Here is a 54,573-nt window from a genome sequence, read left to right as displayed (position 1 = left end):
CTGCACTTTGGGCTCGAAGTCGCAGCCGCCGGCGGAACTGATGGTCTCGGCCGCGAGCGCCCGAACTACTGCTGAAACAACGTTGCGATAGGTCATGCTGCAGCCCTCTTGAGTTCTCTTGTCTTTGAACGGTATTCGGCGGTGATGGCCTTGAGTTGATCGACTGTCTCTTTGCGTGGCGTGTGGTCGGCCTCCAGCGCCTCGACAGCCTCCAGGCCGATGCGAGCAATGAGCCCGGCACGGAAACCCTTAGAAACCGTCTCGCCTTTGCGGGCGAACTTCGACGACCCGGCATTACAGCTTTTACACTGGAGCCAGATATTGCTGGGCACCAGCCTTAACTCGGGCCGGGCGCCCTTACCGAGGAAGTGCCCGGCATCAAACGCACCGCCGGTCTTCCATCCCTGGGCCGCCAGGATTGATTCCTGCGACTCCCCGCAACTTATGCAGCCGCTGCCGATGCTCAGCTCGTAGGTGCGCCGGTAGTCGCGCATAGCCTTTTCTGCATCCTTGAGGTGGTCGGCGCGGGTCTTTAGGGCCTCTCTGCGAACCTTGATTTCAGAGCGCCCAACCTGGGCCAGCGCCTTGCGTGCCTTCGGTGCGTGCCTCGGCGCGTCGATCATTGCGCAGGCCGGGCTGCAAACCGCCTGACCCATCCGAGAAGGGACGAATGAGGCCCTGCACGTAGCAACGCGGCACTTCTTCGCTTTGGGCTGCTTGCGCTCGATGCTCATGCAATCCCCCTGTCGCGGCTCTCGGTGAACAATGGCGCCAGCCCCTCGGCCAGCTTCCAGTCGTGCTTGTTTTTGCAGCCAGTAGCGCACTGCCGTAGGTTCAGGCTCGGCATGTTGCTCATCGGCTCGCCGCAGTCGGGGCAGCGTTTTCCGTATCCGTTGTCGTGGCTCACGCGGCCTCCTTGAATGCTTCAAATTCTGCCATTTCGGTTAGGCGCTCTTCCGTGAGCGTCGGCCAGTCATGCAGCACCAGGTACGCGCAGCACTGGCGCCAGAAGTCTTGGAATGTCTCCTCCCCCATTGAGTCGTACGAGAGACTGCGAGGTGTCTTGCGCGTGAGTTGGCCCAGGCCAGGGATATCGAACGCTTCCTCGTCGCAGTACACGCCCGACTCCAGCTGCAGAGCCTTGATCGCGTCGTGGGACTGCTTGCCAGAGAACCGGTCGATGTTCTGGCTCAGCACCCGGCCCAGACCATGAACCAAACCATTGAACCGTGGGTTGCGCGGCTGTTTGAGGTCCGCACGGATCTTCGCGTTCATCTTGAATTCACGCTCGCGGAGGATCGATCGGTCAGCATCGGAGGACGGCACGAATGCGGCGACCTCCTTGCCAGTAGCAGGGTCGACCAGACGGCGCAGCACCAGGTGCACGGGCATTGGGCGATGCTTTGCTGGCTTGGTCATTGCGCCGCCCTCTTCGCTTCCAGTTCCTGAGCCTGCCGGATCAGCAGCGCCCGGCGATCCGCCAACTCATTGGCCGCTTCAATCCGCATTTCGGTCTTCCGCTCGGCGCTGGCCTGGCGCATCTCCAGCATCGAGTTTTTGACCAGTCCCAGCTTCTGGCGCAGCGCTGGTGCAGGCTGGGTGACGGCGCCGGTGAGCAATCCAGCAATGGCGCGGCCTTCCTCGGTAACGGGAACAATGCTCAGGTCAGTCAAGTACTTCTGACCGTGCTCTTGGGGGATGCGCTTCAGCTCCACAGCCTTGGTGACGGCCTGGATGCGGCGGTGGGCGTCGAAGCCCACCGACACATGCCAATTGACTGCCTTCGCATCCTCGCGGGCCTGCCCTACGAAACGCTGGTAGGCATCAATGAACGCCATGCGCGCACCGATCTTGTCGCCGCCATCCAAGATGGGTTTCGCTGCTGCCAGGGCCAGTTGAATTTCATCGGTCAGCACCACGGTTTCAAATTCGTCGTTGGCGGTCATGGCGATTGCCCAGGCCTCGTCCTTGCCCGGGCGCCCGTCGGAGGACTGAACGCGTTGCAGGATGTCGGCCATCGCCAGCTTGCCCTTCACCTCGAAGCGGCAGGCCTTCAAGGCAGCTTTGACGACTGGCACCGGGTAGGCGCAGAGGTCTTCGGCCATCATCGCGGCAGTGCCTGGGTTCATTTCCTGGCCCATGGCCTCGGCTGTGGCGCAGATGGCGGCGGCCAGTCCGGCAACCTGATGGTCGTTCATTTCAGAGGTATTCATTGCGGTCACCTGCTTGGCGTTTGGCCAGGACCATCTGGGCGGCCTGCTCCGCTGCGGAGTGGTTCGCCTCAGTTCGCTCCATCTGGCGGGCGGTGGTGCCGTTGATGCGCTGCCCGGTCACCCACTGGGTGTGATAGCTCTCGGCGTTGGCCAGCAGCTCGTTGAGGCTGTGGCACTTGCGCAGCACAGCGGCATCGCTGGTTTTCAGGAAGTGGGCGGCGACGTGGTGGGCGACATCGGCGCCGAGGCGGTCGACCAGTTGGCCGAGCTGGCCGCCGACTTTGGCGTTCCATACCGGCCAGGCGCCGTAGCGCTTGCGGTAAGCCATCGCGTAGTTCGCCCAGACCTTGAAGGTTTTGCAGGTCTGGTCTTTGGGGCCCGGCATGTCGGCGGGAATCTCGACCCGGGGAGTATCGGTGCGGTCAACCACCAGCACCAAGCCACGGGACTGAGCCGGCAGAACCGCGGCGGGAGCCGGGGGTGTAATTGGTTCAATGACGGGTTCCATGACTGGTTCAAGAGAGTTACTGATTCTGGGTGCAGCTGCTGCACTACCCCCTGGTGCAGGAGATTCACTAGGGGGTGAACCTGCTGCACTACCCGGGTGAATCTTCTGCGCTACCCCTGGTGCAGGAGGTGCACCACCCCCGTCGAGGGTCAGGAAGTAAACGTTCGACGAATTCCCCTTTGGGCCACCCTTCCGGATTTCCTTGCGCAAAAGTCCCGCCTCACACAGGGCGGTGATGTGGTTCATAACAGAGCGCTTGCTGATCTCGCACTGATCGGCGATGTGCTGATAGGACGGCCAGCACTCGCCTACGTCGCTGGCGTTGTCGGCCAACTTGATCAGCACCAGCTTACGCAGTGGATTACCGACGCGAAGTTTCATCGCGGCGACCATAAGGCCCATGCTCATGCTGCACCTCCGGCGAACGCGCGGAAATCAATCGTCCGCACGCCCTTCCAGCTATTGCAGGACATGCAAAGGGTCTGGAGGTTGCCCAAAGAAGCCTCTCCACCTTGGCTCTCAGGTAAGACTTGATCAGCCCTCAAGCGCATCAGCACCGAACAGCCGCAGCGCAGGCAAGCGTGACCATCGCGAGCGAATATTTGCGCGCGCAGTCCAGAAGGGACGGGTTTCTTTTTCGTTCGGCGCCGAGGCAGGAGTACGGTAGGCTGGAGGGCGGTGACGTGGCCCATGCGATTCGGATTCCACTCCAGCGCCTTTACTTGGTTAATCGTGACGGTGTATTGCATGTCAAGCCGCCAGCTCAACTGAATGAGGGCTAATGCGCGCCACGTTTTCAGATTGCGAAAAGCGTGGCGCGAGATTGTTGAGGCTATTGATCGATTGGCTTGTGCTATGCATATAATTGGCCTCACAGTGTGTTAACAAACCAGCCGACCTCGACCGTCGGCTTTTTTGTGCCTGGGTTTCAGATCCGCTTAATTCATAGTGCGAACCCGATGGGCACCGATTTCCGCGCATGCGCGGGAATTCAGGAAACAGATTTCAAATTTCGTTGTGCCGAAGCGAGCAATTGCTCCGCGCGGCGCCCCAGCTCCCCCGCCTTCGCCTCAACCTGGCGGCACTGCTTGGCGAACGCTGGCAGATGCGGCAGGTCTTGCTCGCACATCACCTGGTCATCAAACACTTCACTGCCGGTGTCGATCACATCGCCCAGCGCGCGGATCAGCGCACCGAAGCTTTTGTTCGCGCATTGGTCGCTAGTCATCTGACGGGCGCCGGTCAGACCGTGGCGGCTTGCCAGCTCGTTTACGCAGTGGTCGCGGAATTCAGGCTCAAGGGCGTTGACCCATGACTCTTCCAGCCAGGACGGCATTTCTTGGTCTCCGGACAGCCAGCGCTGTACACGCTTGAGCCAGCGGCCGGTCGCCTTCACGAACTCATTTACGTCGGCGGTCAGTTCCGCAGAGTTGAAGTCAGGAACGTCTTTCTTCTGGGCGCGCTCCGGGATCGACAGGTGCAACTCGCGGCTCAAAGCCTGGGCGAAGTCGTCCTGGCTCAGACTGGTGCGTGCAATCTGGTTTGCAGCGTGGGCGACCAAAACCTGATCACGGGTTTGTATGGTGTGTCTGGAACTGGACGTTTGCATGGGGCCTGCTCTCTTCTAATCTGGCTTCAATGGAACGGCGGACTGGGATGTCAGGCGGCAGAAGCAAGCTCTGGCCAGATCAAATTCCAATCAGCGGGGCGTAACGACCGGCGACTTAGGGCGCCTGCCGATTCACGCTCAAGCGAAACCGCAAGCGCAGCGGAGGCTTGCTTGTTCCCGTAGGCAATTTGTTTCAGGTAGCCGCGAGAGGTCCCGGTGCGCTCGACGGCATCGTCGGAGGCGCTTTTGAGCCACTCCAAAAGCTGGGTGTGCTTAGTTCGCATCACGGTTCTCCTCTGTGACGCGCAATTATTACCGCACGGTAACCACTTAATCAATACCTAATGGTCATTTACCAATGAGTAATGACCCGTAGAGAATCGCAAGATGGATATTCGCGAAGTGCGCAGGCACAACCTAAAAAAGCTGATGGACACCGAATACGGAGTTGGCGCTCGCGGCGCACAGTCGCGCCTCGCAGAAAAGCTAAAGAAGCCTCAGAACTTCATCTCCAGATGTCTTTTTGAGCGGAAAAAAAACGGCGCAAAAACCATTGGAGAGGACTTCGCACGGGAAATAGAAAGCGAATTCGGCCTCGCCAGATACGCGCTAGATGCACCGATTGGTGAAGGCCACGCCACGGAGAGCAGCGCGATTCCTATTGATACGCGAAGAAAGTCTCAGGACGCCAACTTCATAACCATCCCCCAGCTCGATGTAGCTGGCTCGATGGGGGCCGGAAGAGTGCCGCCTGACCATATTGAGGTGATCAGAGATATTACCGTTCACCTTGACTGGCTTAAGACTCAGGGTTTGTCGTATTCCAAGCTAGAGAACCTGGCCATCATCGATGGCGATGGTGACAGCATGGAGGGCACGTTCCGTAATGGCGACGCCCTGCTAGTAGATCGCGGCATAACCGAGATCCGAACCGATGCGATCTATGTCTTCACGCTTGAGGGCGAGCTTTTCATTAAGAGGCTTCAGCGCCTGACAGGCGGCTCCCTGCGCATGATTTCAGACAACCCTGTGTACCCAGCAATCATGATCGAGGGGGATATGCTCGCCAAAGTGCATATCCAGGCTCGCGTTCTGCTTGCCTGGAATGCTCGCAAGCTATAACGACCACAAGGAGGTGGTGAATGGGTATGAGATTTCAAAAGCGGATTCAAATACTCCCCTGGGTTTGGCTAAACATCAGCAAGTCCGGCTTCAGCTTTTCGTTTGGTCCGCCAGGGCTGATCATCAACAAGAGCAAGAAGGGAGTGAGGGTCACTACCGGCCTTCCAGGGACAGGCCTATCAGCTAGCCATCTGATCAAAGGCGAGCCCGCCAACGAGCAGGAACATGAGCGAGCCCTGGCGGAGGCGCTGGCGAGCGCTGATCAAACAATAGCTGATCTAGATGTTCTTCTTTCCGAATGCAGATTCGGTGGCTGGCTGGAAAACTACCTGGATCCTGACAGCTACGCTGCTGACCCTATGTACGGCAGAGCGGTTATTGCTGCCCTAACAGGGAAGCACCTAAGCGCAGCTTTTGTTGCTCGCCATCTGAATGTGGGCATTGCTCGCGGCAAAAAGCTCGTCGAATTGATGGAGGCTGATGGAATTGTTCCAGAGGAGCCTGGCTCGATTAGCCCGAAGTCGCCGCTGGATATTGTGGCACTTAGAGAGTCTTTTGATAGGTACGAGGCGGAATCTGGTGAATGGCAGTCCGCGCACTGAGTTTGGAGCCCTAAATGTCTGAATCGCCCCGGGTTTCGTAGACACCTCCATGCCTTAAAATGAGGCCAATCAGGAGGTGCCATGAGCAACCCGCGTTATCCCGAAGAATTCAAAATCCAAGCAGTCAAATCAAGTGACCGAAAAGAAGCTGCCTGTCGCTGAGGTGGCGGCCCGTCTCGGCGTGTCGACGAATAGCCTCTATGCCTGGATAAAGCGCTACAGCAAACCTCAAGAAGAACGGCAGCAGGATGATGATCAGCACGCTGAGCTACGTCGTCTGCGAGCGGAACTCAAGCGGGTGACTGAGGAGCGAGACATATTAAAAAAGGCCGCCGCGTACTTTGCCAAGGAGTGCGGTTGAAGTACGCCTTTATCAAACAGCACGAGGGCGACTATTCGATTCGACGGCTTTGCATGACGCTGAAAGTCCATTCCTGTGGGTATTACGCCTGGTTGTCTGAGCCGCAATCTGCACGCGCCAAAGACGGCCAGCGACTGCTGGGTTTGATCAAGCATTCCTGGCTGGAGAGCGGCGGCGTTTATGGCTATCGCAAAATCCACGACGATCTGCGCGAGGTCGGAGAGGATTGTGGTCGTCATCGTGTGGCGAGGCTGATGCGTCTTGAAGGTCTGCGTTCTCAGACAGGTTATCGACGCCCCCTGGAAAGTACGGCGGTAAGCCAGCGGTCGTCTCACCCAATTTGCTGAAGCGCCAGTTCGATGTTGTGGAACCCAACAAGGTTTGGGTAACCGACATCACGTACATTCGTACGTATGAAGGCTGGTTGTATTTGGCGGTGGTACTGCATCTGTATTCTCGGCAGGTCGTTGGCTGGTCAATGAAGTCGCAGATGACCAGTGATTTGGCTATTGATGCGTTGTTGATGGCGGTTTGGAGGCGTAAACCGAAGCAAGAGGTGATGGTTCATTCCGACCAAGGCAGCCAGTACAGCAGCTCCGATTGGCGCAGCTTTTTGGAGGCAAACAATTTGATTGCCAGCATGAGCCGCCGAGGCAACTGTCATGACAACGCCGTGGCGGAGAGCTTTTTCCAGCTTCTGAAACGGGAACGAATCAAGCGAAAAATCTACATCACGCGGGAAGATGCTCGGAGTGATGTGTTTGATTACATCGAGATGTTCTACAACGTAAAACGCCGCCATGGTTTCAACAATCAGCTGTCACCGGTAGAGTTTGAAAAGCGTTACGCAATGAGCTTGCACGGTGTCTAGAGAATCCGGGGGCGATTCAACCAGCGCACCGCCGCTGATGTCAGACAAGCAACTGGCCCAGGCGATCGCAACTTCCCTCTGACAGCCACTTCCTAGCCGTCCACGGCGCCGGCCTTCTTGTATCTGCCTTGCCCTTCAGCAATCTGGCGATCAGCGGCCATTACTCCGCATTCCCATGCACTAAAAATCGAACTGAGCTATGGAGGGAATGCCCATGGAAAAGTCGAAAACCGCAGAAGAGATTAGAGCGCTTCTGCTCTCGCAGCGTCCTGACCTGAAAGACGAGCTTGCGAAGATTTCAGACCTTGAGCTTCTGCAGTGCTTGCTCCGAGCTTACCAATGCGCGATTGATATTAAACAAGCGGACTTGGTGGAGGTCGAGAAGCGCCTGGACGAGGTTGCGAGGGCGCTGTTCTCCCCGGTGCCACACTGACATCACCGCCCCTACGGCATCAGCCCTACCAATCTGAATTCGCAGCCCGCCACCGAGCGGGCTTTTTTGTGGGCTCCACAAGTTAATTACCATACGGTATTGACTTGATTTGTTACCACACGGTAATGTTCACCCATCGCAGCGACTCACAGCCACTGCGAAGGGCATCACAGCCCGCCGCTCTTTAACAACATGCGCCATACACGATTACCGGCGAATCGCTGGGAGGTCAGCCCCGGCTATCACCTGTGGGGCGAGAGGAAGTCAGGTGAACAAAACGCGCTGCCACTACTGGTGACCGGCGACAGACAGGCCCGAAAGCCTGCCAACGATGGGATACCCCATACGGCTGTCGAGGTGTTGACCGAACTGGCGAATGACCTGGTAAGCGGCGCGGGAAGCACCCACAGATTTACTGATGCCGCTTCGATGAGGCGGCATTGGAAATCAACGGAGGGCAACTCGATGTTCAACATGGCAACCATGGCGGCTGACGAATGCCGCGAAGACTCGTCTGCACTGGCTTATCGCGACTGGCTGAACAGGGCTGGAAATGTGCTCGGGCATTACGTCGCTGAGGGCTCGCAGGAAGAAAGCGACCTTTTCGATTTGTATTCGGATGGCTGCATGCCGCGCGAGGCGGTGACTGAATTGCGTGCGCAACAGGCACTGACTGCTGCGTGACGGACATTTTCACTGATGCCCATCCAGAGCGGTGGGCATCGGGAAAATAACCGGAGCATGACCATGAACAAAGAACAGATTTACGACGCTCAGATCAGCCCGCTCATGCGGCAGGTCATCGCGATCTGTAAGGAACACGGCATCGCGATGATGGCGAGCTTTTCCATTGGCCACGATGGCGACGGCCCGAACGGTGAAGACTGCTCGAATTTGACGTGCAACACGCTGCTGCCTGATGGAGCTGGCGAGCCATACCCTGTTTTTGCACAGGCGAACGCATTGATCCGCCGTAATGGACGGCCGGCTCCGCTGACGTTCACCGCGGAACACGGCGACGGCTCCAAGACCATGACGGCAGTTATCTGAACAACCAGCGCGACGATAGCCTGTCGTTAAATGCCCGGTCACCTGCATGACAAAATTTTCGTACTTTATGGAGCCAATACAATCTAGTAGCTTAGAACTGAAATCCTAAACGTGAAACGGCATACCGCCGCTGCATGATGAACACCTTAAGGTCTCGTAGAATGAGTGTGACAAAAAATTGGCTGAGTCTGTCCTTTGCGCTTTTGTGGCGCGCGTTTCTATTGTTCCAAATTTTCGGTTTGGTATTTGGTGTACTGCTTGGAAAACTCCTACTGCCTAGCTCATTCGTCATATTGATTAAGCCTACAATTTTGTACGGATCATTAGCTCTGGTAGTAGTTATCGCTGAAGCCGGTTTCAAGCTCAATCTACTTCAATGCATTTTCGGAAAACGTTTAAATCTGTCAAAACCACAATGGCGCATGTGTGCACTTTCACTGGCGTTGCTTTTCGCAACTATGGCAGTGTTGAACGTTGCGGTCGCTTTTTCCACGCCATTTGATTTGTGGCTTCACTACAAAGTTTTCGGCAGTCCGGTGATATTTGTGGCTGGCATATTCGCTATTTCTTGGATTGCCATCAGCAAGACCAGCATTCACTAGTAATAGCACCTCCCCTAGTGGTGGCTGACTGCTCTGAACAGGGCCTCAGCTCCACCATTCCTACAGCAATGCATTGAGGACTCCCTGTCCTCTCATATCAATCCGATTTTTCGGATTCCCACCTCTACCCGTCAGCACTCCTCCCCCGCGCCCATCGGCAACCAGCGGGAGGCATGAGTGTTGACGAATACAGGTGAACAACCCGCCACCTTGGAGGTGACCATGCACCACAGCATCCAATCACGCCGCGAAATTGTCGACGGTTTGCGTCAGCGCTCTCGTATCGCCACTGCCGACTTCTACCGGCTGATTGGGCGGCCGGAGCCCGTGGTCCACTTCAGGATGACAGTGAAGCCGGCGGGACGTGACTTCTTCCATGTGGTTGATACCCGGACCGATAAAGTGATGGGTTTCCGCCGCGATCACAACGAAGCCTGCGCCCTCGCCCGGAGCCTGGAGACTCGCCATGCCAACCAGCTACGCGGATAGCGCCCAGGCCAGGGAATCCGACAGGCGCTGGGATTTACCGAATTTCGGGAAGAAACAGCACGTCGACATGTTCCACGAGTACACGGCTGACGAGCTTGCTGAGCGCGAGGCTCGGCGAATCAAAAATCGCGCTAGCCTCAAGCTGCGCATAGGTGCCGCCATGGCTCATATGGAGCTTATCTGCCCGCCAGTAGGTAGTGTTGAATGAACGTAGCACAGAGAGACCATCAGATAGCCGTGGGCTGGATAGACGCCGAGATCGAAAACCTTCTCCACGACGTAGGAAAGCCCAACGCGAGTGCGGCCGCAAGGTCATGCATCACCCTGGCGTTCATGCTGCGTGCCATCGACGAAGCTGAGCACCGCCATTACCAAGCGTGTATCGACAAGATCTTTGCCGACTACAACACCTCGCGTGCTTCCGCCGCATAACTCCAATCACTCCCACTACTTTCAATGCTGCGCCTGGCGCGGCGAGGGATCGTCATGTCCAAAAATACCAACCAAGCACCCGCACAAGAATCGCTTGAAGCGAGCAAAACCAATGAATCCAAGAAGTCCGTTGCCCCCGCTGTCGCCGTCACCGACATCGCGGAGTATCGGCCGCACGAGGAGCAAATCGTTCGCCTAGAGACAACCTACGGGAAACTGGTGGTTGACTGCTCGACCAGCGAAGGCTTGGCGAATGCAAAGGAGGTTCGCGTCGATATACGCGACGTGCGTTATGCCCTGGCCAACACCACCAAAACGGCACTGGCTCCCTACCAGCAGGCGGTTAAAGACGCCCAGGCTCGCGTCAACCAAGTAAAGGAGTTCGGCGAGACGCTGAAAGATCGAGTCTTGGCAGTCGAGACTCCTGTTGACGAAGCAATCAAGGCCGAAGAAAAACGCGTAGCTGATGCCAAGGCAGAGCGCGAGCGTATCGAAGCGGAGCGTGTCGAAGCCATCCGGGCCAAGATTACCCGCTTCAGCTCTGTCGCTGCCGCATACGCAAGCCGCAGCGCTACGGACGTCGCAAGCGTTCTTAAAAGTGTCAAAGACTCGGTGATTCTTCCCGAAGAATACGGCGAATTTGAAGCCGAAGGCACCATTGCTCGCGATAACGCCATTGAGCAGCTTGAAACGCTTCACAGGGCTGCAGTTGACCGTAAAGAGGCTGCCGCCAAGCTGATGGCCCAGCAGAAAGAGCTCGACGAGCTGCGCGAGAAGCAACGTATCGCCGACGTTGAGGCTGAGGAGCTGCGCATACAGCGCGCCGAAGAAGACCGTCAGCGCTTGAAGAAACAGCAGGACGAGCTGGACCAGCAGCGCCGTGACATGGAAGCGCAGCAGCGCCAGCAGCGTGAACGTGACGCGCAGTATCAGCGCGACCAGGAAGAGCTGGCCCGTCTGCGCGCCCAGGCTGCTGCGCCCGCTCCAGCAGTAGCTGTCGTTGCGGCCCCAGTGATTACTGACCCAGCACAAGCGTTTGTAGCGGCAGCTGATCCGGCCCCAGCGGTGGACGAACTCGCTGACTCGAGCATTCCAAGCGCCAGCGAAGTGATCGAGGTCGTAGCCATGGCCTTCTGCGTCACCAATGACGAGGCCTCTGCCTGGCTGCGTGCCATGTCGTTCTAAAGAACCCTGAAGCCACCCCGGAGGCCGACCAAAGTCGTCGGCTATGGAGTTAGCAATGAACGCCCAAACCCAAATTTCTACCGTACCAATGGACACCAGCCCGACAGGGCTGATCCTCAACCGCGACAGCATGCAGTCGATGACTGAGCTCGCGGGCATCATGGCTGGGGGCAAAACCACCCTGCCGAAACACTTTCACGGCAATACTGCCGACTGCATGGCAGTGATCATGCAGTCCATGCAGTGGGGAATGAACCCATTCCAAGTCGCGCAGAAGACCTTCATCGTCAACGGTGGCCAACTGAGCTATGAAGCCCAGCTGGTCAACGCGGTCATCACGACGCGAGCCCCGACCATTGATCGAATCCATTACGAGTGGTTTGGCGACTGGGACAAGATCATTGGCAATTTCCGCGAGATTGAGAGCAAAAAACAAACGGATGACCACGGGCAACCGAAGAAGTACCGCGTCCCAAACTGGAACATAAATGACGAGAAAGGGTTGGGCGTCCGCGTTTGGGCTACGTTCGTGGGCGAGGATACCCCGCGCGAACTGACCACTTTGATGACTCAGGCACGAACCCGGAACTCGACGCTGTGGGCAGACGATCCGAAGCAGCAGATCGCCTACCTGGCCCTCAAAAAATGGGCTCGCCTGTACTGCCCTGACGTGATCCTTGGCGTATACACCCGCGAAGAACTGGACGACGGCTATACGCTGCCAGAAACAGACGTTACCCCGAGAACTACCAGCGAAAAGCCTGCTGACGTAGGTGCCGCCTCAGTACCCCAGGGCGACACTACAGAAGCGACTTCCGACCTTTTCGAACAGCTGAAAAAAATCGCTCAAGAGCAGGGCATTGAAGGCTATGAAAAAGCTTGGAAAGCACTGAAACCACAACAGCGCGGCGCCATTGGCGTGACCCGTCACGGCGAACTGAAGGCCATTGCACAAACCATCGACGCCGAGTTCACAACTGTCAGTGATAGCGCCGAAGCTGCCGCCGGCGTCGATAGTCAGGACGGTGCTCAATGAACGCCTCTGTAGACCTCCAGCGCACCGAGCAGTGGCATCAGGATCGCAGCGGGCGACTCACCGCCAGCCGATTCAAGGATGTTATTGCATGGGGCGACCGTGACAAACACGGCAAACGCAAGCCGCTTGCGGCCCGCACCACCTACATGCGCGAGTTGGCTTTTGAGCGCCTGGCAAACCGATCGAAACATTCGGTCAGCAGCAAGTCGATGGCCTGGGGAACCGAGGTTGAGCAGTCGAGCCACGACTTCTACGAAATCCTGACTGGTAATAGCGTCATCAAGTCGGGCTTCGTCGTTCATCCAAAATACGACTGGCTGGGCTGTTCGCCGGACGGCTTAATTGGCGAGGACGGGGGTCTTGAGTCGAAATGCCCATTCAATGAGGCCGTCCACGTCCGCACCTGGCTCGAAGGCATGCCCGAGGAACATAAGCCGCAGGTTCAGGGCTGCATGTTCGTCACGGGCCGAGAGTGGTGGGATTTCCTATCGTTCGATCCACGCCAGGATGAAGACTGCCGGCTGTATATCGAGACCATCGAGCGCGATGAGGAGTACATCACGATGCTTCATCAGGAGCTCGTCCAGTTCAATCTGGAGCTTGGCAGGATGGTTGATGAAGTAGCGGACAAAGCCCGGGCGCAAGCCCATCGCCTAGGAGCCTGATCATGATCAGTAACCTGAAATCAGACATCGAGTTTCGGCACGAGAAAGCGCTGGAGCTTTCCAGTCAGGTCCGTCAGCACCTGGCCGCCGGCGGCAAGTTCACAATCGGCAAGAGCCCGGCGATCAATCCAGCCCCGGCGAAGCGTTCGGAATTCGTCGATCCGACAACCATCCTCAAGCGCCGCAAGCCGCTCATCACCCGGGCCGAGCGTGAAGCGCTGCGCAAACTCGCGGAGGCATTATGAGCAAACGCAAGCCCCATAACCTGCAGGCGCGCATCGCCCGGTCGTGCCGCTCGCTGCTGGCATCCAACCACGTCGCAGTGGTCAACATCGACCCCAGCGGCCGACAGGGCATGATCAATTACAAATCGCTGAAGAACATCGCACCAGGGAAGATTGGCCAGGCCGTCTGCGGTATCCCCCACCGGTGGACGATCTATCTCAGCGCGCTTTGCATCGACGCCCGCGGTGACCGGTACAACAAATCGGTGGAGGTAGCGCCCGATGGCGTCTACCTCTCCGATCATCTGGAAGACGTGATCGAGCATTGCTACAAGAAGCTGCGCGACGAGGCCAATCAAAGCCAGATGGTAGCGTCGGGCTGGATTGCCATTCCTGAAGCGATGTCGCTGGACGAGGCCCACGCGGCGCGCATCTTCGAAGCAGTCGGCGCCTGGCACCAGGTGAAGGTCGATTCATGCGCCGCATAGCCCGCCCCCAGCAACGCAAACGTCAAACCTGGCTCGCACTGCCGGCCAGCGGAATAGAAGAGGTAGGCCATGGCAGCCGGACAGAAGGAGCGAACCGCCAAGCTTGCCGAGAAACGGCAGGAGCTGGGCGAGCAGGAATTGCGGCACACGGTACCGTACGGCACCCGGCAGATGCTCGACGAGTTGATGCTCTGGCATGAGATTGAGGAAATCGGCGAGGCGATGCAGCTGCTGGTGTTGAATGGCGGGGCCGAAGAACTGCCGCCGGCGCCTCCGAAGATCAAAGGGCCTTCCGACATCATCCGGCATTACTTCCGCCAGGGAATGCGTGACCGACTGGAAGCGCTCACCTTCGGACTTGGAGAGACGAAAGTTCGAACTACCGTTTGGCGACTGATTGCACATGCCCACTCATTGGGGGCCGAAAGGTCCGCCTTGTACTTCAAAATTGTGCGCCACGATTTCGAGATATCTGAAAACGTGGCGCACAAACTACTACAGGCCGGATTCGCTGAGTCGCTACAAAGAAACGCCGAAGACGATGGTGACGATTAGCCCACATTACTCACTACAACAGTAAAGGCAGGCGAAAAGCTTTTGCTTATACTGAGCGACGACCAGCTCTGATAAAGGCGCGGCTCCAGAGCGCCACGACACCGATTATGAACGGTGGCCAGACGATCAAGGCGCCCTCGTGGATGTCGCAGATGTCTTCTAAATCTATTTTATTGGAAATACCGAGCGATAGGATCAGGATGCCCAAGACCAGCGCAAGCCAACCAATCATCCGCAACGTTTTCTCCAACAAATCGATTTGCGCTTCGTGCATGCGAATCCTTGGTCTGGTCCTATGCCGGTCATCCGTAATGATCCGTATCAACAATATCATCCCAGCAACGCCCTATCGCGCGATCTATTCTGAATAATCGCCAATCTCGTCTGTATATGTCGCCAGATCGACGATCTGCAGCAAACAAATGACGATATCCAGTTTTTATGGTCCTCGGGTAGTCTAATCCATTTGAGCATCATTCGAGCATCCTCCTCGATAGCTGCGAGCGCAACAATATCGCTTTGCAGTCTCATGCATGCCTCCTGCCAGGGTGCAATGTACATAGAGACAAATAGTCCACAAACCTAAATCACGCCAGCTGCGAGGCAGACGAACGCTTGGAGATAACGCATGAGCAACTACATGTAAAGGAACGCCGCATTGCCCTGAGTAGCCATTGCCATCTACTGGGATGTAAACGTACGCCCTAAAATGCGCAGCTCGCCAATCTGAGTCAAGTCCGCCAAATGGGCTCCGATGATGCCCTCCAGCAGCTGCGGCTGTCACGTAGGCTTGACGCTCAGCGCCACTAGTGAACTGTGTGTCCGCTAGTGGCGCCTAGAAGAGTACGGATACCGCGCTCCTCTCCAGCGCCACGGTTGCCAAGGCACCTCCAAGGAGGGTCGGCCCGAATAGGTTGTCTAGGACGAGCGCCTGAGCGCGCGGTGGCGCGGTGGAAAGAGCATTGCCCCCAATATCATCGGTCAGGAGAAGGTATGGGAGCGTCGTACATGAACTCCGACGCACTTTGCGTAAGCAGCGTTTCTCACCTAGAACTGGACGGCGCGATCTATTTCAACCTGAGTTTCCGGTTTGAGGGTGGCATCGAGCAGATTAAGTGTGCTGCCAAGATCCTCGGCAGCGAGTTTGAAGTAGGGATTATTTAACCGAGCGTTTCTGGACGAACTGGTCGACGATTTCTCTCCCGCGCAAAGCGGCTGCCGCGAGACTTTTTAACATGGCCTTGTCAGCAAAACAAATTCGCACACCGTCTGCTGTTAAGACTTCAATCCGCAACTCCGTCAGAACGAGATCGCAATCGGCAACGCAAGCTAAGTCAACCTTGGCCGTCGTGCCATCAGGGTATGCGAGATCAATAGGCCATTCTCGATCTACTAGAACCAAGTCACTCCCCTCAATACGGCCACATGCTGCCCATGCATAATCCTCGTAATATCAAGGAATTACGCCAATTGAATTTGATCATCTAGCTGATTGTGCTCTACGGCTTCGTGCTGATGACCTCTGAATTCCCATAGGAGCTGAAAGTAGATTAGCGCCGACTCAACGTCGGTCCGGCTCTCAAACTGCTCTGCATGTTTAGGATCGGCACAAAGACGCCTATTTCCATCACCACTTTTCGCTTCGCTGTAAAACACTTCGCCACTAGGGCTCGTGATTTTCAAAATCCATCTCATACCACCTCCCCGTTCGTGAGCGTCAGTCACTCATCTCTAACTGCTTCAACAGAGACTAACTTTGGTTAAGCGAGGTTCCCCCTGTGTCCGCACAAAAAAATAAACACTCCTTCGATTTCAAAACCCAACACAGACTCGGGTAAGGCCTACCACATCGTGGAGCGCTGCACCGGCAAGGTGAAGGGCTTCCGCTGGACCTGGAAGGAAGCAAGCAACCTGGCTCAGGCGCTGGAATCGCGAGCCGATGGCGTCAAGGTGACGCTCTCAGGTGGTGCGCAATGATCGGCGTGCCTATGCCCAACCCGCGCGATTCGATCATCGACAACCTCAACCAGCAGTTGGAGGCGTTCTTCGGCTCCGGCAACAAGGCCCAGGAGATCGCGCCGGGCGTCAGCGGCGAGGTGGGCGGGCCAATCAAAAGCACCCGCAGCAACAAGCTGCGTACCGAACGGGACAAGATCGCGCCAAGGCTGAAGCAACTCGTTGATTCTGGCGCCACGCTTCACCAGGCGTGCCTGGAGGCCGGCGTCGACTACAAGCGAGCCCGCCTCATTGCTCGCGAGAACGGCTTCAAACTCCCCAGCAATCCATGAAGCGCATCAATAACCAGGTGCGACAACGCCGGCGGCAGGCATGGCTTGATTTGCCAGCACATGAAATCGAAGAGGTAGGCCATGGCCGAGGAAGAGCAGCAGACGACGGCGGAAGCCTTGAAGCAGCGCCGCAAGCGCGAGAAGGCAGCAGCGAAGGACGCTGCATTGGGCGTCGAGAAGTTTACGGTTGAGGTGGTCGGGTTTTCAAGAGCGATCTTCGCAATGTGATGAAGGCCCACAGCATCAACAATCAGCAGGACATCCACCAGAGGCTCCTTATAAACCTGATCGGTGCCGACTTCGAAACTCAGGCGCAGATGCTCAAGTGTGTCACGACACCTTTTGTAGTTAGCGAAAAGGTGTCGCAACTAATTCGGGCAGCCGGCCTGAAGTCGCTCGCCGATGACCCGCCCGAGCATGAAGACGAAATCGCCATTCCAGAATGATTTCATGCAGCTGTTTCGTCATCCGAAGCGACTGGGGCAGCTATCTTTTTAGGTTCAATATGCTTGAAAACCTTCTTTGCGCGATAAGGAATTATGTATGTTCCGATCAGTATATGCTCAATGACCTCAAGGGCTAAGAGAAGCTGGCTTTTGGAGTGCGCTGTACCCCGATGCGCCGCGTTGTTTCCCAAAACCCGAATTTGGTGGAGCGTTTGGACTCCCTCTTTAGTTACTAGAGATCGCTCGTGTAGATCGTCGATCTTTTGCTCTAGGTTGCGGCCTTTGGCTTTCACATCAGAACAGATCGTGTCCAATATAGCTCTAATACCGATCCCGCTAATTATCAGAAGGTCACTATCTAGTGCGCTTCGCGCCTCTTGGTAGATCTCGCCTATGTCCAATGGCAGAGAAGCATGATCTATAATTTTGGAACCCACTACTCGACCTGGATAATAGGTAACCGCCGAAATCCAATAGATATCACCTTCGTTATCATGATCCCAATCTTCAGAGTTTGATGACTCAACTCTGAAAGAGATTTCTTCACACCCCAGGCACTGGATAATCTGATTGAAAGCGGTCCAGTCAAAAGTATGGCCGCCGCCGTAATCTTCAGAGCCTCTTTCAGTGTAGTTCGCCACCACCTTGTGGTTCGACTCAAGACAGCACTTCTTGCACGGAAACTTCTGAATTGACTCGTCTAAAGTCATTTCGAATTTTTTAGTAATCGGCGCCATCTGCGGTCCCTCGCTGTATTTGAAATACACAAATACCCCATATCAACGAATCACGCCAGCCGGCGAGGCGGGCGCACGCTTGGAGATGACCCATGAGCACCTTTGCAGTGTTTGGAATGACCCTCGATGTCGCCATGGCTGAGGCCCGGAAGACTGTCAAAACGACGCGGCCCGACCCGAAGCGGCCCGGACACAAGATTGAGTTATCGGTTGATGACTGGCTGATCAAGGTCACCCAGAAGGCCGAACAGATCATGGGGGGGGTCAGGGTAAAGCAGCTCAGCCCGCTCTTCGACGCACCCCAGTATGCAGAGCACTTCATTGAGCTGGCACGCAAGGGCAGTAAGTGCCGCGACATGCGAATAAAGGCCAAGCGTACGCTGGTCGACGCCCAGGGCGAACCGATCATCAACCCGAAGACGAAGGCACCACGCGTGGGGTTTTCGGAGTGGCCGCCGAAGCTGGAAAGCCAGGCGGCTTGATCAGATTACTCAGAAATACCAGACAACCGCTTCCCCTCGGCAACCTTGGCATATGCTTTGTCGATCTCATTAACCGCACGGGCCACGCGCTCGTCGCTATTTAAGGACTCACTCGGATACAAGGAGATCAGCTCTTTCGCGTGCAGTCCGAGACCTTTCAGATCAAGGCCCTGCTGATCGGCAGCCGCAAGAACACCAATCAGCGCAATCTCAAGCGCACCTTCCCGATTTGTCGCCATCACTATCTCCTTTCCGGCGAAATGCCGGGCAGAACACAAATAAACCAAATTGAGCAATCACGCCAGCCGGCGAGGATCCCCTATGTCCGCACAACAGAAGAAACCCCAATTCATCCATGGACAGCCGAGCATGGGCCTGCCATTCCAGAAAGAACTGGTGGTGGACCTGTTCGCCGGCGGCGGCGGTGCAAGCACCGGTATTGCCCGGGCGTACCGAGAGCCGGACGTGGCAGTAAACCACAACCCGATTGCCCTGGCCGTGCACCGCGCCAATCACCCCAAAACCGCGCACTACGTCGCCGACGTGTTTGAGGTTGATCCGGTCATGGCCACCGGCGGGCAGCCCGTTGGCATTCTCTGGGCGTCGCCGGACTGCCGCCATCACAGCAAAGCCAAAGGCGGTGCACCGCGCGACCGTGGCGTGCGCGGGTTGGCCTGGGTCGTTGTTCGCTGGGCGCATGCCACCCGGCCTCGCCTGATGTTCCTGGAGAACGTCGAAGAGTTTTGCGACTGGGGCCCAATCGATGAAGACGGTCAGCCGATCAAGGCTGAGCGCGGGCGCACCTTCAAGTCATTCATTGCGGCGCTCAGCACCGGCCTGCCAGCCGATCACCCGGACATGCCGGAGGTTCTGCAGTCGATCGGTGATTTCGTGCCGGTGGAAAACCTGGTCCGGGGCCTGGGATACAACGTCGAATGGCGGGAGCGGATCGCGGCGAACGCCGGCGCACCAACTATCCGCAAGCGCCTCTACCTGGTGGCGCGTAGCGATGGCCTACCGATTGTTTGGCCTGAGCCAGTTCGGCACAAGAAACCGACAGCGAAACAACTGCCCTGGCGCACGGCCGCCGAGTGCATTGACTGGAGCAACCTGGGTAAGACGATCTTCCGGGACAAGCCCATGGCACTGAATACGCGCCGCCGGGTGGCCAAGGGCATGTGGCGCCACGTCATCACCAGTGAGAAGCCATTCATTGTGCCGATGCGCGGGACGTCGGAAGCGCACACCAGCACACACAGCGTGGATGACTCGATTTCAACCATCAGCGCCGGCGGAACCCATCACGGCCTGGTGCAGCCCGTGGCGGCGCCGTTCCTCACCGAATGCGCCAATGGGTCATCGCAACGTAACTTCGACGTGCAGGAAGCACTGCGCACTCAGGTTGCCCAGGTGAAAGGTGGTCATTTCGCGATGGCAGCGTGTCACCTGACCCACCTCACGCACCACGGGGAACGCAGCGGATACTCACCGGACGAGTCGGCACGCACGGTCACCGGCGCGAATCGCGGCGAGCAGGCCATTGTCTGTGGGCACATGACAGCATTCGGACAGAACGCCGTTGGAAGCTCGCCTGATGATCCTGCGCAGACTGTGCTAGCCGGTGCAGCGCGTCACGGCATCGTGGCGGCGAACATGGTCACGCTGCGCAAGGGATCTGTGGGGGCCGATGTTGACGGGCCTCTGGCCGTGGTCGCCACCAGCACCGGGCACCACGCGGTGACGGCGGCATTCTTCGAGCAGGCCAACGGCGGATTTTACAAAGGCGACGGCCGATCGGCATACCAGCCAACGTCGACGATCTGCCAGTCAGGGGCCAACCAGCGACTGGCCACTGCGTACCTGGTGAAGTACTACGGGTGCGACAAGGGCGGCGTTTCGCTGACGGAGCCGATGCACACGCTGCCCACAAAAGACCGCGTTGCCCTCGTCGAAGTGGTTCAGGTGCCGGATACGCTGACGCCCGAACAGATGGATGGCGCCCGGCGCTGCGCCGCCTTCATGCACGAGCATCTGCCGGAGCATTTCAAAGAGCCGGCCGAGATGATCATGATCGGCGGCTACGTGCTGGTGGACATCACCTTGCGCATGCTGCAGCCGCCAGAACTGAAGGCCGCCCAAGGGTTCGACAAGAACTACATCATCGACCGAGGCCTGTTCGTTGATCCAGCCACCGGTGCCGAGCAGTGGCTGCCGATCAACAAGACGAATCAGGTCAGACTCATAGGCAACAGCGTTTGTCCGGACGAAGCTGAAGCCCTGGTCAGGGCTAACGCCGCCGACATCATCGAGCTTTACCATCGCCTCGCCGCGTAACTCCCCCACTCCACCGCCCGGGCATGGCCCGGCAAGGAAATTACTGTGTCCGAAGTAATGCGATGGAAGCTAAAAGGCTTCATTCCAGGAGTCGAGGGCGTTTCGAAAGCGCTGTTCCAGCCTTGGGTTGTCCAGGCGGAAGACTTTGATAACGCCACCCGCCTATTTCTGGATGCTGCCGAGCGGTGCGCCGCCTCAGAACGCAGAGAGAAAGAGCTGCAACAGCGCCTGACCGCAGCGGATGAGCGGATCGATGAATTGACTCAGGAGCGCGATAGGCTGCACGCGTATGGCCGCAGCTGCGGACTTGATGAGGCTTCCACGCTTTGTAGCCGCTTAGCCTACGACACCTATTACCCGACCGGCAGCCGCTTCAAACACTTCATACCGAAGGCTCTGGAGCAGCAGGGCAATCTGCTTATCAAAGCAGCTAACGCCATCGCCTCTCTGCCAGGCGGGCCTTACGAACGCTTCAAGGCGCGCCAGGCAAAGCAGGAAGAATCTGCCAAATCCCGATAGGAGTACATCCGTACTCCACTGCAAACCTGTAACCCCTTCCCCTTCAAATCCAGCAGCCAAAAATCCCCTAGCGATCAAATCAGCCTTGATCACTTGGAGTAACGTCTGACGAATTGAGAAATGAGTTCCACGCCTCAAACGCGTGGTGATGGCGAAGCGTAGCAGCATCCCAATCAACGCCGGCCACTTCCTTTGCTGAAACCATCATCATCATTTTGCTGGTGGCCGCATCGAGTTCGATCAAGAGGTGGTGAGATTTGAATCTGAAGTCATCTAAACCGCTCATGGATTCGCCTTGCGACAGGCCTAGCCGGAGACTCCGTGTCGTACCCATCAAACGGATGACAAAGCGTAATGGTAATCGTTCCCCGCAATCGACGGTCTACTGCTTCGCTTGTTTGGAACCAGCTCTAGGAAGCTTCTCTGGGTTGCGGCTCGAAACTGATCGAAGAGCGCCTGGGGCTTTTCGGCGCGCTTGATCAAGCCCCCTCGCCAGAGCCGCTGTCATAGATTCTCCTGGTGCTGACTCTGGAGCTTCTTCAAAAAGCATCCTTTCATCCGGCCCGTAAACACCTATAAACAGTTCGGTTCTGCCGAGCAGTGACATTCGCACTTGGACATTCAGCAATGTGCCATCTGGCTGCCGTTCATCCACGGATCGAGTGTGAATCGCGGGGTCCGCCCAATTCCAGAAAACCTTGCCTCTGTTTCTCATCTGCGTCGCCCTGATGTTAAGGCGGCGATTATGCGACCGAGGCGAATCTCAGCGATATACCCATTCAAAAAGATTTTTTAATCACTCCCAATCTATCGAAAGTCAGCCGCTATAGCGGCGAGGACGAAGTCATGCCCAAGCATAAGCCAGAGTTGACCGCCATCTACAACGTGTTCGGCCTCAGCTCAAACCACGAACTGTCGACACTGTTGGCCAACATCGAAAACACCAAACGTTTCTCCGATCTTCTGCACGATGTCGAGCGCGAGTTCTTCATGGTGCCGGGTGAACCGTCTGGAGAGCCTGAAGGCGAAGGTTCAGCGGTTGATGCTGAGTGCCTGGTTAATCGCTGGGGATCGAAGCCGAGCGAGTACCTGGAACAGTTCCGGGCTGCCCTGCCTTTTGCCGCTGCGAACGCGATTCCTGACTATGAAGCGCCCGCAACCGGCGAGAAGTGGTCGCTCACAGGTGAGAATGGTTCTTGGGATTACGATAGCCTTGATGAATTGCTGAAGGACCACTATGGCCATGACAGTGATGGAGATGGACACCCGGCCAGCTTCAGCTTGGGCTTGTACGAAGGCGGCACGGTCTATCGCGGAACTGAATGCAAGGACGATCCGGCGGCCTTTCTGCCAGACCAAAGTGAATTGCTCGACCACATGAGCGAGCGCGCTTACGACAGCGACGCGGGCGAGTGGGCGGACAACTACCCAACACTCGACGCAAAGGCGAAGGCGGATCTGGAACGGGCGATGCGGCCACTTATGGCGTGGGCTCGCAAGCATTGCCAGCCGGTGTTCTTCACGATCAAGGACGTTACGCCGCACATCGTCACCGAAGAGGATGTCACCCGGAGCAGGAAGTCGTGATCGCCACCCTCTGGTTCGCCTACGTCTTCATCTACAAGGGGCCGAGGCCATGAAACGCGCGCCGCGATTGTCGCCCGCGCAATTGAAAGTGCTCGGTGTCGCAGTGAGCAGTCTTCCGAATTTCTACAAATCGTCGCACACGCGCACTACCGGAAAGCTTGAAGACCTTGGCTTGCTGAAATGGTGCGGATCGGCTGGAACATCGGCATATGGATCTCTTTTCCAAGCGACCGAGCAAGGGAAAGCTGTATGGGCGGCTCAGACCACATCGCCCTAACCCAAACCCCCTACATGCCTGCCGGTGAGCGGCGGGCGAGGTATGCACGCATGTTTATTTGCGCAGAAACGAAGATCGGGAAGTGCAAATCGCTCGGCGACCAAGTGCGAGTGTGCGCGCTTCGTCGTGGCGGCGGTTGGAGGCAGGCCCGCGAGGACTTGGCGAAACAGGCGGAACGGTGGTTTGGGCATGAGCCGGTGACCACCAAGCAAGACTGGCAAGCCATTCGCGCCGAAGTCTTCCGAACCGACTAACCCACCTTCTACCGCCCAGCGCGGCGCACTACAGCTTTGAATAAGAGCTCGCTCAAGCCAGATGCAAGTCCCCCGGTAAGGCTGCAGTTTGTAAACACTGGTTGAGCGAACAACCAAAAAAGTAGCACGACGCACCCACTCCGCCATATAAAAATTTTACTAAGCCGCCCAGCGCGGCAAGGACACTACATGTTCGCATTCAAACTCACCCTGATCCTGCTGGGCGCTTTGCTGTACCTGGTCGGCAGCGGCTGCTGGCTCTTCTGGATCGGCCCATGCCTTCTGGAGGACGGTGAAAAGGCCGACATCCTCTACGCCATCGCCGGCACCTGCGCCTGGCTGCTGATCACCTTCGGTTTCATCGTTCACATCATCAAGACGGTGCGGCCCACTGCGGCCGGCGGGAGGTAGATATGTCAGCGGCAGAACAACTGAACGATGGCGTCACCGGTGACAAGGTTCCCGAGGCGCAAATGGCCGAAATCCTCGGCACCACTATTGCGGCGCTGCGCTCAAAGCGAGCCAGGAACCAGATACCTCTTGGCGTCTGGAATAAGCATGGCAGCAGAATCATCTACAGCATCAGGAGATATTACGAATGGCTCGAAAGTCAGTGGGTCTGCCCGCAGGAATGGACCTCCACCACGGATCGATCCGCATCCGATTTATGTGGAACGGCAGCCGGCGCAGTGAAACGCTCCCCTATCCCGCGACACAGAAAGGAATCAAATCAGCCTCACAGGTTGTTGATCAGGTAAAGGGGCTGATCAAGCTGGGGTTGCTCGACGACGACAAGTACGCCGAGCTATTCCCCAGTTCCAGCAACGTCGCCGGCGGGAAGATCAACTTCGGCGAGTACGCTCAGCTCTGGCTGGATAGCCGCGAGGTAGTGGCCGGCACGAAGGGGAATTACAAGGGAGCGCTAAACAGGTACTGGATGCCTGGGCTGGCCCTGGTGCGGATCGACCTGATCACCACCACGCTGCTCCGCCGGGTTATGGCTTCCAGGGAGTGGAAGTCGCCAGGGGTGAAGCGCAACGCGATCTCGAAGCTGTCGACAATACTGAACTCCGCTGTGTCTGAGGAGTTGATCCCAAAGAACCCGGCGGCGATCCTGGAGCTGCCCAAGCGTATTAAGAAGGAAATCGACCCGTTCACCCTAGACGAGGCAAACCAGATCATCGCCAAAATGTACGAGCACAGTCACTGGCCCAGTACGATCTATGCGGCATTTTTTGAGTTTGTTTTTTTTACGGGGATGCGCCTATCCGAAGCCCTGGCGACGCGCTGGGATGCGGTTGACGAAGAGAAGAGGACGGCCCACGTATGTCGCGGGATCGCCTTGGGGGAAGTGGTGGAACGCACGAAAACCGGCGGAGACCGATTCGTTTTGTTGAATGACCGGGCCATGCACGCCCTGCAATTTGCCAGGGAGTACGCGGAGCGTCGGAAAAAAGGCAAAGGGAAAGTGCTGGAAACGCCCTTCATTTTCCCGCCGTCAAAGAACTCGGAGTACGTGAAACAGACATCTGACCTGCACAAGCAGTGGATTCCGACTTTGAACGCTCTGAATATCCGTCGTCGGCCGCCATACAACTGTCGTCACACCTATGCGACAATATGCATTATGTCTGGCATGAACCCCGCCTTCATCTCCCAGCAGCTCGGCCATAGTGTGCAGATGCTGCTCTCGACTTATGCGCGTTGGATCAACTCAAGCTCGGACTGGAGCGAAATGGAAAAGCTCCAGATTGGTCCCAAATTGGTCCCAGCTCAAATAAGCGCACCCTAAGCTATTGATAGGTAAAGTAATTGATCTCCACAGCTAACATCACCATGCAGTTCGGCGCCAAGCCGCTCTTCGAGAATGTCTCGGTCAAATTCGGCGCCGGCAACCGTTATGGTTTGATCGGTGCCAACGGTTGCGGCAAGTCGACCTTCATGAAAATCCTTGGCGGCGACCTTGATCCGTCCGGCGGCCAGGTCATGCTCGAGCCGAACGTACGCCTGGGTAAACTGCGTCAGGACCAGTTCGCCTACGAAGAATTCACCGTGCTCGACACCGTGATCATGGGCCACGAAGAGCTGTGGAAGGTCAAGGCTGAGCGCGACCGCATCTACTCGCTGCCGGAAATGAGCGAAGACGACGGCATGGCCGTGGCCGAGCTGGAAACCGAATTCGCCGAAATGGACGGCTACACCGCCGAATCCCGCGCCGGCGAGCTGCTGCTGGGCCTGGGTATTCCGCTGGAGCAACACTTCGGCCCGATGAGCGAAGTGTCCCCAGGCTGGAAACTGCGCGTATTGCTGGCCCAGGCGCTGTTCTCCGACCCTGAAGTGCTGTTGCTCGACGAACCGACCAACCACCTGGACATCAACACCATCCGCTGGCTGGAAAACATCCTGACCCAGCGCTCCAGCCTGATGATCATCATCTCTCACGACCGTCACTTCCTGAACAGCGTGTGCACCCACATGGCTGACCTGGACTACGGCGAGCTGCGCCTGTTCCCGGGCAACTACGACGAGTACATGACCGTGGCGACCCAGTCCCGCGAGCAACTGCTGTCGGACAACGCCAAGAAGAAAGCCCAGATTTCCGAGCTGCAATCGTTCGTCAGCCGCTTCTCGGCCAACGCCTCCAAAGCCAAGCAGGCCACTTCCCGTGCCAAGGCGATCGACAAGATCCAGCTGGCCGAGGTCAAGCCTTCGAGCCGCGTGAGCCCGTTCATCCGTTTCGATCAGAACAAGAAGCTGCACCGCCAGGCCGTGATGGTCGAAAAAATGGCCAAGGGTTTCGACGGCAAGCCGTTGTTCAAAGACTTCAGCTTCCAGGTTGAAGCAGGCGAGCGTGTTGCGATCATCGGCCCGAACGGTATCGGCAAGACCACCCTGCTGCGCACCCTGGTCAATGAATTGACCCCGGACGCCGGCAGCATCAAGTGGACCGACGCTGCCGAACTGGGCTACTACGCTCAGGACCACGCGCACGACTTCGAAGACGACGTCACCCTGTTCGACTGGATGGGTCAGTGGACGCAAGGCGAACAAATGATTCGCGGCACTTTGGGCCGCATGCTGTTCTCCAACGACGAGATCCTCAAGTCGGTCAAGGTGATTTCCGGTGGTGAGCAAGGCCGCATGTTGTTCGGCAAGCTGATCCTGCAAAAGCCGAACGTGCTGATCATGGACGAACCGACCAACCACTTGGACATGGAATCCATCGAAGCGCTGAACCTGGCGCTGGAAAACTACCCGGGCACGCTGATCTTCGTCAGCCACGACCGTGAGTTCGTATCGTCGCTGGCCACCCGCATCATCGAGTTGAGCGCCAACGGCGTGATCGACTTCAGCGGCACCTACGACGATTACCTGCGCAGCCAGGGCGTGGTGTTCTAAGTAACGCCACTGTAGTGAGCTGGCTTGCCCTGTGAGCTGGCTTGTTGTGGCGAGCAGGCTTGCCCTGCGTTGGGCTGCGAAGCGGCCCTAAAATCAGACACCGCGTTCTGCCTGGCAGAACGCGGTGTTTTTTATTGGGGCTGCTGCGCAGCCCAACGCAGGGCAAGCCTGCTCGCCACAAGCAGCCCGCTCACCATAATAAACCCAGCCATCAAACAAACTAGTTAGCCTGCTTCCTTTTCCCCCACGCCCTTGCCATCATGCCGTCACCGCCCGCCCGCGAACGAGTGACCATGCCTGCCACTGCCCCCACTTCACTGTCGATCACCCTGCAGATCGTCTCCATCGTCTTCTACACCTTCATCGCCTTTATCTGCATCGGCCTGCCGATCGCGGTAATCCCGGGCTATGTGCATGAAAACCTGGGTTTCAGCGCGGTGGTGGCCGGGATCACCATCGGTTCGCAGTACCTGGCCACCCTGCTCAGCCGGCCCATGGCTGGGCGCATGTCCGATAACGTCGGCACCAAGCGGGCAATTGTGCTGGGCCTGGCCGGTATTCTGGTCAGCGGTGTGCTGACGTTTTTCGCGACGCTGGTCGAGAGCCTGCCCGCGCTGAGCCTGGGCATCCTGATCGTCGGCCGGCTGTTGCTTGGCGTAGCTCAAGGGCTGATTGGCGTGGGCACCATCAGTTGGTGCATGGGCGCGGTGGGCGCTGAACACACCGCGCGCTCGATTTCGTGGAATGGCATTGCCTCCTACGGCGCCATTGCGATTGGCGCGCCGCTGGGCGTGGTGATGGTGGCGGATTATGGCTACACCAGCCTCGGCATCGCCTTGACGGTGCTGGCGGCGTTGGGTCTGGTGCTGATCCGCAATAAGCCTTCGGTGCCCGTGGTACGCGGCGAACGGCTGCCCTTTTGGGCGGTGTTCGGGCGCATTGCGCCGTTTGGCACCAGCCTGTGCCTGGCGTCGATTGGCTATGGCACGCTGACCACCTTTATTACCCTGTATTACCTCAATCGCGGCTGGGCCGGGGCAGCGTATTGCCTGACGGTATTTGGCGTGTGTTTTATCCTGTCGCGCCTGGTGTTCATCTCTGCCATCAGCCGTTTTGGCGGGTTCAGTGCAGCGATTGCCTGCATGACCATTGAAACCCTGGGCCTGACGCTGCTGTGGCTGGCGCCCTCAACCGGGGTTGCGTTGATCGGTGCCGGGCTCACGGGTTTTGGCCTGTCGCTGGTGTACCCGGCGCTTGGCGTCGAAGCCATCAAGCAAGTGCCCAATAGCAGCCGTGGCGCCGGCTTGAGTGCGTATGCGGTGTTTTTTGATCTGGCCCTGGCGATTGCCGGGCCATTGATGGGCGCCGTGGCCCTGAACCTGGGCTACGGCTGGATCTTCTTTTGCGCCGCGCTGCTATCGGTCACGGCGCTGGGGCTGACCGTGCTGCTCAAACGCCGCGCTTACTGATCAGCGGTCTGCATACCGGCGCGGGTCGCTTGGCCCAGCGTGTGGGAGAAGAAGCGCCCCGCTTCTGAAATCAGGTCGCGGTGGATGCCTTCGCGGTCGACGCCATCGGCATCGGTGCAGATCGCCGGCATCGCCACCAACTGGTCGCTGTCACACGGCGCCATGAACACGAAATGCCCGGCGCCCGCCAACAGTTTGAAATCCGGCGGCTCCGGCAGTTTGCGCGCCAGCGCAGCGGCGTTCTTGTCCACCGCCACCAGTTTGTCGCCGTCGCCGCTGTAAAGCAGCACGGGCACATGCACATCCGCCAGGGTATGGCGGCCAAACATCAGGCTCAACGGCGCCATCAGCATCAAGGCATGAATGCGCGGGTCGGCCTGTGGCTGCAAGTCGTCGCGGTCGACCACCAGTTCGCCTTTGGTGGTGCATGCGTCGCGGTCTTCCGGGCGCTCCTGGCAATAACGGCGCAGGCGGTCGAAATCCGGCTTGGCGCCGGCCAGGATCAACGCGGTTTCGCCGCCGGCGGAGTAACCGATTACGCCCACCTGATCGACGTTCACGAACGGCGACAGCATCGGGTCGCCGAGGGTGGCGGTGATCGCTTCGGAGATCTGAATCGGCCGGCCGTACAGGTTACTCACGGTGCCCAGGCGGCTGTGATCCTTGTAGTTGTCGCCAGGGTGCAACACGGCCACCACGACAAACCCCTTGCGTGCCAAAGACGTGGCCAGGTCGTGCAGGGCCAGTGGCGTACCGGTGTTGCCGTGGGACAGCATCAGCATCGGAAAGCGGCCGATGGCGACCTTGGAGTCTTCGGTGGCGGCGACGTGATAGGCGCCCAACGCAGTGCTGTGCTCATCGTCGGTCGACGGATAAAACGCGATGGCTTTCATCGGCTGCAGGTCCAGCGGGTCGAGAAAGGTCATGCGATGGAAGCCCACACTCCAATGCGGGTGCGGCGCTGGGGCGGCGTGCACTGAAATCAGGCCACCGAGCAGGGAGAGAACCAAAACAGCACAAAGACGCATCATGGGGATGTCCACCTTTGCTGCGCGACCACGTTCAACACCCGCGGCAGATCTATATGAAAAGTCCATGGTTCAAGGCGCTCACACCGGGTGATAAACCCATGCGTGCATAACCTGGGCCAAAGTAGTGACAGCGGGTAAACGAAAAAACTCCGTATTCCGGTCGTTTGAGGCGATCAGAATACAGAGTTTAGGCGCCCGGCTTCAGATTGGAACCGAGCAGACGCGAAATTTACACAAGCCTTACGCGGCGGCGAACAATTGTTCGTTGATGACAGCGTTGGCGTCGCTCAGGGCTTTGCTGCGTACTTCTTCACCGTAGGCCAGGCCTTGGGCGCGGACGAACTCGATGTCGGTGATGCCAAGGAAGCCAAACACCAGTTTCAAATAGTCTTCGTGGCCGACGTTGCTTGCCTGACCGGCGTGCAGACCGCCCGCAGTCGAGACGATGATCAGCTTCTTGCCACCGCACAGGCCTTCAGGGCCGGCTTCGGTGTAACGGAACGTCTGGCCGGCAACGGCGATGCGGTCGATCCAGGCCTTGAGCTGGGACGGCACCGAGAAGTTGTACATCGGCGCGCCGATCACCACAGCGTCGGCAGCGATGAATTCAGCCAGGGACGACGCGCTCAGCTCAGCCTCGTGCTGTTGTACCGCGTCGCGCAGTTCAGCCGCGGTGCCCAGGGCGCCCAGGGTCAGGCCCGAAAAGTGGCTGATGCCTTCGCTTGCCAGGTCACGGTAAGTCACTTCCACACCCGGCTCAGCCGCTTGCCAGGCCTTGACCACACCAGCGCTGAGCTGACGCGAAGCCGAGTTGTCGCCGAGGATGCTGGAATCGATATGCAACAGTTTCATGCGGGATCTCCAAGTGAGGATCGCGGCTAGGCGATCGAATGAGGTTGATCCTACACATGAACCCAATAAACGATTAGACAGCTTAAATGCGATTGTTCGTCCTGCCAGCAGGACAATCGATTAAACGCCAACATTCAATCCAACAAGGTTATTGCCTGATGCGCTGACGCACTGGATTTCGCCCGCGCTTGGCTTCATTCTCGCCGGCAGATCCGACAGCCAGCGGCCACGCCATGCACCCACCCTCTCCCGTACTGACCAAGAGCCTGACCCTGATCCTAGCCATCTGCTGCGGGTTTTCGGTCGCCACGATTTACTACAACCAGGCCATGCTGCCGCTGATTGCCGACACCTTTGCGGTGTCGACCGCGCACGTCGGGCAGATCGCGATGCTCACGCAGCTCGGTTATGCCTGTGGCCTGCTGCTGTTCGTGCCGCTGGGCGACCGGATCAGCCGACGCACCCTGATCCTGGCCGTGCTGTGCCTGAACTTCATCAGCCTGCTGGCCTCGGCCACGGCGCCGTCTTACGCCTGGCTGCTGGTGGCGAGCGGGCTGCTGGGGCTGTCGGGAATCAGCGCGCAGGTGATCATTCCCGCCGCTTCCGACCTCAGTACCCTCGAACAGAAAGGCGCGGTGCTGGGCCTGATGGTCAGCGGCTTGTCGGCCGGTGGCTTGCTGGCCAGGACCGTCAGCGGCGTGGTCAGCGGCTGGCTGGGCTGGCGCGGCATGTTTGCCGTGGCCGCGGCGCTGGATGTACTGCTGTTTATGGCAATCCTGACGCGCATGCCGGTGTCGATCTCCACCAGCAAACTCGCGTATGGCGCCTTGCTCAAATCCCTCTGGGGTTTGGCCAGGCAATATCCGACCCTGCGCCAGTCGGCGCTAAAGGGCGCCCTGGTATTTGGTGCATTGAATGTGTTCTGGGGCTCGATGGCCGCCTTGCTGGCCTTGCCGCCGTATGGCTTTTCGAGTGCCCAGGCAGGCCTGGTGGGGCTCTCGGCCATTGTCGGCATCCTCTGCGCCTCGACCATCGGCCAACAAACCCGGCGCCATGGGCGCTTGCTCGAACGCGCCGGCATCACCACGGTGCTGGTGGCGTTTATCCTGATCTACAGCCTTGGGCTGAGCGGCTGGTGGTGGCCCATCCTGATCGCGGCCACCTTCCTCGACCTGGGTAACCGGACCAACCAACTGGCCAACCAGACCCGCGTATTGGCGCTGGAACCCTCAGCCACCAGCCGCCTGAACACCGTGTTCATGGTGGTCTACTTTATCGGCGGCGCCCTGGGCTCGGCGGCGGGCGCTTTCGCCTCGCAGCACTACGGCTGGCAGGGTCAGGCCCTCACCGGCGCGGCCTTCGCCGGGCTGGCCTTGCTGATGACCCTGTTCAGTGGGACGACACATAAATCGACGCCGACGTAGGCGCCGGCAACGCATAGGTGCGCTTCATCCACTGGATCTCTGCCTGCGGCGTGCGCCCGAAAAAGCGTTTGAACTCGCGGCTGAACTGCGAAGCGCTCTCATAGCCGACCCTGGCACACGCCGTGGCGGCGGTGATGTCGTTGCGCAACATCAATAAGCGCGCCTGGTGCAGGCGCGTGGACTTGAGGTATTGCATCGGTGAGGTGCCCGTGACCGTGCGAAAGTGCGCATGAAAACTCGGCACGCTCATCACGGCTTCCGCCGCCAGGGCTTCCACGTCCAGGTGCTGGTGGTAGCAGCCGTGAATCTTGAGGATCGCCCGCGCGACCTTACCGAACTGGCCCTGCTGGTTCAGCGCGGCGCGCATCGAGCCGCCCTGCGCGCCCGTGAGGATGCGGTAGTAGATTTCGCGCACCAGCGACGGGCCGAGGAGTTGCGCGTCCATCGGCACGCGCATCACTTCGAGAAAACGCAGCAACGACTCGCTGAGCGGCTCATCCATGGGCGATGAATACATGCCGCGGGGCTTGGCCTCAATCAGGTCAGGGAAGTCATCCAGCGCCACCATCCATTCGGCGGCGAGGGTAAAATCCAGCCGCAGGTACACCGCCAGCATGGGCTCCTCTTCGCTGGCCTCGGTTTCCATGGTGAACGGCACAGGTACCGAGACCACCAGGTAATGCTGTGCGTCATACAGGTAAATGTCTTCCCCCAGAAAGCCGCGCTTGCACCCCTGGCAGACAATCACAATGCCGGGATCGTAGAGCACTGGCACCCGATGCAAAGGCCGGTTGGAACGCAGAAAGCGCACATCATCCAACGCGGTCAGGTTATAGCCTTCGACAGGCGCCAGGGTGCCCATCAGTTCGATAATTCGTTGGGCACGGCCCATGGTGCAAGGCTCCTGGCGAAAACCGCACGTTACTGCGCAATCGTCGCCGTGGCTATGCACTCATAGGAATAGGCAATCAGCAGATTGGTTTGGATATTCGCTCAAACCGCCCGTTTCCGTAGCCTGAAACACCACGTTCAGCCCTCGGAGATGCCCTCATGCTTATCGTCTACAACCCCGCCACCGGTGAAGAAATCGGCCGCGTTGCCAAGAACACCTCGGCTGAGGTCAAAGCGGCGGTCGACCGCACCTGCGCGGCGTTCCCTGAATGGTCTTCCACGCTCGCCAGGGAGCGCAGCGAGATCCTGCGCCGCTGGCACGACGCCGTTAAGGCTGACAAGGAAGCCTTTGCCGAACTGCTGTGCCGCGAAAATGGCAAGTGCCTCACCGAAGCCCGGGGCGAGATCGATTACGGCCTGGGTTTTATCGAGTGGTACGCCGAAGAAGCCAAGCGCGTGTACGGCGACACCCTGCCCACCCACGACCGCAACGCCAACGTGCTGGTGACCAAGGAAGCCATTGGCCCTGTCGCGGCAATCACCCCGTGGAATTTCCCGTTCATGATGATCACGCGCAAAGTCGCCACAGCCTTGGCGGCGGGTTGCACCATGGTCATCAAACCTGCCGAAGACACGCCGCTCACCGCCTTCAAGCTGCTGGAATACGCGCGCAAGGCCGGTATCGAACCCGGCGTGCTGGAAGTGGTGGTCGGCGATCCCAGGGAGATCGGCCTGATCTTCACCGGCGACCCGCGTATTCGCAAAATCACCTTTACCGGCTCCACCGCTGTCGGCAAATTGCTTGCGGCGCAATGCGCGGCCACCCTCAAGAAAATGACCCTGGAACTGGGCGGCAACGCGCCGTTTATCGTGTTCGAGGACGCCAACCTGGATGAGGCCGTCAAGGGCCTGGTCAGCGCCAAACTGCGCAACAGCGGGCAGGTTTGCATCTCGCCAAACCGGATTTTTGTGCAGCACAGCATCCTCGACGAGTTCGTCCAACGGGTGCAGGCGGCCGTTGCCAAAATCGACGTGGATCAAGGCCTGCGCGAAGACTTTGTGGTCGGGCCGCTGGTCAATCAACTGGGTTTTGACAAAGTCGTCCGCCTGGTGGAAGACGCCAAGGCCGCCGGCGCCAGCGTGCTGATGGGCGGCAAGCCCCATGCCAGGGGCGGGTTGTTCTACGAACCCACCGTGTTGATCGGTTTGCGCGACGACTCGCCGCTGGCCACTGAGGAAATCTTCGGGCCGGTGTTCGCCTTCTATTCATTCAAGGATGAAGAGGAAGTCATCGCGCGCGCCAACCAGACCGAGTTTGGCCTGGTGGCGTATGCCTACACCCGCGCGCTGGGGCGTTCGCTAAGGCTGTCGCGCCAACTGGAGGCTGGGATGGTCATCCTCAATTCCGGTTCGGTCGGCACCGCGTCGATTCCATTTGGCGGTATCAAGCAATCCGGCTACGGCCGTGAGGGCAGCTATTACGGGATCGAAGAGTACGTGCATGTGAAGTATGTGCTGATGGCGGGCGCGCAGTTCTAAGCGTTTAATCGCGTCCACAGCGAGTCGCCACACGGCGCTCGCTTTTTTGTAGTGGATTTGCCCTCGCCAGACGCGGATAGTTCGTCCCACTGACAGGACAATAGGTTGACCATGCAAGACCTCAACGACCTCTACTATTTCGCCAAAGTCGTCGAGGCCGGCGGCTTTGCGGCGGCCGGCCGGCTGCTGGGGATTCCCAAGTCACGGCTGTCACGGCGTATTGCCGAGCTGGAAGAACGCCTCGGCGCGCGCCTGTTGCAGCGCACCACCCGCCAATTGACCCTCACTGCGGTCGGCGAGCGTTATTTGCGCCATTGCCAGGCGATGCTGCTGGAAGCGGAAATGGCCGACGAGGCCGTGGCCAGTATGTCCAGCGAACCGCGCGGGCGCCTGCGGGTCAGTTGCCCGGTGGGCATGGCCCAGCACATGTTGCCGGACATGGTTGCCGGTTTTCTCGCCGCCCACCCGCTGGTGCAGCTGGAGATGACGCTGGTGAACCGCCGTGTCGACCTGGTGGCTGAGGGCATCGACGTGGCCCTGCGCGTGCGCGAGTCGGGCGATGAAGACCCGCTGCTGGTGACCAAGCGCCTGCGCCAGGCCCAGACCCTGCTGGTGGCCAGCCCTGAATTCATCCAGGGTCGGCACATCGACAGCCTCGAAGACCTCAAACAACTGCCGGTGCTCGGCGCGCTGGAGGCCGACCGCCTGGTCCACCTGCGCCTGATCGACCCGCAAGGCAACGCTCAGGACCTCGCGCTGGAGGCCCGCCTGGGCATCGACGACTTCATCGTGCGCAAGGCCTGTGCCCTCAAAGGCCTGGGTTTCACCGTCTTGCCGATGATGTACTGCGAAGAGGAATTGGCCAGCGGCCAGTTGGTGCAGCTGCTGCCGCAATGGTCGTCGCCGGGCGGCTGGTTGCAGGCGGTGTACCCGCATCGCCGTGGCGTACTGCCGGCCATTCGTGCCTGGATCGACTACCTGGAAGAAGCCTTCAAGGGCTGCGGAGACCGCTTGCTATGAAAATGACTGAAGCACACGTCGCCGCCTTCTGCCTGAGCCTGCCCGGCGCGCGGGAAGACTATAAATGGGGCGGCGTGCGGGTGTTCTCGATCGCCGGCAACAAGATGTTCGCCCTGCAGAACCTGCGGGGCGAATCGCTGGCGTTCAAGGTCGACAAGGACCTGTTCCTCGGCCATGTCGACCGCCCCGGCATCCACCCGGCGCCTTACCTGGCGCGGGCACAGTGGATCATCATGAACACGCCCTACCCGCTGGGCGCCGAGGAACTGCGTGGCCTGTTGCGGCGTTCTCACCAATTGGTGGTGAGCAAACTGCCCAAGCGCACGCAGATCGGGCTGTTGCTAGAAGATTGAAAGCAGCGTGCCGCCCAGGAATAACTGGTCGAGCCAGAACACCTCGTGCAGCAACACGATGACCCAGAACAGCACCTGGTACGACACCTTGCGCGTCTTGTGGCGGAACACCTGCTGGGCGATCAACGCCCCGGGCCACCCGCCGGCCAGTTCCACGGCGTGCAGGATGTTTTCGCGAACGCGCGGGCCTGCTGTCTCAGCCTTGCGCTTGTCACCCCAGTAAAGAAAAAACGCCACCACGCTGACCACGCCATAAGCGGCCAGCGGGATCACTGTCTCACCGCGATGCCACACCAGCGCCGCCCCCAGCAGCGGCGCGGCGCACAGCAGCACAAAGATCAGCGCCTTGAGGCGCGGATGCTGAATGTTCATGGCTTGACCGCCGACCAGTCGATCCAGCCGAACTGCCAGGTCGCCAGGATCAGCACACCGAACGCGATGCGATACCAGGCAAAGGCCGCATAGCTGTGGCTGGCGATGAACTTGAGCAAGGCCTTGACCGCGATCATCGCAAAGATGAACGAGGTGACAAACCCGATGGCAAACACCGGCAGGTCATCGGGCTGGAACAAGTGACGGTACTTGTAGCCCGAATACAGGGCCGCGCCGACCATGGTTGGCATCGCCAGAAAAAACGAAAACTCGGTGGCGGTCTTGCGCGACAGGCCGAACAACAGGCCGCCAATGATGGTGGCGCCGGAGCGTGAGGTGCCCGGAATCATCGCCAGGCACTGGGCCACACCGACCTTGAGCGCGTCTTTCCAGGTGATCTGATCCACGGTTTCAGCATGGACCGCATGCTGGCGGCGCTCGGCCCACAACATGATCACGCCGCCCACGACCAGGGCGGTGGCCACGGTGATCGGGTTGAACAGGTAGTGCTTGATCAGGTCGGCAAAAATCACCCCCAGCACGATGGCCGGCGCCACCGCGATGATCAGGTTAGCCGTAAACCGCCGGGCACTGGGCTGGGTCGGCAAGCCGATGACCACGTCGAGAATCTTGCGCCGAAACTCCCAGACCACTGCCAGGATCGCGCCCAATTGAATGATGATGTTGAACGCCTCAAAGCGTTCGCCGCCGAAGCCGATCAAGTCGGCGACGATGATCTGGTGCCCGGTGCTGGAAATGGGCAGGAACTCTGTCAGCCCCTCCACCACGCCAAGAATCAATGCCTGTATGGCGGTCCAAAAATCCATGTATCCCCCAAAGGTCATGCCTGTCGGCATGCCTTGACTGTCTTTTTAATAGTTCACTGACGACAAGCGCACTCAAGTTCCGGTGCTGATTTTCAACATCGGTCTGCAAAAATTTCGTGAAAAATCAGGGAGTACTCAGGTTTTTCAATTACAGGCCGAAAGCCTATCAGACAAGCCGGAAATGTCGATGCAGCGCCCACAATTATAAAAAGCATGGAGTGACAGGACGATGAACAGTTTGCGCAGCATGTCGATCAGCCGCCGCCTCTGGCTGATCCTGATAGTCGCCGTGTTGATGCTGCTGACGTTGGGGCTGTTGATGCTCAAGCAGATCCATGGCGACCTTTACCAGGCCAAACGTCAGCAGACCCAGCACGTGGTGCAGACCGCCAGCGGGGTGCTGGCCTATTACCAGAACCTTGAGAAAACCGGCGTGCTCAGCCGTGAAGCCGCGCAGCAGCAGGCCCTGAGCGCGGTGCGTGGCCTGCGCTACGACCACGACGATTACTTCTGGATCAATGACCTGACGCCCGTGATGATCATGCACGCGGCCAACCCCAAGCTGGATGGCCAGAACCTCTCGGCGATCCGCGACCCGGACGGTTTTGCGGTGTTCAACGAATTCGTGATCCTGGCCAAGGCCAAGGGCGCCGGCATCGTCAACTATCGCTGGCCCAAACCTGGCGCCGAAGCGCCCGTGGAGAAAACCTCGTACATCCAGCTGTTCGAACCCTGGGGCTGGATTATCGGCTCCGGCGTGTACGTGGATGATGTGCAGGCCGAGTTCACGGGCCAGGTGTGGAAGGCCTCGCTGATTGGCCTGGGCATCGCCCTGCTGATGGCCGTGTTGGTCACCCTGATTGCGCGCAGCATCGTGACGCCGTTGCAGGCGGCGGTGAACGCCATGGCCAATATCGCCAGTGGCGAAAGCGACCTGACGCGCAGCCTCGACACCCACGGGCGCGACGAAGTCACCCAGTTGTCTCGGCACTTCAACAGCTTTACCGCCAAGCTGCGCCAGGTGGTTGGCCAGTTGCAGGTGTGCGCCAATGCGTTGGGCCAGTCGTCCACGGAATTGGGCAACAACGCCAGCCAGGCGCATGACCGCAGCCAGCAGCAGTCGCAGCAGATGGAGCTGGTGGCGACGGCGATCAATGAAGTCACCTACGGCGTGCAGGACGTGGCGAAAAACGCCGAACATGCCGCCAGTGAGATGCGCGATGCCCAGGCCCAGGCGCAGCAGGGCCAGGTGAATATTGACGGTAGTTTGCAGCAGATCGACCAGCTTTCCGGCACCATCAGCCAGGCTGTGGAGGTGATTCGCACCTTGTCCAGCGAGAGCACGCAGATTGGTGGTGTGCTGGAAGTGATCCGCTCCATCGCTGACCAGACCAACCTGCTGGCGCTTAACGCGGCCATTGAGGCCGCACGCGCCGGGGAGCAGGGCCGTGGGTTTGCGGTGGTCGCCGATGAAGTGCGGCTGCTGGCTCAGCGTACACAAAAATCCACTGCTGAAATCCAAGTGATGATTGAGCGTCTGCAGGGGCACTCGGAAGCGGCGGTCAAGGTGATCAGTGACAGCCATAGCGCTTCGCAGCTGACGATTGAACAGGCTGGGCAGGCCGGTGCCAGTCTTAACGCCATTGGTCAGGCGTTGCGTAACCTCAACGGGCTGAATGCCTCGATTGCCAGCGCGACCTTGCAACAGGCGCATGTGGTGGAGGATATCAACCAGAACGTCACCCAGGCGGCCGGGTTGTCTCACAGCACTGCGCTGGCGGCGGAGCAATCCAGCGTGGCGAGTGCGCATTTGCGTGGGTTGAGTGAGGAGTTGGACGGGTTGCTGCGGCAGTTCAAGGTTTAGCTTTTTTTTGGCGGGGGGTGGGTGTACATATCCGTTGTTTGGGTGATGGCCGCTTTGGGTTCCGCCCTTACGGCGGGTCACTTTGGAAAAGCCCCAAAGTAACCAAAGGGCTCTTGCCCCACCACTCGGCACCTCGCTTGGGCTCGGTGTGCCCGAACGAAGGCTTGAATCCGTGGGCCGCCGTGACGGGCCATCCATGGCCCAACACGGCTAACCCGGCGTCCTGCCGGGTTACCCACGGATTCAAGCCTGCGTTCGGCCAGCGTGGTTTAACGGGGCGCCTGAGATCAAAATCAAAAGCAAAGCACGGCGGCCTAGTAGCCGACCTGAGTGGTTAGATCAAAAGCGAAAGCGAGGCGGCCTGACAGCCGACCTGATCCTTGAAGCTGAACTCAATCAAAGGTGGGAGCTGGCTTGCCTGCGATGGCATCAACTGGTTGTGCCTGATACACCGAGGTGCCTGCATCGCAGGCAAGCCAGCTCCCACAGAAAGGCAAAGCAGCACGGTGCTGGCGGTCTGTACCCGGTCAAACTGTGGGAGCGGGCTTGCTCGCGAATGCGGTGGTTCAGTCAGCTCATAGGTCACTGGCACACCGCCTTCGCGAGCAAGCCCGCTCCCACAGTTGATGCTCGAGTGGTAGAAGCAAAAGCAAAACCGAGGCGGCCTGACAGCCGACCTGATCTTGAGAGCTGAACCCAATTCAATGTGGGAGCTGGCTTGCCTGCGATGGCATCAACTGGTTGTGCCTGATACACCGAGGTGCCTGCATCTCAGGCAAGCCAGCTCCCACAGAAAAGCAAAGCAGTGCGGTGCTGGCTGCTGAACGCAGTCAACTTGTGGGAGCGGGCTTGCTCGCGAATGAGGTGGTTCAGTCAGCTCATGGGTCGCTGGCACACCGCCTTCGCGAGCAAGCCCGCTCCCACAGTTGGTGCTCGAGTGGTAGAAGCAAAAGCAAAGCCGAGGCGGCCTGACAGCCGACCTGATCTTGAGAGCTCAACCCAATTCAATGTGGGAGCTGGCTTGCCTGCGATGGCATCAACTGGTTGTGCCTGATACACCGAGGTGCCTGCATCGCAGGCAAGCCAGCTCCCACAGAAAAGCAAAGCAGTGCGGTGCTGGCTGCTGAACGCAGTCAACTTGTGGGAGCGGGCTTGCTCGCGAAGGCGGTGGTTCAGTCAGCTCATGGGTCACTGGCACACCGCCTTCGCGAGCAAGCCCGCTCCCACAGTTGATGCTCAGTACATCTGGTGATGGGGTGTTGCTCGGCTTCTGCCACGCACGCCGTGCTCTGCTTTTGATTTTGATCTCAAGCGCCTCGTCAAACCACGCCAGCCGCCATGACCGCAGCAATGTGTATACCTCCACATCCGCGTTTAAACATTCCTCACCTCTGGTTACAATTAGCGCCCTCTCCCACTCTCCCAAGGAACCGCCATGTCCGGGCTTGAATTGTTCGCCGCCGCCCTGGGGGTGATCGCTGTCTGGCTGACGGTCAAACAAAACCCCTGGTGCTGGCCCATCGGCCTGGTCATGGTGTTGCTCTACACCTGGGTGTTCTTCGACGTAAAGCTCTATTCCGACATGCTCCTGCAAGTGGTCTACGCCGCCCTGCAACTTTACGGCTGGTGGCAATGGACCCGCGCCGGCGAGGTCAAGCAAGGCCGCCAGGTCACGAGCCTCGGCGTGCCCGCGATCATGAGCAGCCTGGCCGTCGGCGCCGTCTTCAGCCTGCTGCTTGGCTCGGCCATGGCCCACTGGACCGACGCCGCCCAGCCGTGGCTCGACGCCGCCCTCACCGGCTTCAGCCTGGTGGCGCAAATGTGGATGGCGCAAAAACGCGTGCAATGCTGGCCACTGTGGATCGCCGTGGACATGATCTTCGTCGGCCTGTTCCTCTACAAAGGCCTGTACCTCACCGCCGCGCTTTATGCCCTGTTCACCGCGATTGCCGTGCAAGGCTGGCGTGAATGGCGCAGCGACGCGGCGTTGCACGCATGAAAGTGGTGGTACTGGCAGGCCCCGAATCCAGCGGCAAAAGCTGGCTGGCGGCTGAACTGCATGCACACTTTGGCGGGCTGATGGTTGGCGAATACGTGCGGTATTTCATCGACCATCACCAACGCGACACCACCCTGGCGGATATTCCGGCGATCGCCCGCGGCCAGCTGGCCTGGGAAGACGCTGCCCGCGCCGAACAGCCCAACCTGCTGGTGCTCGATACTCACCTGTTGACCAACAAACTGTGGAGCCAGACGCTGTTCGGCGACTACCCGGCCTGGCTGGACGACGAACTCCTGGCCCGGCATTACGACCTGCATCTGCTGCTGTCTCCCGAGGATGTGGAGTGGACCGCCGACGGCCAGCGCTGCCAACCGGAACTGGCTGATCGTCGGGCGTTTTTCCAGGGCAGCCTGGCGTGGATCGAACAGCACCAGCAGCCCGCCGTGGTGATTGGCGGCGATTGGCAAGCGCGGCGTGACAAGGCATTTGAAGCGGTGGCGCAACTGCTGGCGTAAGGCCCGATCCTGAGTACCGACCATCGGGTCAACGCAGTCCCTTTCCTTCGGCGCCAGTCAATCTTCTAAAGGAGATTGGCCTATGAACATGCGCATTGTTGCTCGCCTGATTAACTTGCCGGAAAACCGTGGCGTTCGCGTCACCGCGGCAAAGCATCCTGTCTTGCTGGTGCGTGTCGGCGACCGGGTGCGCGCCTTCCAGGCCGACTGCCCGCACGCCGGCGCTCCGCTGGAAGAAGGTGTGATCTGTAACGGGCGGATCATCTGCCCCTGGCACAAAGCGGCGTTTGCCGTGGACAGTGGCGCCGTCATCGAACCTCCGGCACTGGTCGGGCTCACGCAATACCCGGTGCAGGTGCACGATGGCGTGGTCAGTGTTGGCGACGAGCCCATCGCCGCCGAAGCCGCGCCGGCGCGGGATGAACACCGCTGTTTTGCGGTCATCGGCGCTGGCGCGGCAGGCACTGCCGCCGTGGCGACGTTGCATCAGCAGGGCTTCAGCGGACGATTGCTGTGGATCGACCGCGAACAAGCTCCGGCCTACGACCGCACCGCCCTGAGTAAATTCGTGATCGCGGGCCAAATGACGCCCGAAGACACGCCGCCACTGCTGGATAAGCAGCCCATTGGCATTCACGGCGAAGTTCAGCGCCTGGACGCCCACGCCAAACGCATCGAACTCGCCGACGGTCGTCACTTCGACTATGACGCGGCCCTGGTCGCAACCGGAGGCGAAGCGCAACCACTGGACATCCCCGGCGCCGTCTTGAGCCACGTGTTTGTGCTGCGCAGCCGCGAGGATGCAGCGCGAATCGATGAAGCAGCGCAGTCGGCAGCGTGCGCGGTGATTGTCGGCGACAGTTTTATTGGCCTGGAAGCCGCGTCCGCCTTGCGCCAACGGGGCCTGGTGGTGCAGGTGGTCAGCCGCCATGACATTCCTCTCGCTGCGCAATTGGGCAAGCGCATCGGTGCGGCCATTCGCCAATTGCATGAAGACAATGGCGTGATCTTTCACTGCAACACCGAGCCCGAACGCTTCGACGGTCACGGCGCGGTAAGTACCGTGCTGCTTAAAAACGGCAAGCGCCTGGCGGCAGACCTGGTCGTAATGGGCGTTGGCGTCACACCCGCCACGGGCTTTATCCAGGGCGTCGACAAAGCCGAGGATCAGTCGCTGAACGCAGACAGCCATTTACAGGTGGCGCCTGGGTTATGGGCGGCCGGCGACAACGTAACTTTTGCCTGGCGTCAGCAGCCGACACGCATCGAGCACTGGCGCGTGGCCCAGCAACTGGCCGTGCTGGCCGCGCGCAATATGCTTGGAGACACGCAGGTGTACGCCGACGTCCCATTCTTCTGGACCTACCACTTCGACAAAACCTTTGAAGTGCTTGGCCACCCGCAGCACTGGAACCGCCTGCACGTAGAAGGTGATGTGAATCGTCACGACTTCATTGCCTTGCTGTGCCGTGATGATCAAGTGGAAGCCGTGATTGCCTGCGAACATCAGCAAGCCATGGCGCGCCTGTCACAACGCATGCAGCACCCCTTGGGCAAAGCCGAGGCCTTGGCCATTATTCGCGCTGATTAGCGCTTTTTGCGGGTGCTCAGTTGAATCCATGTCGGTGCATGGTCGCTGGCGTGCGGCTCGTTGCGCACCCAGGCGTCCACGCCGGCGTCTTTGAGGTAAGGCTTGAGCGCGGGATTGAGCAGCAGGTGATCGATACGCAGCCCGGAATTGGTCTGCCAGTGCTGACGGAAGTAATCCCAGAAGGTGTAGACGCGCTCTTCGGGGTACAGATGGCGCAGCGAATCGGTCCAACCCTGCTCCAGCAGGCGCTGATAACACGCGCGGCTCTCGGGTTGCAGCAAAGCGTCCTTGAGCCAGGAGCGCGGGTTGTAGATGTCGAGGTCGGTGGGCACCACATTGAAATCCCCGGCCATCAGCACCGGGTGTTCGCTGGCTTGCAGCGCCTGGGCGTAGTCGATGAGCCGTTCGAACCAGGCCAGTTTGTACTCAAATTTCGGCCCAGGCTGCGGGTTGCCATTGGGCAGATACAGGCAACCGACCAACACGCCATGCACCGCGGCTTCCAGGTAACGGCTTTGCGTGTCGCTGTCATCGCCCGGCAATCCGCGCCGGCTTTCCAGCGGCTGGGCATCGCGCGCCAAAATGGCCACGCCGTTCCACGAGGCCTGGCCCAGGCAGATCGCACCGTAGCCGGCTGCTTCGAAGTCGGCATAGGGAAACAGGCTTTGCGGCGCCTTGAGCTCTTGCAGGCAGACAATATCGGGCTGCTCGCGCTCAAGCCATTGCAGCAGGTTGGGCAGACGGGCACGGATGCCGTTGATATTGAAGGTGGCGATTTTCAGCGCTTTCATCGGTCCGGTCCTTTCAGGGCTCTTGGGGTAGAACCTGAAAGCGGCGCGGATGTTCAATCCAAACCACGCTCCAGGTTGGCATTCACGCGCAGCAATAACGCCAGCAGCGTCGCCTCTTCCTCAGCGCTGAAGCCCTGCAGCGCCTGCGCCGTGCCCTGCACCATCACGGCGTAGGCCGCAGGCATGCGTTCACGCACCGCATCGGTGAGGGTGATCAGGCGGCTGCGTTTGTCTGCGGGGTCGACCATGCGCTGGATCATTCCATCACGCTCCATGCGCCCCAGCAGCTGCGCCATGCTCGACTGCTCGACACGGGCGATGCGCACCAATTCAGCCTGGGGCAGACCCTCGCTCTGCTTGAGCGCCACCAGCACCGGAATTTGCGCCACGGCAAACCCCAACGCGCGTAGCTGGCCCTCGTAAAGGCGGATAAAACCGCGGTTGGCGAGACCGATCTGTTGCATGGGATTGGGTGACGGGGTTTGAACATTCATGGGGTCGTTGACTTTCCATAGGAGCCTATGCATCAAATATATAGGATCCTATAAACATCGCCAAGGGCCATTTCAATGATCATTCCAACGCGTATTGCGATTGTCGGCGCCGGTCCTGGCGGATTGACCCTGGCGCAAATCCTCACACGTCATGGCGTTGCCGTCAGCGTGTTCGAGCGCGAACGCGGGCCGCTGGAACGCCCGCAAGGCGGGACGCTCGACCTGCATGTCGACTCCGGCCAACTGGCGCTGCAACGTGCCGGCCTGGAAGACGCCTTCAACCGGATCGCGCGCTACGAAGACCAAGGCTCACGGTTGATGGATCAACACGCTCGCCTGCTGTTCGAAGCCCCCAACCCTGATGCCGGAGACCGCCCGGAGGTCGACCGCACGGCCTTGCGCCAGATCCTGCTGGAGGCGCTGCCCGCAGGCTGTGTGAACTGGGGCGTCGGCATCAGCGCCATTCGCCCGGTCGAGCACGCGCGCTGGACGCTGCACCAGGGCGAGATCAGCCACGGCCCATTCGATCTGGTCGTCGGTGCCGATGGCGCCTGGTCCAAAATCCGGCCGCTGCTGTCGCCTTACGTGCCGCAGTACAGCGGGCTGACGTTTATCGAGTTCGGCATCGATGATGTCGACCGCCAACACCCGCACATCGCCAGGCTGGTCGGTCGCGGCAAGCTGGAAGTCGAAGGCGGCGCCAAGGCGATCATCGTGCAACGCAATGCCAACGCGCACTTGCGCGGCTACGCGATCTTCCGCGTGCCCACCGACTGGGCCGCCGCGCCCCGCAGTGTGTCTGCGCTCAAAGCCCAGTTCGAAGGCTGGCACGCGGACATCCTGGCGTTATTTGAAGCGGCCAACGAAACCGTGCTGACGCGGCACATCTACGCCCTGCCCGTGGGCCATCGCTGGAGCCACCGCCAGGGGTTGACGTTGATTGGGGATGCAGCGCACCTGATGTCGCCATTTGGTGGCGAAGGCGTCAATGCAGCGATGCTCGATGCGGCCGAACTGGCGCAGCATCTGCTCCGGACGCCTGACTGCTCGGCCGCAGTGCAGGCTTATGAAAACCACATGTTCGAGCGTGTGATGCCGGCCGCCAGAGACAGCGCCGAAGGCGCCGCCACCCAGTTATCCCATGACAGCCTGGCGCTGTCCCTGGCTCACCTGCATCACCACCTCATGCCTCAGTAGCCCAGGGACAGGCCGGTATTGCGGCGCGGGTCGTTGGCCCCGTAGAAACGGTTGTTGCCCACCGGCTTGCCACCCAGGGACGGCGCGCCCACCAGGATTGCGGCCAGGTGGTTGGCATCCTGAGGCCCGGCAAACTTGTGGCCCCAGCTCTCGAGGATTTTCTGGGTGTCCGGGCTCACCGCGAAGGTCTCCAGGTTGGTGGTTTCAGGCATCCACTGCTGGTGGAAACGCGGCGCATCGACGGCTTCCTGGATGTTCATCTTGTAGTCGATGACATTCAGGATGGTCAGCAAGGTCGCGGTGATAATCCGGCTGCCCCCTGGCGTACCGACCACCATCACGGCCTTGCCGTCCTTGGTCACGATGGTCGGGCTCATCGACGACAGCGGCGCCTTGCCGGGTGCGATGGCGTTGGCTTCACCCTGGACCAGCCCGTACATATTCGGCACGCCGACCTTGACGGTGAAGTCATCCATTTCATCGTTGAGGATCACGCCGGTCTTGCTCGCCATCACACCGGCACCGAACCAGTCGTTGAGGGTGTAGGTCACCGACACTGCGTTGCCCCACTTGTCGACGATGGAATAGTGCGTGGTGTTGTTGCCTTCATGCGGCGACACGCCCGGCTTGATCGCCTGGGAATCCCCGGCCTTCTGCGGTTCGATGGCCGCGCGCAGCTTGGCGGCGTAGTCCTTGTCCAGCAGGTGGGCGATCGGGTTCTTCACGAAGTCCGGGTCGCCGAGGTAGCTGTTACGGTCCACGTAGGCGTGGCGCATCGCTTCGATCTGATAGTGCAGGCCTTGGGCCGAGTGATAGCCCAGGTCCGCCATCGGGTAGCCTTCGAGGATGTTCATGATCTGGCAGATCACCACGCCGCCCGAGCTCGGCGGCGGTGCCGAGACCACGTGGTAGCCACGGTAATCGCACTCGATGGGCGCCAGTTCGCGGGTCTTGTATTTGTCGAGGTCGGCCTGGGTGATGATGCCCTTGCCGGCCTGGCTGGAGTCCACCAGAGCCTTGGCGACCCAACCTTTATAGAAGCCGTCGGTGCCCTTGGCGGAGATTTCCTTGAGGGTCTTGGCCAGGTCTTTCTGCACCAGTTTCTGGCCGACCTGCATCGGTTGGCCGTTGTGCAGGAAGATCCCGCGCAGGTCTTTGTCTTTCTCGAACTCACCGGTGGCGGTGTGCAGCAGGTCGATATCGCCCTGCTCCAGTTCAAAGCCGTTTTCCGCCAGCTTGATCGCCGGGGCAATCACTTGGGCGCGCTTGAGCGTGCCGTACTTGCTCAGCGCGGTTTCCATGCCGGACACGGTGCCGGGCACGCCGACCGCCAGGTGGCCCTTGGCGCTGAGGCCTTCGACCACCTTGCCGTCTTTGTCCAGGTACATGTCGGCGGTGGCCGCCAGGGGGGCTTTTTCGCGGAAGTCGAGGAAAGTCTTGCGCCCATCCGCCAGTTGCACGGTCATGAAGCCGCCGCCACCGAGGTTACCCGCCGCCGGGTACACCACCGCCAGCGCATAGCCCACGGCCACGGCCGCATCGACTGCGTTGCCGCCGGCCTTGAGCACATCCACCCCCACATGAGTGGCCAAATGCTGGGCGGTGACTACCATGCCGTTTTCACCGGCCACCGGGGCCTGGGAAGCGGCGTGCACACCGCTGACCGTCAGTACCAGAGCGGTGGCGATTAAGGTGCGGCTGAAGGGTTGGTATTTCATCCATGGCTACTCTAGTTATTGGGATGCACCAAAATAGCCCGACTCGGATCCAATCCCCAGCGCAGTGGCGTTTTTATTACAGAACTTGTCGGTCACAGAACGGCCGCGAAAAAGCCCATGCTATATTTCGCGCCCAGACTGGCTGCAAGGCGCGTTGAGATGGTGATCAAGAAGACCGGTATTCGGGCTCAGCAGGCCGACCAGACACGCGCGCGCATCTTGCAGGCGGCGGTCAAGGTGTTCACCCGCGACGGTTACTCCGGCGGGCGCGTCGACGCCATTTCCAAGGAGGCCGACTCCAACGACCGCATGCTTTATTACTATTTCGGCAGCAAGGAACACCTGTTCATCTGCGTGCTGGAACACATCTACGAGCAGTTCAACAAAGCCGAAAGCAAACTCAAGCTCAACCTGGAGGCGCCCGTGCAGGCGCTGCAGGAGCTGGTTGCGTTTATCTGGAATTACTACGTCAAGCATCCGGAATTCGTGGCGATTCTGAGCATCGAGAACCTGCACCAAGGCAAACACGCTCAACAGTCCGGGGAGATGCGCCGATTGTCGGGCGAAGCGGTTGGCGTGCTGAAACCAATCATTGAGGCAGGCCAGGCCCAGGGTGTGTTTCGCCAGGATGTCGACCTCAAGCACGTGTACTTGATGATCGCTTCGCTGTGCTACTTCTATAACTCCAACCGCCATACCCTCAGTTCGTTTCTGGGTGAAGACCTGGCGGATAAGGGGCAGCAGCAGGATTGGCTGGGGTTTATCACTGACTTGGTGCTGAGGGGCGTCTCCCCTGACTCATTATAGAAACCGGCTCTGATCCCTGTGGGAGCTGGCTTGCCTGCGATGGCGATGTGTCAGGTAGTATTTTCGGTGCAGACACACCGCTGTCGCAGGCAAGCCAGCCCCCACATTTGATCTTCACCGGTTGTGGAATATCAGTGGGTGCCCGGGTTGGCCCGCAGGTGTGCGACCTTCTGCTCCACCCCTTTCCACTGCGCCGCATTCGGCGCAAATTGCCCGCGCAGGTACTCGACCAAGTCGGCAACCTGAGTGTTCGACAAACTGTCTTTGAACCCCGGCATATACCCCAGGTCCTTGGTCGCCGGGTTGCTGATGCCTTGCAAAATCACCTTGATCAAATTGTCCGGCTGATCACTGTACACATTGGTATTGGTCGCCAGTGACGGGCTGACGCCAAACAGCTTTGGCCCCAGACCCTCGGCGTGGCAGGCCTTGCACGAGCCTTCAAATACACGCCGACCATTGGGATTGGGTACCGTCGCTGCCGCCACGGTTTGCGCCTCAGCCGTCGCCTCGCCATTGAGCGACGCCAGGTACACCGCCATTGCGCGGATGTCCGCCTTGGGCAATTTCGCCAGTTCACTCACTACCGGCCCCATCGGCCCCGCCGCCACGCCATGGGCATCGGAATAGCCGGTGCTCAAATAGGTGAATAACTGGTCCTCAGTCCATGGCGTTGGCGCCTTGGACAAACCCGTCAACGCCGGCGCTTCCCACCCATCAACCATGCCACCGGCCAGGAAGGATTTACCGCCCTTCTGCGCGCCCATCAGGTTACGCGGCGAATGGCACGCCGCGCAGTGCCCCAAACCATTGACCAGATAATTACCGCGATTCCACTGCTCGCCGCGCTCCGGTTGCAGGGTGATTTCACCGCGCCTCAGGTTCAATGCATTCCACCCCGCCATCAACGGCCGGATATTGAACGGGAAGCGCATGGCATTCGGCGTCGGCGCCTGGCTCACCGGCGCTTGCGACATCAAGTAGGCATACAGCGCCTGCATGTCCGCCTCATTGATATTGCGAAACGCCGTATAGGGAAACGCCGGGTACAAATTGCGCCCGTCACGGCCAATGCCCTCACGCATCGCCCGCTCGAATGCCGGGTACGACCAGGCACCGATGCCGGTGTTCACATCCGGGGTGATATTGCTGCTGTACAGGGTGCCGAACGGCGTTTCCATCGCCAACCCACCGGCATTGGTCGCGCCGCCCGGTGCCGTATGGCACACCGCGCAATCGCCCACCGCCGCCAGCAAACGCCCGCGCTCCAGGGTGGCCTTGGACCAGGTGCCGGCGCTGGGCGGGGCAATCGGTGCGATCGCGCTGTGAAACGGCCAGGCCGTGGCCATCAAAGCGCCCAGCGTCGCAAACAGCGCGCCGAACCACCATTTTTTGCGTTTCTGTGGCGACGTGGCAGGCTCGCCGAGGGTGCCGGCATTCAGCGCTGCCAACACCCGCTCGGGCGTGATCGGCAACTCACGAAAACGAATGCCGGTGGCGTCATAGATCGCATTGGCAATCGCCGCCGCGCTGGGCACCGAGGCCGACTCACCGGCGCCCATCGGCGGCTGGTCCTGGCGCGGCATCATCAGCACGTCAATCTGCGGCACTTCAGGGAAGGTCAGGATCGGGTAACCGCCCCACTCCTTGCTGGCCACCGTCGATTCCTCAAAGGTCACCCGCTCCTTCAATACGCGGCTGGTGGACTGGATCACATTGCCGTGGATCTGATGCTGCACACCCGCCGGGTTGATCATCATCCCCGAGTCATGGCCGATCACCACCCGCGTCACCGAGACGTCGCCGGTGTGTTTGTCGATGGCCACATCCGCCACCCAGGCGGCCCACGCCGCGCCAAAACCCGGGAACTTACTGTGGATGTAGCGCGCGTAAGCAAAGCCACGGCCGCGCAACAAATGGTCTTCACTGGAGGTTTGCATGGGCGCGGTGCGCGGTGACCAGTTGGCGCGTTCGGCGGTGGATTTGACCAGGTCGATGGCGCGCTCGTCCTTGAGGTAGCGCAGGCGGTACTCCACCGGATCGACGCCGGCGGCAAATGCCAGCTCGTCGATATACGATTCGTGGGCAAAGGTATTGGGCAACGCCGACACGCCGCGCATCCACGAGGCGCGCACGATGGGCGCCATGTCGTTGATAGTCACCCGCATGTTGTCGATGTCATACGGCGGGATCGAGGTGCGGTCGCCCATTTCGAACATCGCCGCCACGGGCTCAACGCGGCCGGTCAGCAACAGCGCCAGGGTCGGCGCGCCATTGGAGGGGTAGCTGGTTTCAAAATCGTACGCGGCAATGCTGCCGTCGGCGTTGAGGCCGCCGTCCACGTCCATCAACTGCGCCGTGCCCTTGGGCTCCCACAGGTGTTCCTGTTCGCGGGTCAGTTGCACGCGCACCGGCTTGCCCACCGCGCGCGACAACAGCAACGCATCGGCGCAGACGTCATCGGCGCAATTGCGCCCATAGCAACCGGCGGCTTCCATGCGAATCACGTCGATCAGGGCTTCATCACAGTTCAGCAACCAGGCCAGGTCGGCGCGCAGCAGATGCGGGTTCTGGCTGCCCGACCACACGCGACTGCCCGCGGCCTGATAGTCGGCCACGGCGCAGGACGGGCCGATTGAGCCGTGCATTTGATAGGGCCACAGGTAGCTGCGCGGCATCCGTTGGCTGGCGCCCGCCAGGGCTGTATCGACATCGCCCTGATCGAGCACCGTGCGGCGTACGCGCGGGTTGTCACGGATCGCCTGCTCGACATCGCTCATGTCCGGCAGGGCGTTATTCCAGGGCTTCCACTGCACCTGCAACTCATGGGCGGCCTTGATCGCCTGCTCTTCGCGCAACGCGACCACGCCCACAAAATCGCGGATCACCACCACGGCAACAATGCCGGGGATATGCGCGATGGACGCTTCATCCACACGCAGCAGGCTATTGCCGACAAAATCCCCGCAGTCCAGACCGGCATACGGCGGGCGCACGACGCGGCCGTGCAGCATGCCCGGCACGCGCATGTCGTGCACGTAGGTCAGCTCGCCCGTGGCCTTGCCGGGAATATCCACGCGCGCGGCGCCCTTGCCCACCAGGCGGTAATCCTCGATGGCTTTCAAGGGGGCGTCGCCGCTGATACGCAACTGGTCATGCTGGCCGCTGACCAACTCACCGTAAGGGGTGGCGCGCCCGTCTGCCGCCTGGATAACGCCCGCTTCGACCTTGAGGCTGGCGGTGCTCACGCCCCAGCGCCCCGCCGCCCGCGCCAGCAAAAAACGTCGTGCTTCGGCAGCCGCGTTGCGCAGCGGGATCGCCGAAATCTGCAGGGTCGCGCTGGCAATCGTCGCGCCCTGGTTCGGCGCGCGCTCGGTGTCGCCCAGCACCATGGTTACCTGGTCCATCGTCAGGTCCAGTTCTTCGGCGACGATCTGCGCCAGCGAGGTGCGAATGCCGGTGCCCAGGTCCACATGGCCGTTGAACGCATAGACCAGGCCGTCATCGTTGACCGCGATAAACAGCCCCAGCTCTTTGGGTTTCACAGTCGGCGTGCCGCCCTTGGCCACCGGGCCGGAGGGCGGCAGCACATCGTCGACGATCAACAAGACGCCCGTCTTGGCCAGCCACTGGTCACGGGAAAGTGGGATATCGGTCATGGTCGGCCATCCACGGTCAAGAGGTGAGCAGCACGCAATACGGCGCGCAGGATTTCGATATGGGTGCCGCAGCGGCAGAGGTTGCCCGAGAGTTCGTTGCGGATCTGGGCTTCGCTGGGATTGGGATTACGGTCGAGCAAGGCTTTGGCCGTCATGATCATGCCGTTGAGGCAGTAGCCGCATTGCGCGGCTTGCTCGTCGATAAACGCCTGCTGCACCGGGTGCGGCGCCTGGCGTGTGCCGAGGCCTTCGAGGGTGACGATTTCACGCCCTGCCGCGCCCGCCAGCGGGAACACACATGAGCGTGCCGCGACACCGTCGATGATCACCGTGCAGGCGCCGCACTCACCCAGGCCGCAGCCGTACTTGGGGCCGTTGAGTGCCAGGTCATTGCGCAGCACCAGCAACAGCGGCGTGTCCGCCATGGCGCTGACTTCGTGGGTGCGGCCATTGACCTCTAGTGCAACCGTGATGGAGGGACTGATCATTCGCTTCGCCTGTGTCAGTTGGTGAAGTGGCTACTACACGAAACAGTCAAAAAAAAGCATCGCGGACCTGGGGTCTCGCGACACACTTGAATCGTGAAGTGGCTACTACATCAACACCGAGCAAAAACGATGCCAAGGGGTTGGGCTTACTCTGACGTACGCAGGTTTGTGATGGTTGTGGCCAGCGGGCTTGCCCCGCGTTGGGGCGCGAAGCGGCACCTTGCTCAGGCAATGGGTTTATTCAGGTGAACCTTATGGCAGGGTTTGGGGCTGCTTCGCAGCCCAACGCGGGGCAAGCCCGCTCGCCACTACAAGCCTGGTCGCCACATCAAGCCCGCTAGCCATATCAAGCCTGCTCGCCATATCAAGCCGTTGGTCGTTACAAGCCGGCTGGCTACGGGGCGCCCACTATTGCTGCGGGTCGTCGATCATCTTGCGCAGCAGGAACAACACCGCCACGCGCTCGGCCGGGTTGAGGTTGCTCAGGGTCAGTTCGCTGATCTGCGCGGCGCGCGGCGCGGTTTGCGCGACGAGGTCGGCGCCTGCGGCAGACAAATCCACCACCACCTTGCGCTTGTCCTGCGGGTCCGGCTCCAGCGTGATCAGTTCCTTGGCCTTGAGCCGCTCGACAATGCCGCGAATGGTCGCCTGGTCAACGGCCGTGGCCTTGACCAGTTCGGTGAGAGAACTTGCTCCGTGATCGCGCAGGGCACACAGGGTAACGAACTGCACGGCGGTGAGCTGGGAGTCGCCGACATTCTGCTGAAAGATCGCCAGGTGGCGCTGGTAGGCCTTGCGCAGCAGGTGGCCAACTTGTTCAGAGAAAACGTAGGAATCAGGCACGGCGGGCTCGGTGGTGATTGGCGATGGGGAGGCATGATGGCTGGCTTACCGGATCGACTCAAGTTTCTCATCGAGGAAACACGGTTAGAACGGTGGGAGGGGGCTTGCTCGCGAAGGCGGCGTATCAGCTAAAGATGTATTGACTGGCACACCGCATTCGCGAGCAAGCCCGCTCCCACACAAGCCCGCTCCCACATTGGGATCTTCAGCGGGCCAGAGAGGCTGCCGGGGCGACTACGTCACCGGCGATAACCACCGCCTCGTCATCCAGGTACACATCGCAATGACGCAGCGGGATGTCCATGTGGCACGGCGTCTTGCGCGTGCCGCCCACTTCGGTATTCGGCCCGGTGGAGAACAGGAAATTGCCATAGAACGCCCGCGCGTCCATGCACATGCCGTCGTTCTTGTCATGCAAACCCATGGCGGTCCACTGCGCTTTTGGCTGCAAGCCCCAGCCGATATGGGAGATGCCGTACACCTCCGGATCGTTGAAGTACTTCATGTAATCACGCAGGTACTCAGCCTCGAAACCACCGTGGATCCTGGTGATAAAGCCCTTCTCGATTTCCAGCGTGATCTTCTCGCGGGTGTAGGTCTTGAATGGCAGGAGGATGTCGCCGACGTCCAGCACCAGCACGCCCTCGGCGGTTTCCTCGTTGGGCCAGGAGAACAGGAAACCGCTGGGCCAGTGGTCCCAGCGCCCAGGCTCATCGGCAAAACCGTATTCGGTCACCGACGGGTACTGCCCCAAGGCGGCGCGAAAATCACTGCCCGCGCGGGATTTGACCTGAATCGAACGCGCCTTTTTCAGCAATTGCTCGGCCGCCAGCACACGCACCTTGTCTTCTTCGGTGGGCAGCATGCGCGCCAGCACTTCCGGCGGCTCCACGGCCAGCAGGATGCGCGTGCCGGTCTTGAGGATCTGCTCCTGTTCCGGCGAATGCAGCAGCATCATCGTGTCAACCACCAGGTCGGCGGCTTCCAGCGCACGCTGGGCGGCAATGTTGCCGGTGAGCGCGGTGTCGCCGCAGTAGGCGGTCATGTCATTGCCCATCGCACGCGGGTGATTGAACGACGGCAGCTCCACCGCATACACCTTGGCCCCCAGGCGCTGCGCCGCGTCCATTGCCGCGCGCACGGTGCGTGCGTCGGAGTAATGGCTCTTGAGCACGGCAACGCTCTGCGTCGGGTCGACCTTCGACAGCTTCAGCACGTGTTCAAACATCTGGGTCAGTTCGCAATCGCTTACCGGCATTTCCTGTCTCCTGTGGGGCTGCACCAAGTTCAAGCACTGCGCTTCACTCTAGTGCACTTTTATAGCGTATACGCCAATTAATAACGATAAGACCTGAATTGCAGGCGGACTGCAAGCGGCGCGCCAATTCGTTACCAATCGAAACATACCGAGCATTTACGGACCAAAACGCGTTAAACAGGATAAATATGGCCAAAAAATAAATTTGCGAAAGTAGGCTTCCCATTTCAAAAAATTAGCGTATACACTTTAAAAACCTCGCAGACAGACGCTGCCGACAATCACAAAGAAAGAGGATTACGCCCCATGGGAAGCACTCAAAAAATCGCCATCGTCGGTGCCGGCCTGGGCGGTGCCGCCGCCGCCACCCTGTTGCAGCAAGCCGGTTTTGACGTAGATATCTACGAACAAGCGCCGGAGTTTTCCCGGTTGGGCGCAGGGATCCACATGGGCCCCAACATCATGAAAATCTTCCGCCGCATGGGCATCGAACAGCAGCTGGACCTGATGGGCTCGCACCCCGAGCATTGGTTCAGCCGTTGCGGCGAAACCGGCGACTACCTCTCGCGCATCCCGCTCACCGGCTACGGCGCCTCGTATGTCACCGTGCACCGCGGCGACTTGCACGCCTTGCAGATGTCCACCCTCAAGCCCGGCACCCTGCACTTCAACAAGCGCCTGGAAACCCTCGAAGAAACCGACACCCAGGTGCGCCTGACTTTCGCCGATGGCGAAGTGACTTATGCCGACATCGTGATCGGCGCCGACGGCATCAACTCGAAGATTCGTGAAGAACTGCT

General features: G+C 59.6%; 63 protein-coding genes and 1 pseudogene (2 of these 64 cut by a window edge). 39 read left to right on the top strand and 25 right to left on the bottom strand.

The window, feature by feature from the left end; translation table 11 throughout:
• The 9 genes from C4J83_RS14010 to C4J83_RS13975 all read right to left on the bottom strand — a co-directional run.
• A protein-coding gene (locus C4J83_RS14010; RefSeq protein WP_124417346.1) for a hypothetical protein crosses the window boundary here: on the bottom strand, positions 1-96 show its beginning. 453 nt of this gene lie to the left of the window's left edge; only the first 96 of its 549 coding nucleotides appear in the window; its start codon is at positions 94-96; its stop codon lies beyond the left edge, outside the window.
• On the bottom strand, positions 93-734 hold the full coding sequence (locus tag C4J83_RS14005; protein ID WP_124417345.1) for a recombination protein NinG: 642 nt from the start codon (positions 732-734) through the stop codon (positions 93-95). Before C4J83_RS14005 ends, C4J83_RS14010 begins: the two co-directional genes overlap by 4 nt.
• Positions 731-907: a hypothetical protein gene (locus C4J83_RS30495; RefSeq protein WP_164487931.1), complete on the bottom strand. Its 177-nt coding sequence runs from the start codon at positions 905-907 to the stop codon at positions 731-733. Before C4J83_RS30495 ends, C4J83_RS14005 begins: the two co-directional genes overlap by 4 nt.
• Positions 904-1,419, bottom strand: coding sequence for a hypothetical protein (locus C4J83_RS14000; RefSeq protein ID WP_124417344.1), 516 nt, complete (start codon positions 1,417-1,419; stop codon positions 904-906). The genes C4J83_RS30495 and C4J83_RS14000 overlap by 4 nt, the downstream gene beginning before the upstream one ends.
• Positions 1,416-2,213, bottom strand: a complete 798-nt coding sequence (locus C4J83_RS13995) for a hypothetical protein (protein WP_124417343.1) — start codon at positions 2,211-2,213, stop codon at positions 1,416-1,418. The genes C4J83_RS14000 and C4J83_RS13995 overlap by 4 nt, the downstream gene beginning before the upstream one ends.
• Positions 2,200-3,129 carry a helix-turn-helix domain-containing protein gene (locus C4J83_RS13990; protein ID WP_124417342.1) on the bottom strand — a complete coding sequence of 310 codons (930 nt, stop codon included), beginning with the start codon at positions 3,127-3,129 and terminating at the stop codon, positions 2,200-2,202. The genes C4J83_RS13995 and C4J83_RS13990 overlap by 14 nt, the downstream gene beginning before the upstream one ends.
• Complete coding sequence (locus C4J83_RS30490) at positions 3,126-3,470, bottom strand: HNH endonuclease (protein WP_177416152.1); 345 nt, start codon at positions 3,468-3,470, stop codon at positions 3,126-3,128. The genes C4J83_RS13990 and C4J83_RS30490 overlap by 4 nt, the downstream gene beginning before the upstream one ends.
• Positions 3,471-3,712: 242 nt before the next feature.
• Positions 3,713-4,330, bottom strand: a complete 618-nt coding sequence (locus C4J83_RS13980; RefSeq protein ID WP_124417341.1) for a DUF8585 domain-containing protein — start codon at positions 4,328-4,330, stop codon at positions 3,713-3,715.
• A gap of 50 nt (positions 4,331-4,380) precedes the next feature.
• The gene (locus tag C4J83_RS13975; protein WP_073842711.1) at positions 4,381-4,614 is read right to left on the bottom strand and encodes a helix-turn-helix domain-containing protein; all 234 of its coding nucleotides are present in this window, start codon (positions 4,612-4,614) and stop codon (positions 4,381-4,383) included.
• 103 nt (positions 4,615-4,717) lie between these two features.
• Between C4J83_RS13975 and C4J83_RS13970 the strand changes: the two genes are divergently transcribed.
• From C4J83_RS13970 to C4J83_RS13895, 16 genes and pseudogenes are all read left to right on the top strand, one after another.
• Complete coding sequence (locus C4J83_RS13970) at positions 4,718-5,452, top strand: S24 family peptidase (protein ID WP_124417340.1); 735 nt, start codon at positions 4,718-4,720, stop codon at positions 5,450-5,452.
• A 20-nt stretch (positions 5,453-5,472) separates the two neighbouring features.
• Positions 5,473-6,054 carry a DUF4236 domain-containing protein gene (locus C4J83_RS13965; RefSeq protein WP_124417339.1) on the top strand — a complete coding sequence of 194 codons (582 nt, stop codon included), beginning with the start codon at positions 5,473-5,475 and terminating at the stop codon, positions 6,052-6,054.
• Between the two features lie 81 nt (positions 6,055-6,135).
• Positions 6,136-7,286: pseudogene (locus tag C4J83_RS13960) on the top strand (IS3 family transposase).
• A 214-nt stretch (positions 7,287-7,500) separates the two neighbouring features.
• Positions 7,501-7,719 (top strand): hypothetical protein, encoded by a 219-nt coding sequence (locus C4J83_RS13955; protein WP_124417338.1) that lies wholly within the window; start codon positions 7,501-7,503, stop codon positions 7,717-7,719.
• 192 nt (positions 7,720-7,911) lie between these two features.
• Complete coding sequence (locus C4J83_RS30705; RefSeq protein ID WP_256660680.1) at positions 7,912-8,403, top strand: hypothetical protein; 492 nt, start codon at positions 7,912-7,914, stop codon at positions 8,401-8,403.
• A 63-nt stretch (positions 8,404-8,466) separates the two neighbouring features.
• Positions 8,467-8,769: a hypothetical protein gene (locus C4J83_RS13945; RefSeq protein ID WP_124417337.1), complete on the top strand. Its 303-nt coding sequence runs from the start codon at positions 8,467-8,469 to the stop codon at positions 8,767-8,769.
• A 161-nt stretch (positions 8,770-8,930) separates the two neighbouring features.
• Positions 8,931-9,371: a septation protein IspZ gene (locus tag C4J83_RS13940; RefSeq protein WP_124417336.1), complete on the top strand. Its 441-nt coding sequence runs from the start codon at positions 8,931-8,933 to the stop codon at positions 9,369-9,371.
• Positions 9,372-9,593: 222 nt separating this feature from the next.
• The gene (locus C4J83_RS13935; protein ID WP_124417335.1) at positions 9,594-9,860 is read left to right on the top strand and encodes a hypothetical protein; all 267 of its coding nucleotides are present in this window, start codon (positions 9,594-9,596) and stop codon (positions 9,858-9,860) included.
• Positions 9,838-10,068 (top strand): hypothetical protein, encoded by a 231-nt coding sequence (locus C4J83_RS13930; RefSeq protein ID WP_124417334.1) that lies wholly within the window; start codon positions 9,838-9,840, stop codon positions 10,066-10,068. Before C4J83_RS13935 ends, C4J83_RS13930 begins: the two co-directional genes overlap by 23 nt.
• Complete coding sequence (locus C4J83_RS13925; RefSeq protein WP_124417333.1) at positions 10,065-10,292, top strand: hypothetical protein; 228 nt, start codon at positions 10,065-10,067, stop codon at positions 10,290-10,292. Before C4J83_RS13930 ends, C4J83_RS13925 begins: the two co-directional genes overlap by 4 nt.
• Positions 10,293-10,346: 54 nt before the next feature.
• Positions 10,347-11,477, top strand: coding sequence for a hypothetical protein (locus C4J83_RS13920; protein WP_124417332.1), 1,131 nt, complete (start codon positions 10,347-10,349; stop codon positions 11,475-11,477).
• 55 nt (positions 11,478-11,532) lie between these two features.
• Positions 11,533-12,513, top strand: a complete 981-nt coding sequence (locus C4J83_RS13915) for a RecT family recombinase (protein WP_124417331.1) — start codon at positions 11,533-11,535, stop codon at positions 12,511-12,513.
• Positions 12,510-13,178 (top strand): lambda exonuclease family protein, encoded by a 669-nt coding sequence (locus C4J83_RS13910; RefSeq protein WP_124417330.1) that lies wholly within the window; start codon positions 12,510-12,512, stop codon positions 13,176-13,178. Before C4J83_RS13915 ends, C4J83_RS13910 begins: the two co-directional genes overlap by 4 nt.
• Before the next feature lie 2 nt (positions 13,179-13,180).
• On the top strand, positions 13,181-13,423 hold the full coding sequence (locus tag C4J83_RS13905; protein WP_124417329.1) for a hypothetical protein: 243 nt from the start codon (positions 13,181-13,183) through the stop codon (positions 13,421-13,423).
• On the top strand, positions 13,420-13,890 hold the full coding sequence (locus C4J83_RS13900) for a hypothetical protein (RefSeq protein ID WP_124417328.1): 471 nt from the start codon (positions 13,420-13,422) through the stop codon (positions 13,888-13,890). Before C4J83_RS13905 ends, C4J83_RS13900 begins: the two co-directional genes overlap by 4 nt.
• Before the next feature lie 69 nt (positions 13,891-13,959).
• Entirely contained in the window at positions 13,960-14,445 is a 486-nt protein-coding gene (locus C4J83_RS13895) for a protein kinase family protein (protein ID WP_124417327.1), read from the top strand.
• 46 nt (positions 14,446-14,491) lie between these two features.
• On the opposite strand, the gene C4J83_RS13890 is transcribed toward C4J83_RS13895, so the two are convergent.
• Positions 14,492-14,719: a hypothetical protein gene (locus C4J83_RS13890; RefSeq protein ID WP_124417326.1), complete on the bottom strand. Its 228-nt coding sequence runs from the start codon at positions 14,717-14,719 to the stop codon at positions 14,492-14,494.
• A 734-nt stretch (positions 14,720-15,453) separates the two neighbouring features.
• Here C4J83_RS13890 and C4J83_RS30485 point away from each other — a divergent pair.
• The 4 genes from C4J83_RS30485 to C4J83_RS31125 all read left to right on the top strand — a co-directional run bounded on the left by C4J83_RS30485 (position 15,454) and on the right by C4J83_RS31125 (position 17,179).
• Entirely contained in the window at positions 15,454-15,609 is a 156-nt protein-coding gene (locus tag C4J83_RS30485) for a hypothetical protein (protein WP_164487929.1), read from the top strand.
• Between the two features lie 809 nt (positions 15,610-16,418).
• Entirely contained in the window at positions 16,419-16,733 is a 315-nt protein-coding gene (locus C4J83_RS13885; RefSeq protein ID WP_124417325.1) for a hypothetical protein, read from the top strand.
• Between the two features lie 81 nt (positions 16,734-16,814).
• Entirely contained in the window at positions 16,815-16,961 is a 147-nt protein-coding gene (locus C4J83_RS31130; protein ID WP_372239308.1) for a hypothetical protein, read from the top strand.
• Complete coding sequence (locus C4J83_RS31125; RefSeq protein ID WP_372239307.1) at positions 16,958-17,179, top strand: hypothetical protein; 222 nt, start codon at positions 16,958-16,960, stop codon at positions 17,177-17,179. Before C4J83_RS31130 ends, C4J83_RS31125 begins: the two co-directional genes overlap by 4 nt.
• A gap of 2 nt (positions 17,180-17,181) precedes the next feature.
• Here C4J83_RS31125 and C4J83_RS13875 read toward each other — a convergent pair whose 3' ends face one another.
• Positions 17,182-17,916 (bottom strand): DUF4145 domain-containing protein, encoded by a 735-nt coding sequence (locus tag C4J83_RS13875; RefSeq protein WP_124417324.1) that lies wholly within the window; start codon positions 17,914-17,916, stop codon positions 17,182-17,184.
• Between the two features lie 92 nt (positions 17,917-18,008).
• Between C4J83_RS13875 and C4J83_RS13870 the strand changes: the two genes are divergently transcribed.
• Positions 18,009-18,398, top strand: a complete 390-nt coding sequence (locus C4J83_RS13870; RefSeq protein ID WP_124417323.1) for a hypothetical protein — start codon at positions 18,009-18,011, stop codon at positions 18,396-18,398.
• A 5-nt stretch (positions 18,399-18,403) separates the two neighbouring features.
• On the opposite strand, the gene C4J83_RS13865 is transcribed toward C4J83_RS13870, so the two are convergent.
• Positions 18,404-18,637, bottom strand: a complete 234-nt coding sequence (locus C4J83_RS13865; RefSeq protein WP_124417322.1) for a hypothetical protein — start codon at positions 18,635-18,637, stop codon at positions 18,404-18,406.
• Between the two features lie 82 nt (positions 18,638-18,719).
• Between C4J83_RS13865 and C4J83_RS13860 the strand changes: the two genes are divergently transcribed.
• Both C4J83_RS13860 and C4J83_RS13855 read left to right on the top strand, forming a co-directional pair.
• Positions 18,720-20,732 carry a DNA cytosine methyltransferase gene (locus C4J83_RS13860; protein ID WP_124417321.1) on the top strand — a complete coding sequence of 671 codons (2,013 nt, stop codon included), beginning with the start codon at positions 18,720-18,722 and terminating at the stop codon, positions 20,730-20,732.
• Between the two features lie 45 nt (positions 20,733-20,777).
• The gene (locus C4J83_RS13855; RefSeq protein WP_124417320.1) at positions 20,778-21,251 is read left to right on the top strand and encodes a hypothetical protein; all 474 of its coding nucleotides are present in this window, start codon (positions 20,778-20,780) and stop codon (positions 21,249-21,251) included.
• Positions 21,252-21,330: 79 nt separating this feature from the next.
• Here the strand turns inward: C4J83_RS13855 and C4J83_RS13850 are convergent, their stop codons facing one another.
• Positions 21,331-21,537 (bottom strand): hypothetical protein, encoded by a 207-nt coding sequence (locus tag C4J83_RS13850; protein WP_124417319.1) that lies wholly within the window; start codon positions 21,535-21,537, stop codon positions 21,331-21,333.
• A 560-nt stretch (positions 21,538-22,097) separates the two neighbouring features.
• Between C4J83_RS13850 and C4J83_RS13840 the strand changes: the two genes are divergently transcribed.
• The 5 genes from C4J83_RS13840 to C4J83_RS13820 all read left to right on the top strand — a co-directional run bounded on the left by C4J83_RS13840 (position 22,098) and on the right by C4J83_RS13820 (position 28,237).
• Entirely contained in the window at positions 22,098-22,838 is a 741-nt protein-coding gene (locus C4J83_RS13840) for a hypothetical protein (protein ID WP_124417318.1), read from the top strand.
• Positions 22,839-23,558: 720 nt separating this feature from the next.
• Complete coding sequence (locus tag C4J83_RS13835; protein ID WP_124417317.1) at positions 23,559-23,780, top strand: hypothetical protein; 222 nt, start codon at positions 23,559-23,561, stop codon at positions 23,778-23,780.
• A gap of 187 nt (positions 23,781-23,967) precedes the next feature.
• Positions 23,968-25,161 carry a tyrosine-type recombinase/integrase gene (locus C4J83_RS13830; protein ID WP_124417316.1) on the top strand — a complete coding sequence of 398 codons (1,194 nt, stop codon included), beginning with the start codon at positions 23,968-23,970 and terminating at the stop codon, positions 25,159-25,161.
• Positions 25,162-25,181: 20 nt separating this feature from the next.
• Positions 25,182-26,768, top strand: a complete 1,587-nt coding sequence (locus C4J83_RS13825) for an ABC-F family ATPase (protein WP_106577981.1) — start codon at positions 25,182-25,184, stop codon at positions 26,766-26,768.
• A 293-nt stretch (positions 26,769-27,061) separates the two neighbouring features.
• Entirely contained in the window at positions 27,062-28,237 is a 1,176-nt protein-coding gene (locus C4J83_RS13820) for an MFS transporter (RefSeq protein WP_119739643.1), read from the top strand.
• Here the strand turns inward: C4J83_RS13820 and C4J83_RS13815 are convergent.
• Together C4J83_RS13815 and C4J83_RS13810 are read right to left on the bottom strand one after the other, a co-directional pair.
• Positions 28,231-29,268, bottom strand: a complete 1,038-nt coding sequence (locus C4J83_RS13815; protein WP_106577979.1) for an alpha/beta hydrolase family protein — start codon at positions 29,266-29,268, stop codon at positions 28,231-28,233. The two genes, C4J83_RS13820 and C4J83_RS13815, sit on opposite strands and share 7 nt — an antisense overlap.
• A gap of 240 nt (positions 29,269-29,508) precedes the next feature.
• Positions 29,509-30,120, bottom strand: a complete 612-nt coding sequence (locus C4J83_RS13810) for an FMN-dependent NADH-azoreductase (RefSeq protein ID WP_106577978.1) — start codon at positions 30,118-30,120, stop codon at positions 29,509-29,511.
• Positions 30,121-30,353: 233 nt separating this feature from the next.
• Between C4J83_RS13810 and C4J83_RS13805 the strand changes: the two genes are divergently transcribed.
• Complete coding sequence (locus C4J83_RS13805) at positions 30,354-31,544, top strand: MFS transporter (protein WP_124417315.1); 1,191 nt, start codon at positions 30,354-30,356, stop codon at positions 31,542-31,544.
• Here the strand turns inward: C4J83_RS13805 and C4J83_RS13800 are convergent.
• The gene (locus tag C4J83_RS13800) at positions 31,510-32,436 is read right to left on the bottom strand and encodes an AraC family transcriptional regulator (RefSeq protein WP_124417314.1); all 927 of its coding nucleotides are present in this window, start codon (positions 32,434-32,436) and stop codon (positions 31,510-31,512) included. The genes C4J83_RS13805 and C4J83_RS13800 overlap by 35 nt on opposite strands.
• A 158-nt stretch (positions 32,437-32,594) precedes the next feature.
• Between C4J83_RS13800 and C4J83_RS13795 the strand changes: the two genes are divergently transcribed.
• The 3 genes from C4J83_RS13795 to C4J83_RS13785 all read left to right on the top strand — a co-directional run bounded on the left by C4J83_RS13795 (position 32,595) and on the right by C4J83_RS13785 (position 35,347).
• Positions 32,595-33,974 carry an NAD-dependent succinate-semialdehyde dehydrogenase gene (locus C4J83_RS13795; RefSeq protein WP_124417313.1) on the top strand — a complete coding sequence of 460 codons (1,380 nt, stop codon included), beginning with the start codon at positions 32,595-32,597 and terminating at the stop codon, positions 33,972-33,974.
• Positions 33,975-34,085: 111 nt separating this feature from the next.
• Positions 34,086-34,994 carry a LysR substrate-binding domain-containing protein gene (locus C4J83_RS13790; protein ID WP_106577974.1) on the top strand — a complete coding sequence of 303 codons (909 nt, stop codon included), beginning with the start codon at positions 34,086-34,088 and terminating at the stop codon, positions 34,992-34,994.
• Entirely contained in the window at positions 34,991-35,347 is a 357-nt protein-coding gene (locus C4J83_RS13785) for an MmcQ/YjbR family DNA-binding protein (protein ID WP_106577973.1), read from the top strand. Before C4J83_RS13790 ends, C4J83_RS13785 begins: the two co-directional genes overlap by 4 nt.
• Here C4J83_RS13785 and C4J83_RS13780 read toward each other — a convergent pair.
• Positions 35,336-35,719 (bottom strand): DUF1294 domain-containing protein, encoded by a 384-nt coding sequence (locus tag C4J83_RS13780; protein WP_106577972.1) that lies wholly within the window; start codon positions 35,717-35,719, stop codon positions 35,336-35,338. The two genes, C4J83_RS13785 and C4J83_RS13780, sit on opposite strands and share 12 nt — an antisense overlap.
• On the bottom strand, positions 35,716-36,546 hold the full coding sequence (locus C4J83_RS13775) for an undecaprenyl-diphosphate phosphatase (RefSeq protein WP_106577971.1): 831 nt from the start codon (positions 36,544-36,546) through the stop codon (positions 35,716-35,718). Before C4J83_RS13775 ends, C4J83_RS13780 begins: the two co-directional genes overlap by 4 nt.
• Before the next feature lie 229 nt (positions 36,547-36,775).
• On the opposite strand from C4J83_RS13775, the gene C4J83_RS13770 reads away from it, so the two are divergent.
• The 4 genes from C4J83_RS13770 (at position 36,776) to C4J83_RS13740 (ending at position 42,518) form a co-directional block, all read left to right on the top strand.
• A complete protein-coding gene (locus C4J83_RS13770; protein WP_106577970.1) occupies positions 36,776-38,410 on the top strand; it encodes a methyl-accepting chemotaxis protein in 1,635 nt (544 codons plus the stop codon).
• Positions 38,411-39,845: 1,435 nt separating this feature from the next.
• Positions 39,846-40,409: a nicotinamide riboside transporter PnuC gene (gene pnuC / locus C4J83_RS13750; RefSeq protein ID WP_124417309.1), complete on the top strand. Its 564-nt coding sequence runs from the start codon at positions 39,846-39,848 to the stop codon at positions 40,407-40,409.
• A complete protein-coding gene (locus C4J83_RS13745; RefSeq protein WP_124418867.1) occupies positions 40,406-40,927 on the top strand; it encodes an AAA family ATPase in 522 nt (173 codons plus the stop codon). The genes pnuC and C4J83_RS13745 overlap by 4 nt, the downstream gene beginning before the upstream one ends.
• 82 nt (positions 40,928-41,009) lie before the next feature.
• Positions 41,010-42,518 (top strand): FAD-dependent oxidoreductase, encoded by a 1,509-nt coding sequence (locus C4J83_RS13740; RefSeq protein ID WP_124417308.1) that lies wholly within the window; start codon positions 41,010-41,012, stop codon positions 42,516-42,518.
• Here C4J83_RS13740 and xth read toward each other — a convergent pair.
• Both xth and C4J83_RS13730 read right to left on the bottom strand, forming a co-directional pair.
• Positions 42,515-43,309, bottom strand: coding sequence for an exodeoxyribonuclease III (gene xth, locus C4J83_RS13735; RefSeq protein WP_124417307.1), 795 nt, complete (start codon positions 43,307-43,309; stop codon positions 42,515-42,517). The two genes, C4J83_RS13740 and xth, sit on opposite strands and share 4 nt — an antisense overlap.
• Positions 43,310-43,362: 53 nt before the next feature.
• Complete coding sequence (locus tag C4J83_RS13730; RefSeq protein WP_119739614.1) at positions 43,363-43,803, bottom strand: MarR family winged helix-turn-helix transcriptional regulator; 441 nt, start codon at positions 43,801-43,803, stop codon at positions 43,363-43,365.
• A 75-nt stretch (positions 43,804-43,878) separates the two neighbouring features.
• Between C4J83_RS13730 and C4J83_RS13725 the strand changes: the two genes are divergently transcribed.
• The gene (locus C4J83_RS13725) at positions 43,879-45,000 is read left to right on the top strand and encodes an FAD-dependent oxidoreductase (protein WP_124417306.1); all 1,122 of its coding nucleotides are present in this window, start codon (positions 43,879-43,881) and stop codon (positions 44,998-45,000) included.
• Here the strand turns inward: C4J83_RS13725 and ggt are convergent.
• On the bottom strand, positions 44,994-46,718 hold the full coding sequence (gene ggt, locus C4J83_RS13720) for a gamma-glutamyltransferase (protein ID WP_124417305.1): 1,725 nt from the start codon (positions 46,716-46,718) through the stop codon (positions 44,994-44,996). The two genes, C4J83_RS13725 and ggt, sit on opposite strands and share 7 nt — an antisense overlap.
• Before the next feature lie 159 nt (positions 46,719-46,877).
• On the opposite strand from ggt, the gene C4J83_RS13715 reads away from it, so the two are divergent.
• Positions 46,878-47,525: a TetR/AcrR family transcriptional regulator gene (locus tag C4J83_RS13715; RefSeq protein ID WP_124417304.1), complete on the top strand. Its 648-nt coding sequence runs from the start codon at positions 46,878-46,880 to the stop codon at positions 47,523-47,525.
• A gap of 131 nt (positions 47,526-47,656) precedes the next feature.
• Here the strand turns inward: C4J83_RS13715 and C4J83_RS13710 are convergent, their stop codons facing one another.
• From C4J83_RS13710 to C4J83_RS13695, 4 genes are all read right to left on the bottom strand, one after another.
• The gene (locus C4J83_RS13710) at positions 47,657-51,184 is read right to left on the bottom strand and encodes a molybdopterin cofactor-binding domain-containing protein (RefSeq protein WP_124417303.1); all 3,528 of its coding nucleotides are present in this window, start codon (positions 51,182-51,184) and stop codon (positions 47,657-47,659) included.
• Positions 51,181-51,672 (bottom strand): (2Fe-2S)-binding protein, encoded by a 492-nt coding sequence (locus tag C4J83_RS13705; protein ID WP_124417302.1) that lies wholly within the window; start codon positions 51,670-51,672, stop codon positions 51,181-51,183. Before C4J83_RS13705 ends, C4J83_RS13710 begins: the two co-directional genes overlap by 4 nt.
• A gap of 408 nt (positions 51,673-52,080) precedes the next feature.
• Positions 52,081-52,515 (bottom strand): MarR family winged helix-turn-helix transcriptional regulator, encoded by a 435-nt coding sequence (locus C4J83_RS13700; protein WP_106578155.1) that lies wholly within the window; start codon positions 52,513-52,515, stop codon positions 52,081-52,083.
• A 205-nt stretch (positions 52,516-52,720) separates the two neighbouring features.
• Complete coding sequence (locus C4J83_RS13695) at positions 52,721-53,773, bottom strand: 2,5-dihydroxypyridine 5,6-dioxygenase (protein WP_124417301.1); 1,053 nt, start codon at positions 53,771-53,773, stop codon at positions 52,721-52,723.
• Positions 53,774-54,079: 306 nt separating this feature from the next.
• On the opposite strand from C4J83_RS13695, the gene C4J83_RS13690 reads away from it, so the two are divergent.
• Positions 54,080-54,573 carry the 5' portion of an FAD-dependent monooxygenase gene (locus C4J83_RS13690; protein WP_124417300.1) on the top strand. It continues 640 nt past the right edge of the window, so 494 of the gene's 1,134 nt are visible here — the first part of the coding sequence; the start codon lies at positions 54,080-54,082; the stop codon falls past the right edge of the window.

The organism is Pseudomonas sp. LBUM920 (assembly GCF_003852315.1).
Lineage (GTDB): Bacteria > Pseudomonadota > Gammaproteobacteria > Pseudomonadales > Pseudomonadaceae > Aquipseudomonas.
This window is presented reverse-complemented; position numbering and strand designations above follow the sequence as displayed.

Coding starts and splice junctions, on each gene's coding strand:
- C4J83_RS13870 (WP_124417323.1), top strand. CDS start 18,009: ATGAGCACCTTTGCAGTGTTTGGAATGACCCTCGATGTCGCCATGGCT.
- C4J83_RS13910 (WP_124417330.1), top strand. CDS start 12,510: ATGAACGCCTCTGTAGACCTCCAGCGCACCGAGCAGTGGCATCAGGAT.
- C4J83_RS13975 (WP_073842711.1), bottom strand. CDS start 4,614: ATGCGAACTAAGCACACCCAGCTTTTGGAGTGGCTCAAAAGCGCCTCC.
- C4J83_RS13995 (WP_124417343.1), bottom strand. CDS start 2,213: ATGAATACCTCTGAAATGAACGACCATCAGGTTGCCGGACTGGCCGCC.
- C4J83_RS13925 (WP_124417333.1), top strand. CDS start 10,065: ATGAACGTAGCACAGAGAGACCATCAGATAGCCGTGGGCTGGATAGAC.
- C4J83_RS13775 (WP_106577971.1), bottom strand. CDS start 36,546: ATGGATTTTTGGACCGCCATACAGGCATTGATTCTTGGCGTGGTGGAG.
- C4J83_RS13955 (WP_124417338.1), top strand. CDS start 7,501: ATGGAAAAGTCGAAAACCGCAGAAGAGATTAGAGCGCTTCTGCTCTCG.
- C4J83_RS13780 (WP_106577972.1), bottom strand. CDS start 35,719: ATGAACATTCAGCATCCGCGCCTCAAGGCGCTGATCTTTGTGCTGCTG.
- C4J83_RS13930 (WP_124417334.1), top strand. CDS start 9,838: ATGCCAACCAGCTACGCGGATAGCGCCCAGGCCAGGGAATCCGACAGG.
- C4J83_RS13835 (WP_124417317.1), top strand. CDS start 23,559: ATGTTCGCATTCAAACTCACCCTGATCCTGCTGGGCGCTTTGCTGTAC.
- C4J83_RS14000 (WP_124417344.1), bottom strand. CDS start 1,419: ATGACCAAGCCAGCAAAGCATCGCCCAATGCCCGTGCACCTGGTGCTG.
- C4J83_RS13820 (WP_119739643.1), top strand. CDS start 27,062: ATGCCTGCCACTGCCCCCACTTCACTGTCGATCACCCTGCAGATCGTC.
- C4J83_RS13810 (WP_106577978.1), bottom strand. CDS start 30,120: ATGAAACTGTTGCATATCGATTCCAGCATCCTCGGCGACAACTCGGCT.
- C4J83_RS13860 (WP_124417321.1), top strand. CDS start 18,720: ATGTCCGCACAACAGAAGAAACCCCAATTCATCCATGGACAGCCGAGC.
- C4J83_RS13695 (WP_124417301.1), bottom strand. CDS start 53,773: ATGCCGGTAAGCGATTGCGAACTGACCCAGATGTTTGAACACGTGCTG.
- C4J83_RS13795 (WP_124417313.1), top strand. CDS start 32,595: ATGCTTATCGTCTACAACCCCGCCACCGGTGAAGAAATCGGCCGCGTT.
- ggt (WP_124417305.1), bottom strand. CDS start 46,718: ATGAAATACCAACCCTTCAGCCGCACCTTAATCGCCACCGCTCTGGTA.
- pnuC (WP_124417309.1), top strand. CDS start 39,846: ATGTCCGGGCTTGAATTGTTCGCCGCCGCCCTGGGGGTGATCGCTGTC.
- C4J83_RS13990 (WP_124417342.1), bottom strand. CDS start 3,129: ATGAGCATGGGCCTTATGGTCGCCGCGATGAAACTTCGCGTCGGTAAT.
- C4J83_RS13885 (WP_124417325.1), top strand. CDS start 16,419: ATGATCGGCGTGCCTATGCCCAACCCGCGCGATTCGATCATCGACAAC.
- C4J83_RS13905 (WP_124417329.1), top strand. CDS start 13,181: ATGATCAGTAACCTGAAATCAGACATCGAGTTTCGGCACGAGAAAGCG.
- C4J83_RS13915 (WP_124417331.1), top strand. CDS start 11,533: ATGAACGCCCAAACCCAAATTTCTACCGTACCAATGGACACCAGCCCG.
- C4J83_RS13865 (WP_124417322.1), bottom strand. CDS start 18,637: ATGGCGACAAATCGGGAAGGTGCGCTTGAGATTGCGCTGATTGGTGTT.
- C4J83_RS13710 (WP_124417303.1), bottom strand. CDS start 51,184: ATGACCGATATCCCACTTTCCCGTGACCAGTGGCTGGCCAAGACGGGC.
- C4J83_RS13920 (WP_124417332.1), top strand. CDS start 10,347: ATGTCCAAAAATACCAACCAAGCACCCGCACAAGAATCGCTTGAAGCG.
- C4J83_RS13715 (WP_124417304.1), top strand. CDS start 46,878: ATGGTGATCAAGAAGACCGGTATTCGGGCTCAGCAGGCCGACCAGACA.
- C4J83_RS13805 (WP_124417315.1), top strand. CDS start 30,354: ATGCACCCACCCTCTCCCGTACTGACCAAGAGCCTGACCCTGATCCTA.
- C4J83_RS13830 (WP_124417316.1), top strand. CDS start 23,968: ATGGCTCGAAAGTCAGTGGGTCTGCCCGCAGGAATGGACCTCCACCAC.
- C4J83_RS13725 (WP_124417306.1), top strand. CDS start 43,879: ATGATCATTCCAACGCGTATTGCGATTGTCGGCGCCGGTCCTGGCGGA.
- C4J83_RS13875 (WP_124417324.1), bottom strand. CDS start 17,916: ATGGCGCCGATTACTAAAAAATTCGAAATGACTTTAGACGAGTCAATT.
- C4J83_RS13705 (WP_124417302.1), bottom strand. CDS start 51,672: ATGATCAGTCCCTCCATCACGGTTGCACTAGAGGTCAATGGCCGCACC.
- C4J83_RS13895 (WP_124417327.1), top strand. CDS start 13,960: ATGGCAGCCGGACAGAAGGAGCGAACCGCCAAGCTTGCCGAGAAACGG.
- C4J83_RS13840 (WP_124417318.1), top strand. CDS start 22,098: ATGCCCAAGCATAAGCCAGAGTTGACCGCCATCTACAACGTGTTCGGC.
- C4J83_RS13980 (WP_124417341.1), bottom strand. CDS start 4,330: ATGCAAACGTCCAGTTCCAGACACACCATACAAACCCGTGATCAGGTT.
- C4J83_RS13900 (WP_124417328.1), top strand. CDS start 13,420: ATGAGCAAACGCAAGCCCCATAACCTGCAGGCGCGCATCGCCCGGTCG.
- C4J83_RS30705 (WP_256660680.1), top strand. CDS start 7,912: ATGCGCCATACACGATTACCGGCGAATCGCTGGGAGGTCAGCCCCGGC.
- C4J83_RS14005 (WP_124417345.1), bottom strand. CDS start 734: ATGAGCATCGAGCGCAAGCAGCCCAAAGCGAAGAAGTGCCGCGTTGCT.
- xth (WP_124417307.1), bottom strand. CDS start 43,309: ATGAAAGCGCTGAAAATCGCCACCTTCAATATCAACGGCATCCGTGCC.
- C4J83_RS13890 (WP_124417326.1), bottom strand. CDS start 14,719: ATGCACGAAGCGCAAATCGATTTGTTGGAGAAAACGTTGCGGATGATT.
- C4J83_RS30490 (WP_177416152.1), bottom strand. CDS start 3,470: ATGCAATACACCGTCACGATTAACCAAGTAAAGGCGCTGGAGTGGAAT.
- C4J83_RS13965 (WP_124417339.1), top strand. CDS start 5,473: ATGGGTATGAGATTTCAAAAGCGGATTCAAATACTCCCCTGGGTTTGG.
- C4J83_RS31130 (WP_372239308.1), top strand. CDS start 16,815: ATGGCCGAGGAAGAGCAGCAGACGACGGCGGAAGCCTTGAAGCAGCGC.
- C4J83_RS13730 (WP_119739614.1), bottom strand. CDS start 43,803: ATGAATGTTCAAACCCCGTCACCCAATCCCATGCAACAGATCGGTCTC.
- C4J83_RS13800 (WP_124417314.1), bottom strand. CDS start 32,436: ATGGGCCGTGCCCAACGAATTATCGAACTGATGGGCACCCTGGCGCCT.
- C4J83_RS30485 (WP_164487929.1), top strand. CDS start 15,454: ATGAACTCCGACGCACTTTGCGTAAGCAGCGTTTCTCACCTAGAACTG.
- C4J83_RS13745 (WP_124418867.1), top strand. CDS start 40,406: ATGAAAGTGGTGGTACTGGCAGGCCCCGAATCCAGCGGCAAAAGCTGG.
- C4J83_RS13940 (WP_124417336.1), top strand. CDS start 8,931: ATGAGTGTGACAAAAAATTGGCTGAGTCTGTCCTTTGCGCTTTTGTGG.
- C4J83_RS13770 (WP_106577970.1), top strand. CDS start 36,776: ATGAACAGTTTGCGCAGCATGTCGATCAGCCGCCGCCTCTGGCTGATC.
- C4J83_RS13970 (WP_124417340.1), top strand. CDS start 4,718: ATGGATATTCGCGAAGTGCGCAGGCACAACCTAAAAAAGCTGATGGAC.
- C4J83_RS13740 (WP_124417308.1), top strand. CDS start 41,010: ATGAACATGCGCATTGTTGCTCGCCTGATTAACTTGCCGGAAAACCGT.
- C4J83_RS13935 (WP_124417335.1), top strand. CDS start 9,594: ATGCACCACAGCATCCAATCACGCCGCGAAATTGTCGACGGTTTGCGT.
- C4J83_RS13850 (WP_124417319.1), bottom strand. CDS start 21,537: ATGAGCGGTTTAGATGACTTCAGATTCAAATCTCACCACCTCTTGATC.
- C4J83_RS13815 (WP_106577979.1), bottom strand. CDS start 29,268: ATGATGCGTCTTTGTGCTGTTTTGGTTCTCTCCCTGCTCGGTGGCCTG.
- C4J83_RS13945 (WP_124417337.1), top strand. CDS start 8,467: ATGAACAAAGAACAGATTTACGACGCTCAGATCAGCCCGCTCATGCGG.
- C4J83_RS13790 (WP_106577974.1), top strand. CDS start 34,086: ATGCAAGACCTCAACGACCTCTACTATTTCGCCAAAGTCGTCGAGGCC.
- C4J83_RS13785 (WP_106577973.1), top strand. CDS start 34,991: ATGAAAATGACTGAAGCACACGTCGCCGCCTTCTGCCTGAGCCTGCCC.